The 54506-nt window shown below is 63.3% G+C and carries 59 protein-coding genes and 1 tRNA gene (2 of these 60 only partly in view); 34 read left to right on the top strand and 26 right to left on the bottom strand.

Annotated elements, in window-relative coordinates; translation table 11 throughout:
- The 3 genes from WFR25_RS18235 to WFR25_RS18245 form a co-directional block, all read right to left on the bottom strand.
- On the bottom strand, positions 1–39 hold the start of the coding sequence (locus WFR25_RS18235; protein ID WP_336972835.1) for a DNA-packaging protein. Its footprint begins 1293 nt before the window's first position; only the first 39 of its 1332 coding nucleotides appear in the window; its start codon is at positions 37–39; its stop codon lies off the left edge, out of view.
- Positions 36–563 (bottom strand): hypothetical protein, encoded by a 528-nt coding sequence (locus tag WFR25_RS18240; protein WP_336972838.1) that lies wholly within the window; start codon positions 561–563, stop codon positions 36–38. Before WFR25_RS18240 ends, WFR25_RS18235 begins: the two co-directional genes overlap by 4 nt.
- 163 nt (positions 564–726) lie before the next feature.
- A complete protein-coding gene (locus WFR25_RS18245; RefSeq protein WP_336972839.1) occupies positions 727–1374 on the bottom strand; it encodes a glutathione S-transferase family protein in 648 nt (215 codons plus the stop codon).
- 113 nt (positions 1375–1487) lie between these two features.
- Between WFR25_RS18245 and hrpB the strand changes: the two genes are divergently transcribed.
- Together hrpB and WFR25_RS18255 are read left to right on the top strand one after the other, a co-directional pair.
- Positions 1488–3944 (top strand): ATP-dependent helicase HrpB, encoded by a 2457-nt coding sequence (hrpB, locus tag WFR25_RS18250; RefSeq protein ID WP_336972840.1) that lies wholly within the window; start codon positions 1488–1490, stop codon positions 3942–3944.
- A 70-nt stretch (positions 3945–4014) separates the two neighbouring features.
- Positions 4015–4293, top strand: coding sequence for an ETC complex I subunit (locus WFR25_RS18255; RefSeq protein WP_336972841.1), 279 nt, complete (start codon positions 4015–4017; stop codon positions 4291–4293).
- Positions 4294–4949: 656 nt separating this feature from the next.
- Here the strand turns inward: WFR25_RS18255 and WFR25_RS18260 are convergent.
- Together WFR25_RS18260 and WFR25_RS18265 are read right to left on the bottom strand one after the other, a co-directional pair.
- A complete protein-coding gene (locus WFR25_RS18260) occupies positions 4950–5111 on the bottom strand; it encodes a hypothetical protein (RefSeq protein WP_336972842.1) in 162 nt (53 codons plus the stop codon).
- Between the two features lie 21 nt (positions 5112–5132).
- Entirely contained in the window at positions 5133–5285 is a 153-nt protein-coding gene (locus tag WFR25_RS18265) for a hypothetical protein (protein WP_336972843.1), read from the bottom strand.
- Positions 5286–5408: 123 nt separating this feature from the next.
- Between WFR25_RS18265 and WFR25_RS18270 the strand changes: the two genes are divergently transcribed.
- On the top strand, positions 5409–5804 hold the full coding sequence (locus tag WFR25_RS18270; RefSeq protein ID WP_336972844.1) for an MAPEG family protein: 396 nt from the start codon (positions 5409–5411) through the stop codon (positions 5802–5804).
- A 3-nt stretch (positions 5805–5807) separates the two neighbouring features.
- On the opposite strand, the gene WFR25_RS18275 is transcribed toward WFR25_RS18270, so the two are convergent.
- Positions 5808–7829 (bottom strand): putative bifunctional diguanylate cyclase/phosphodiesterase, encoded by a 2022-nt coding sequence (locus WFR25_RS18275; protein ID WP_336972847.1) that lies wholly within the window; start codon positions 7827–7829, stop codon positions 5808–5810.
- Positions 7830–7955: 126 nt separating this feature from the next.
- Here WFR25_RS18275 and moaA point away from each other — a divergent pair, with 126 nt between their 5' ends.
- From moaA to WFR25_RS18290, 3 genes are all read left to right on the top strand, one after another.
- On the top strand, positions 7956–8972 hold the full coding sequence (gene moaA / locus WFR25_RS18280; RefSeq protein WP_336972848.1) for a GTP 3',8-cyclase MoaA: 1017 nt from the start codon (positions 7956–7958) through the stop codon (positions 8970–8972).
- A gap of 11 nt (positions 8973–8983) precedes the next feature.
- The gene (locus WFR25_RS18285; RefSeq protein WP_336974971.1) at positions 8984–9760 is read left to right on the top strand and encodes an NAD kinase; all 777 of its coding nucleotides are present in this window, start codon (positions 8984–8986) and stop codon (positions 9758–9760) included.
- Between the two features lie 79 nt (positions 9761–9839).
- Positions 9840–9914 (top strand) — tRNA-Asn (locus WFR25_RS18290).
- On the opposite strand, the gene WFR25_RS18295 is transcribed toward WFR25_RS18290, so the two are convergent.
- From WFR25_RS18295 to WFR25_RS18315, 5 genes are all read right to left on the bottom strand, one after another.
- Positions 9900–11468, bottom strand: a complete 1569-nt coding sequence (locus tag WFR25_RS18295; protein WP_082166248.1) for a recombinase family protein — start codon at positions 11466–11468, stop codon at positions 9900–9902. The two genes, WFR25_RS18290 and WFR25_RS18295, sit on opposite strands and share 15 nt — an antisense overlap.
- 462 nt (positions 11469–11930) lie before the next feature.
- A complete protein-coding gene (locus tag WFR25_RS18300) occupies positions 11931–12464 on the bottom strand; it encodes a lytic transglycosylase domain-containing protein (protein ID WP_048577633.1) in 534 nt (177 codons plus the stop codon).
- Positions 12454–15438: a MobF family relaxase gene (gene mobF, locus WFR25_RS18305; protein WP_336972849.1), complete on the bottom strand. Its 2985-nt coding sequence runs from the start codon at positions 15436–15438 to the stop codon at positions 12454–12456. The genes WFR25_RS18300 and mobF overlap by 11 nt, the downstream gene beginning before the upstream one ends.
- Positions 15435–17480, bottom strand: a complete 2046-nt coding sequence (locus WFR25_RS18310; RefSeq protein WP_272799421.1) for a type IV secretion system DNA-binding domain-containing protein — start codon at positions 17478–17480, stop codon at positions 15435–15437. The genes mobF and WFR25_RS18310 overlap by 4 nt, the downstream gene beginning before the upstream one ends.
- Positions 17477–17779 carry a hypothetical protein gene (locus tag WFR25_RS18315; protein ID WP_272799423.1) on the bottom strand — a complete coding sequence of 101 codons (303 nt, stop codon included), beginning with the start codon at positions 17777–17779 and terminating at the stop codon, positions 17477–17479. Before WFR25_RS18315 ends, WFR25_RS18310 begins: the two co-directional genes overlap by 4 nt.
- A gap of 466 nt (positions 17780–18245) precedes the next feature.
- Between WFR25_RS18315 and WFR25_RS18320 the strand changes: the two genes are divergently transcribed.
- The gene (locus tag WFR25_RS18320) at positions 18246–18602 is read left to right on the top strand and encodes a hypothetical protein (RefSeq protein WP_272799424.1); all 357 of its coding nucleotides are present in this window, start codon (positions 18246–18248) and stop codon (positions 18600–18602) included.
- Positions 18603–18753: 151 nt separating this feature from the next.
- On the opposite strand, the gene WFR25_RS18325 is transcribed toward WFR25_RS18320, so the two are convergent.
- Together WFR25_RS18325 and WFR25_RS18330 are read right to left on the bottom strand one after the other, a co-directional pair.
- On the bottom strand, positions 18754–19767 hold the full coding sequence (locus WFR25_RS18325) for a DUF2493 domain-containing protein (RefSeq protein ID WP_048577629.1): 1014 nt from the start codon (positions 19765–19767) through the stop codon (positions 18754–18756).
- An 80-nt stretch (positions 19768–19847) separates the two neighbouring features.
- A complete protein-coding gene (locus WFR25_RS18330) occupies positions 19848–20339 on the bottom strand; it encodes a DUF736 domain-containing protein (RefSeq protein ID WP_043149995.1) in 492 nt (163 codons plus the stop codon).
- A 506-nt stretch (positions 20340–20845) separates the two neighbouring features.
- Between WFR25_RS18330 and istA the strand changes: the two genes are divergently transcribed.
- Both istA and istB read left to right on the top strand, forming a co-directional pair.
- On the top strand, positions 20846–22369 hold the full coding sequence (istA, locus tag WFR25_RS18335) for an IS21 family transposase (protein WP_336968217.1): 1524 nt from the start codon (positions 20846–20848) through the stop codon (positions 22367–22369).
- Positions 22359–23141, top strand: a complete 783-nt coding sequence (istB, locus tag WFR25_RS18340; protein ID WP_336968219.1) for an IS21-like element helper ATPase IstB — start codon at positions 22359–22361, stop codon at positions 23139–23141. Before istA ends, istB begins: the two co-directional genes overlap by 11 nt.
- 141 nt (positions 23142–23282) lie before the next feature.
- Here istB and WFR25_RS26655 read toward each other — a convergent pair whose 3' ends face one another.
- The 5 genes from WFR25_RS26655 to WFR25_RS18360 all read right to left on the bottom strand — a co-directional run bounded on the left by WFR25_RS26655 (position 23283) and on the right by WFR25_RS18360 (position 25942).
- Entirely contained in the window at positions 23283–23957 is a 675-nt protein-coding gene (locus tag WFR25_RS26655) for a lasso peptide biosynthesis B2 protein (protein WP_082166282.1), read from the bottom strand.
- Between the two features lie 51 nt (positions 23958–24008).
- A complete protein-coding gene (locus tag WFR25_RS18345; protein ID WP_148564814.1) occupies positions 24009–24149 on the bottom strand; it encodes a benenodin family lasso peptide in 141 nt (46 codons plus the stop codon).
- Between the two features lie 179 nt (positions 24150–24328).
- A complete protein-coding gene (locus WFR25_RS18350; RefSeq protein WP_272799468.1) occupies positions 24329–24964 on the bottom strand; it encodes a GntR family transcriptional regulator in 636 nt (211 codons plus the stop codon).
- Positions 24961–25380 carry a helix-turn-helix domain-containing protein gene (locus WFR25_RS18355; protein WP_336972852.1) on the bottom strand — a complete coding sequence of 140 codons (420 nt, stop codon included), beginning with the start codon at positions 25378–25380 and terminating at the stop codon, positions 24961–24963. The genes WFR25_RS18350 and WFR25_RS18355 overlap by 4 nt, the downstream gene beginning before the upstream one ends.
- Positions 25381–25492: 112 nt before the next feature.
- Positions 25493–25942 carry a hypothetical protein gene (locus WFR25_RS18360; protein WP_222887020.1) on the bottom strand — a complete coding sequence of 150 codons (450 nt, stop codon included), beginning with the start codon at positions 25940–25942 and terminating at the stop codon, positions 25493–25495.
- Positions 25943–26285: 343 nt separating this feature from the next.
- Between WFR25_RS18360 and WFR25_RS18365 the strand changes: the two genes are divergently transcribed.
- The 17 genes from WFR25_RS18365 to WFR25_RS18445 all read left to right on the top strand — a co-directional run bounded on the left by WFR25_RS18365 (position 26286) and on the right by WFR25_RS18445 (position 41018).
- Positions 26286–26603, top strand: a complete 318-nt coding sequence (locus WFR25_RS18365) for a hypothetical protein (protein WP_148564816.1) — start codon at positions 26286–26288, stop codon at positions 26601–26603.
- Complete coding sequence (locus tag WFR25_RS18370) at positions 26587–27351, top strand: DsbC family protein (RefSeq protein WP_336972855.1); 765 nt, start codon at positions 26587–26589, stop codon at positions 27349–27351. Before WFR25_RS18365 ends, WFR25_RS18370 begins: the two co-directional genes overlap by 17 nt.
- Before the next feature lie 188 nt (positions 27352–27539).
- On the top strand, positions 27540–27857 hold the full coding sequence (locus WFR25_RS18375) for a hypothetical protein (protein ID WP_048577939.1): 318 nt from the start codon (positions 27540–27542) through the stop codon (positions 27855–27857).
- 107 nt (positions 27858–27964) lie between these two features.
- Positions 27965–28231: a type IV conjugative transfer system protein TraL gene (locus tag WFR25_RS18380; RefSeq protein ID WP_043152464.1), complete on the top strand. Its 267-nt coding sequence runs from the start codon at positions 27965–27967 to the stop codon at positions 28229–28231.
- A 41-nt stretch (positions 28232–28272) separates the two neighbouring features.
- Positions 28273–28872 carry a TraE/TraK family type IV conjugative transfer system protein gene (locus tag WFR25_RS18385; protein WP_204369905.1) on the top strand — a complete coding sequence of 200 codons (600 nt, stop codon included), beginning with the start codon at positions 28273–28275 and terminating at the stop codon, positions 28870–28872.
- Complete coding sequence (locus WFR25_RS18390) at positions 28862–29650, top strand: type-F conjugative transfer system secretin TraK (RefSeq protein ID WP_336972857.1); 789 nt, start codon at positions 28862–28864, stop codon at positions 29648–29650. Before WFR25_RS18385 ends, WFR25_RS18390 begins: the two co-directional genes overlap by 11 nt.
- Complete coding sequence (locus WFR25_RS18395; RefSeq protein WP_336960905.1) at positions 29647–30942, top strand: TraB/VirB10 family protein; 1296 nt, start codon at positions 29647–29649, stop codon at positions 30940–30942. The genes WFR25_RS18390 and WFR25_RS18395 overlap by 4 nt, the downstream gene beginning before the upstream one ends.
- Positions 30943–30977: 35 nt before the next feature.
- Entirely contained in the window at positions 30978–31610 is a 633-nt protein-coding gene (locus WFR25_RS18400) for a TraV family lipoprotein (protein ID WP_336972859.1), read from the top strand.
- Positions 31607–34105, top strand: coding sequence for a TraC family protein (locus WFR25_RS18405; protein ID WP_336972860.1), 2499 nt, complete (start codon positions 31607–31609; stop codon positions 34103–34105). Before WFR25_RS18400 ends, WFR25_RS18405 begins: the two co-directional genes overlap by 4 nt.
- Before the next feature lie 5 nt (positions 34106–34110).
- On the top strand, positions 34111–34437 hold the full coding sequence (locus WFR25_RS18410; protein WP_048577945.1) for a hypothetical protein: 327 nt from the start codon (positions 34111–34113) through the stop codon (positions 34435–34437).
- On the top strand, positions 34434–34667 hold the full coding sequence (locus WFR25_RS18415; protein ID WP_048577946.1) for a hypothetical protein: 234 nt from the start codon (positions 34434–34436) through the stop codon (positions 34665–34667). Before WFR25_RS18410 ends, WFR25_RS18415 begins: the two co-directional genes overlap by 4 nt.
- Positions 34657–35346: a conjugal transfer protein TraW gene (locus tag WFR25_RS18420; protein WP_336972862.1), complete on the top strand. Its 690-nt coding sequence runs from the start codon at positions 34657–34659 to the stop codon at positions 35344–35346. Before WFR25_RS18415 ends, WFR25_RS18420 begins: the two co-directional genes overlap by 11 nt.
- Positions 35343–36359, top strand: coding sequence for a TraU family protein (locus tag WFR25_RS18425; protein WP_272799475.1), 1017 nt, complete (start codon positions 35343–35345; stop codon positions 36357–36359). Before WFR25_RS18420 ends, WFR25_RS18425 begins: the two co-directional genes overlap by 4 nt.
- Positions 36360–36610: 251 nt before the next feature.
- Positions 36611–38467, top strand: coding sequence for a hypothetical protein (locus WFR25_RS18430; RefSeq protein WP_336972864.1), 1857 nt, complete (start codon positions 36611–36613; stop codon positions 38465–38467).
- A complete protein-coding gene (traN, locus tag WFR25_RS18435) occupies positions 38464–39588 on the top strand; it encodes a conjugal transfer protein TraN (RefSeq protein WP_048577501.1) in 1125 nt (374 codons plus the stop codon). Before WFR25_RS18430 ends, traN begins: the two co-directional genes overlap by 4 nt.
- A 115-nt stretch (positions 39589–39703) precedes the next feature.
- Entirely contained in the window at positions 39704–40441 is a 738-nt protein-coding gene (locus WFR25_RS18440) for a type-F conjugative transfer system pilin assembly protein TrbC (RefSeq protein WP_226870291.1), read from the top strand.
- Positions 40413–41018, top strand: coding sequence for a S26 family signal peptidase (locus WFR25_RS18445; RefSeq protein WP_043152270.1), 606 nt, complete (start codon positions 40413–40415; stop codon positions 41016–41018). Before WFR25_RS18440 ends, WFR25_RS18445 begins: the two co-directional genes overlap by 29 nt.
- A 101-nt stretch (positions 41019–41119) precedes the next feature.
- Here the strand turns inward: WFR25_RS18445 and WFR25_RS18450 are convergent, their stop codons facing one another.
- On the bottom strand, positions 41120–41635 hold the full coding sequence (locus WFR25_RS18450; RefSeq protein WP_048577503.1) for a GNAT family N-acetyltransferase: 516 nt from the start codon (positions 41633–41635) through the stop codon (positions 41120–41122).
- Positions 41636–41656: 21 nt separating this feature from the next.
- Positions 41657–41959: a type II toxin-antitoxin system TacA family antitoxin gene (locus tag WFR25_RS18455; RefSeq protein WP_048577504.1), complete on the bottom strand. Its 303-nt coding sequence runs from the start codon at positions 41957–41959 to the stop codon at positions 41657–41659.
- Between the two features lie 42 nt (positions 41960–42001).
- Between WFR25_RS18455 and WFR25_RS18460 the strand changes: the two genes are divergently transcribed.
- Genes WFR25_RS18460 through WFR25_RS18475 form a run of 4 tightly spaced genes read left to right on the top strand, consistent with a single transcriptional unit; the run spans position 42002 to position 48754 of the window.
- A complete protein-coding gene (locus WFR25_RS18460) occupies positions 42002–42922 on the top strand; it encodes a conjugal transfer protein TraF (protein WP_336972867.1) in 921 nt (306 codons plus the stop codon).
- Positions 42922–43497, top strand: a complete 576-nt coding sequence (locus tag WFR25_RS18465; RefSeq protein WP_336974972.1) for a hypothetical protein — start codon at positions 42922–42924, stop codon at positions 43495–43497. The genes WFR25_RS18460 and WFR25_RS18465 overlap by 1 nt, the downstream gene beginning before the upstream one ends.
- Positions 43498–43550: 53 nt before the next feature.
- Positions 43551–44975, top strand: a complete 1425-nt coding sequence (locus WFR25_RS18470; RefSeq protein WP_336972869.1) for a conjugal transfer protein TraH — start codon at positions 43551–43553, stop codon at positions 44973–44975.
- An 11-nt stretch (positions 44976–44986) separates the two neighbouring features.
- The gene (locus WFR25_RS18475; protein ID WP_336972870.1) at positions 44987–48754 is read left to right on the top strand and encodes a conjugal transfer protein TraG N-terminal domain-containing protein; all 3768 of its coding nucleotides are present in this window, start codon (positions 44987–44989) and stop codon (positions 48752–48754) included.
- Here the strand turns inward: WFR25_RS18475 and WFR25_RS18480 are convergent.
- The 3 genes from WFR25_RS18480 to WFR25_RS18490 all read right to left on the bottom strand — a co-directional run bounded on the left by WFR25_RS18480 (position 48751) and on the right by WFR25_RS18490 (position 49966).
- Complete coding sequence (locus WFR25_RS18480) at positions 48751–49224, bottom strand: hypothetical protein (protein WP_169575439.1); 474 nt, start codon at positions 49222–49224, stop codon at positions 48751–48753. The two genes, WFR25_RS18475 and WFR25_RS18480, sit on opposite strands and share 4 nt — an antisense overlap.
- Before the next feature lie 104 nt (positions 49225–49328).
- Positions 49329–49712 (bottom strand): type II toxin-antitoxin system VapC family toxin, encoded by a 384-nt coding sequence (locus tag WFR25_RS18485; RefSeq protein WP_169575440.1) that lies wholly within the window; start codon positions 49710–49712, stop codon positions 49329–49331.
- Positions 49709–49966, bottom strand: coding sequence for a type II toxin-antitoxin system Phd/YefM family antitoxin (locus WFR25_RS18490; protein ID WP_043152258.1), 258 nt, complete (start codon positions 49964–49966; stop codon positions 49709–49711). Before WFR25_RS18490 ends, WFR25_RS18485 begins: the two co-directional genes overlap by 4 nt.
- Before the next feature lie 548 nt (positions 49967–50514).
- Here WFR25_RS18490 and WFR25_RS18495 point away from each other — a divergent pair.
- The 4 genes from WFR25_RS18495 (at position 50515) to WFR25_RS18510 (ending at position 52651) form a co-directional block, all read left to right on the top strand.
- A complete protein-coding gene (locus WFR25_RS18495; RefSeq protein ID WP_169575441.1) occupies positions 50515–50811 on the top strand; it encodes a type II toxin-antitoxin system Phd/YefM family antitoxin in 297 nt (98 codons plus the stop codon).
- On the top strand, positions 50808–51260 hold the full coding sequence (locus WFR25_RS18500) for a type II toxin-antitoxin system VapC family toxin (RefSeq protein WP_043152255.1): 453 nt from the start codon (positions 50808–50810) through the stop codon (positions 51258–51260). Before WFR25_RS18495 ends, WFR25_RS18500 begins: the two co-directional genes overlap by 4 nt.
- A 19-nt stretch (positions 51261–51279) precedes the next feature.
- Complete coding sequence (locus WFR25_RS18505) at positions 51280–52194, top strand: HEPN domain-containing protein (RefSeq protein ID WP_169575442.1); 915 nt, start codon at positions 51280–51282, stop codon at positions 52192–52194.
- 73 nt (positions 52195–52267) lie between these two features.
- Positions 52268–52651 carry a hypothetical protein gene (locus WFR25_RS18510; protein ID WP_272799489.1) on the top strand — a complete coding sequence of 128 codons (384 nt, stop codon included), beginning with the start codon at positions 52268–52270 and terminating at the stop codon, positions 52649–52651.
- Between the two features lie 29 nt (positions 52652–52680).
- Here the strand turns inward: WFR25_RS18510 and WFR25_RS18515 are convergent, their stop codons facing one another.
- From WFR25_RS18515 to WFR25_RS18525, 3 genes are all read right to left on the bottom strand, one after another.
- Positions 52681–53013 (bottom strand): helix-turn-helix domain-containing protein, encoded by a 333-nt coding sequence (locus WFR25_RS18515; protein WP_169575444.1) that lies wholly within the window; start codon positions 53011–53013, stop codon positions 52681–52683.
- A 521-nt stretch (positions 53014–53534) separates the two neighbouring features.
- Positions 53535–53849: a GFA family protein gene (locus tag WFR25_RS18520; RefSeq protein WP_235955287.1), complete on the bottom strand. Its 315-nt coding sequence runs from the start codon at positions 53847–53849 to the stop codon at positions 53535–53537.
- Between the two features lie 173 nt (positions 53850–54022).
- Positions 54023–54506 carry the 3' portion of an RNA polymerase sigma factor gene (locus WFR25_RS18525; protein ID WP_169575445.1) on the bottom strand. Its footprint extends 98 nt past the window's final position, so the window shows 484 of its 582 coding nt (coding positions 99–582); its start codon lies beyond the right edge, outside the window; its stop codon occupies positions 54023–54025.

The following is a 54506-nucleotide window of genomic DNA, read 5'->3' on the forward strand; positions in this document are numbered from 1 at the left end:
CGGCAAATCGGCCAGCCGCTGCATCAAAGACGCGCTCATAGCGACTCTTCCTCCTCCGACCGCAACCGCGCCAGCACCTCCTCCAGTTGCGACCGTGCGCTGGACGTGTCCGGCCCATCCTCCGCGCGCAGGGCACGCACCTGCATCACCTCGGCGCGATGATCCTGCAACAGCCGGTGCGCCAGCATCAGCGGGATTTCCCGCTTCACCTTGCGTGCCTTGACCGCGCCCTTCTCATCCTCGGTAATCTCGACCTGCTCGGTCCCGAACAGCGCCTGCCGCAGCAACAGCGTGCCCAGTTCGTCAAAGGCGACGTCCAGCGCCTGCGCCCAGGCCCTGGCAAAGCCCGGATCGCGCTGCCGGTAATAATAGGCACAGGTTTTTCCCACACCCGCGACCCGCGCCGATTCCCGCACATTGGCCGTCTCCGCCAGCGTCTCCAGGAACAGCGCCCGGCGCTTGGCGGTCCAGCCATCCTTGCGCACCGCCCGCCTCTGCGGCCCGCGCCGCCCGTCCGACACCGGCAGCGCGCTCGACCCGCTTTTCTTGCCCCTGTTGTCCATGATCGCCCCCCTCCGTTCCCGCCAAACAGGAAAGGGGCCAGTCCGCTCCCGGACTAGCCCCTTCCTCTGTTGCCACCGCGTCGCGGCGACTCACATTTGCTCAGTGTTCACATCTCTGCCCGAACAGCGTGACGATGTCAAGAAAAATGTTCCAAATAGGTTATTATCGAACCTTGAAACGTGCTACGATTTTCGCCTCTTCAGCCTCCAGCCCAACAAAAGAGGGGCGTGCCCGGATCGCCGCGATATAAGCAACCATTCGCGGCCAGCGATCTGCTGTCAGCGCCTCGCTGCACCAGCCGACATTGACCATCGGGCTGACCACCGCAATATCCGCCAGCGTGAAGCGATCTTCGATCAGGAAGCCGCTATCCGGCAAGGCTTTTTCCAGATAGTCATAGAGGGGCGGCATCTTCTCCGCCTCCACCGCATCGGCTGCGGCCAGGTCCGGCTCCCGCCCCATTGCCGCCGCCAGCATCCGGTTGAAAAAGATCGTCGCGCCCGCCGGTTGCAGGATCGTGTCGGCAAATTCCTCATACCATATGGTCCGCGCCCGCGCCTTCGCCTCGGTCGGGATCAGGTTCGGATCGGGGTGCAGGCTATCCAGATAGGTTATGATTGCTGTACTATCACAGATACTGAAATCCCCGTCGACAAAGGCGGGCATCTTGCCAAAGGGCGATGCCGCCCGAAACGCTTCGTCACCGCTGCCCATGCCCGCAGGCACTACCTCCAGCGCGATCCCCTTTTCCGCCGCAAAGGCCAGAACCTTGCGAACGAACGGCGAAGGCCGCATCCCGAACAACTGCATGAACATCCTTTCGTTAAGGGTAGCTCATGCAAATTGATCCACCCCGTTGCATAATGCAATGAATTATCCAGCCCATTGCGGCCCGCCCCAAATAAGGCGAGAGGGGACAGGCCATGCCCGCCCCAACGCTTCCGATCCACGCAGTCCTCCCCGACCTGCTCGCCGCGCTGCGGAGCACGAGCAACGCCGTGCTGGTCGCCCCTCCCGGCGCGGGCAAGACCACCGCCGTCGCCCCCGCCTTGCTGGATCAGCCATGGTGTACGGGGCAAGTTCTCCTGCTCTCCCCCCGCCGCCTCGCCGCCCGCGCCGCCGCCGAACGCATAGCCGAGCAGTTGGGCGAACAGCCGGGCGGCACCGTCGGCTACGCCACCCGCATGGACAGCAAACAGTCCGCCCGCACCCGCCTGCTGGTGCTGACCGAAGGGATTTTCCGTAACCGCATTCAGGACGATCCCGAACTCAGCGGCATATCCGCCGTGCTGTTCGACGAAGTCCATGAACGCAGCCTCGACAGCGATTTCGGCCTCGCCCTCGCCCTCGACGCGCAGGAAGCGCTACGCCCGGACCTGCGCCTCCTCGCCATGTCCGCCACGCTGGACGGCGCGCGCTTTTCCGCCCTGATGGGCAACGCCCCGGTGATCGAGAGCGAAGGCCGCATCCAGCCGCTGGAGCTACGCCACATCGGCCGCGCCACCGAAAAGCGCATCGAAGACGAAATGGCCGCCGCCATTCGCCGCGCTCTCAGCGAAGAACCGACCGGCGACCTCCTGGCCTTCCTCCCCGGCGTCGCGGAAATCGAACGCACCGCAGAACGCCTCGCGGGGGTGGCCGCGGACATCCACAAACTCCACGGCTCCCTCGATCCAACAGCCCAACGCGCCGCCCTGCGCCCCGCCCCTGCTGGAAACCGCAAGGTCATCCTCGCCACCTCCATAGCCGAAACCAGCCTAACCATCGACGGCGTCCGAATCGTAGTGGATTCGGGCCTCGCCCGCCGCCCCCGCTACGACCGCGCCGCCGGCGTCACCCGCCTCGTCACCGAACGCGCCAGCCAAGCTTCCGCCACCCAACGCGCAGGCCGCGCCGCCCGCCAGGTCGCAGGCGTCGCCTATCGCCTCTGGGAAGCCGCCGCCAACGCCGGGATGCCACCCTACGACCCACCCCAAATCCTTGAGAGCGACCTCTCCTCCCTACTCCTCGACTGCGCGCTCTGGGGCGTATCCGATCCCGCAGCCCTGCGCTGGCTCGACCCGCCCCCCGCCGCCGCCCTGACCGAAGCCCGCAAACGCCTCACCACCCTGGAAGCGCTGGACGCCGACGCCCGCATCACTCCCCATGGCCGCGCCCTCGCAAAGCTCCCCCTCGAACCCCGCATCGCCCATATGCTCATCCGTGCGGGCGAGATGGGCCTCGCCCGCACGGCCGCCGAGATCGCGGTCTTGCTGGGAGAACGCGGCCTGGGCGGCCCCGACGCCGATCTCACCTTGCGCCTCCAGCGCTGGCGCCACGAGCCCGGCAAACGCGCCGAAGCAGGCCGCACGCTGGCCAAACGCTGGACACAACTGACCCCACGCCCGCCAATAACGGCAACAGAGGCCGACCACGCCCCCGGCCTCTGCCTCGCCCTCGCCTTTCCTGACCGCCTCTCAAAACGCCGCTCCGCCGACGGCGCGGACTGGGCCAGCGTCGGTGGCCGCGGCTTCCGCCTCGACCCCGCCGATCCGCTCGCCCGCGAACCCTGGCTCGCGGTCGGTGAGGTTCAGGGCAGCGCGGCGGGCGCCCGCATCCTCTCCGCCGCCCCGATCAGCGAAGCCGACGTCCTCACGCTCTTCGCGGACCGCATCGCCGAGTACCGCACCGTCCGCTTCCGCCCGGAAAACGGCGGCATCGAAGCACTGCGTGAACGCCGCCTCGGCTCCGTCCGCCTCTCGTCAGGCTCAGACGACCGCCCCGACCCGGACGCCGTGGCTGCGGCCCTCCTCAGCGGTGTCCGACAGGGCGGCCTCCCCCTCCTCCCTTGGTCGGACGCCGCCCAGTCGCTCCGCATCCGAGCTGCCTTCGCCGGAATCGAAGCACTATCCGACACCACCCTTCTCGCGACACTCGACGACTGGCTCCCGACTCTCCTCACAGGCAAGCGCCGCCTCTCCGACATCGACCGCTCCGCCTTGTCCAATATGCTGGAAAACCGCATTGGCTGGGACGGAAAGCAACAGCTCGACCGCCTCGCACCACCCGATTTCCGCTCACCCGCAGGCAGCATCCATGAAATCGACTATGCAGCCGAAGGCGGCCCCCGCGTACAATTGCGGGTTCAGGCGCTCTACGGCCTCGCCGAGCATCCCACCGTCGGCACCCAGCGCATTCCACTTGTCCTCAGCCTCACCAACCCCGCAGGCCGCCCGATCCAGACCACCCGCGACCTCCCCGGCTTCTGGGCGGGCAACTGGCGTGACGTGGCAAAGGAAATGCGCGGCCGTTACCCCCGCCACCCATGGCCCGACGATCCGACTGCCGCCGCCGCCACCCTTCGCACCAAAAGAGCCGACGCCGCCCGAGGCCGATCCTGACCACTGGGCCTTGACGCACCCGCCCCCTCTGGTGCAACGCAGCATCAGCAATCCGCAGGAGTTTCCGGCCATGGCCGCACGCATTTACCAGATCCAGAAAAACGCCATGCAGTCCGGCAAGGCGCTGAACCACCTCTGGGTGCTGGAATATGTGCCCGCCGAAGCCAAACAGGCCGACCCTCTGACCGGCTGGGCCGGGTCCGGCGATACGCAGCAGCAGCTCAAACTCACCTTCCCCGACGAAGCCGCCGCCCGCGCCTATGCGGACCGCAACGGCATCCCTGCGACTGTCATCGCCACCCCGCCCAAGACGCTCAAGCTCCAGGCCTACGCCGACAACTTCCGCTAAATCGGCACAGCGCCCTTACGCATAGCCGTCATCCCGGATCGGATCCGGTATTCAGGAGCCTTCAACCTGACGCTCAACCGTCGAGCCAATGACCCCCACCTTTGCGGGAATGGCGATAACGGGTGGATTGGAGACGGTCTGCTATGATTTCAGATGAAGTCCATAGCTGCCTGTTGCGAAGGGTTTGGTGATGGGACATATCTGCCTTCGCTAAAAGTGGATGTGGCAGATGTTCAGCTTCTTCAACAAGGTCACGTTCGATAAGAGAAGTGGACGGCCCGAAGCTCCAATCTTTTGGAGACTGACCACGTTTTTCCTCATTTGCGCTTGGCTCATGGCTTTTCTCTTGTCGTTCTGCGCATGGTTGGCAGTGAGGGACGATGACCCCGGTGTCGTCTTTTCGTGTGGTATGGCAGCCGTATTCATTCTTGTGGTCGCACATTTGCGCAAAAGGCAGATACGGAAAGCCGAAGCTGAATTTCAGCGGATGGTGGTCGAGTATGAGCGGGCAGTCTCGACACCCTCTTGGTAACTCTATGGCAGGTGCCGGGTATACCGATTTTGCGATTCAATGTCCGCAAATGGTCGCAATTAGCCCCCTTCATGCCAACCTAAACGCCCGCAACCAACGCCTGATACTCACCGATTAGTTCCTCTTACGCCTCCATCTGCGAGAACCGCGCGAAACTGTGGCGTGCGGGCATATGCACCCAGTCCAGCCTCTCGCTGACATAGGTTTCGATGAACGGTTTGGTCCATGCCTGGTCGCCTGCCCCTTGCTCATCCATCATCGTCGGACGGATATTGACAAAGGGCATCCCCTCGAAGCGGGTGAACAGTCAGCTTTTGCAATGCGGGCAGAAATGATGACGAATCTCACCATGTAACCCGCCGATCACCGGCTCGTCCTGCGTCACCGCAAAGCCGTCCACCGGGCCATGGTCAGCAGCGGTGCCAGGCTGATGGTGAAGCGCACCTGTCCGCAGCGACACTGCCCGGTCTTTTCCTCAATGCTTTTCACCGCCATCGCTCCCGGCCCCGCCCCTCTTTCGCACTATCGCTACGGGCCGACATAGCCTAGCCTTGCTGCCGTCAACAGGGGGAAGGACGCGGACATGCCGGTCGAAATCATGATTCTCGCCTGGGGCGCGATATTGCTGCTGGTCCATATCTTCGCGGCCGCCCATGTGAAGACGAAGCAATATGGCACCAACTGGAACATGGGCGCGCGTGACGAAAATCTGCCGCCGATGAACCCGGTCGCCGGCCGCCTCTCCCGCGCGCAGGCCAATTTTCAGGAAACATTGCCCATCGCCATCGTCGCGCTGCTGGGCGTCGTGCTGGCGGGGCGGACCAGCGAATGGACGGCGATCGGCGGCTGGATCTGGCTTGGCGCCCGTATCGCCTATCTGCCCATCTATGGTCTGGGCATCCCCAAAATCCGTACCTTGTTCTTCCTTGTCAGCTTGATCGGCCTGGGGATGATCCTCTGGCCGCTGCTGACGGATTAAATCTTAGCGGCCCATAACCAGCGTCACCAATTCCTCAGACCCGATCCCCGCCGACCGCAGGAACCCCTGATAAAAATCGCACCCTTCGCGTGAGAGCAGGTCACGCTGCTGCTCTGTCTCCACTCCTTCGGCGATGACCTTCAGCCCCAGCGACTTGGCCATGTGAATAACTCCGCGCACGATGATCCTGTCCCGCGCTGATCCGGCAATATCCTGCGCCAGCCCGCTGTCGATCTTCAGATAATCGAGCGGCAGGCTTTTCAGATAGGCGAGGCTGGAATAGCCCGTCCCGAAATCGTCGATCGCCACTGCCAGCCCCGCGTCCCGCAGCGCCGTCAGCAGCGCGGCGGCGGCATCGACATCCTCGATCAGCCCGCTCTCGGTAATCTCCACCGTCAACCGCGCCCGCGGAAAGCCGCTGCGGTCCACCTGCGCCAACAGGTCCGGCATGAAGGCGGGCTGGGCGAGGTCAGCGGCAGTGACGTTGATCGACAGGCGCAGGTCCGACAGTGGCACGGGCCAGCCTGCCGCCTGCCGCAGTGCCTCTGCCTGGATATGGGCGGACAGCGGCAACATATAATCAGACCGCTCGGCCGTCGCGAACAATATGCCCGCGCCCAACGGACCGTAACGCGGATGGTTCCAGCGGGCGAGCGCCTCGACGCCGCTGATCCGCTCCTGATTCATCGGATATTGCGGCTGGAACACGATGCCGATCTCACCACGATCCAGCGCCAGCCGCAGATCGGTTTCCAACTGGTCGGCATCCACCTGCCGACTACGCTTGTCGGCGGACAGGATGCGAATCCCCTCGCCGCCTGCCTGCCGCGCGTCGGCCAGCGCCGTGCCCGCCCGGCGGATCAACTGGCTGGCGTCATCCTCCAGCCGTTTCTGGGCAATGCCACAGCGCGCCGTCAGCCGGATAAGATGATCGCCCGCGCTGAACGGCCGCCCGATCGCTCCGATCAAGCGCCGCGCCAGAAAGATCGCTCGCTCGCTCGAAGCCGCCTCCCCGGTCAGGCCGATCAGGAACTCCGTGCCCGCGACCCGAGCCACCAGCGTGCCTGGTCCAGCGACTTCCTCCGCCATTCGCTCGATCCGCCGCGCGATGCGGCCCAGCAGGGCATCGCCCGCCATCTGGCCATAAGCAGCGTTCATCCGGTCGAACTGGCTGAGCGAAAGCAGGATCACGCTGACATCGCGTTCGCCCTGACGCTCGATCCAGCCAACTGCGCCCTGTCGCGTATAGAGGCCGGTCAGATAGTCACGCATTGTCGGGTCGCGATCCCGCCCTTGCGCCAATAATTCGACGTCCGCGATGATCGCGCCGACCCCCGCCCGCAGATGATGGACCAGACGATCGGCTCCGCGCCCCGGCACCGCATGTGCGAAAGTGCCCAGCCGCCCCGACTGCATCATCCCGCGCAAGGCGGTCAGTACCACGCGTCGTTCGCCTCGGTCCAGCCGCCGCAGCAACATTGCGGGGGTGACATCATCGCGATCCAGCTCCAGCGCCTGGCGCAATGTGTCGCTCAACTGCACCCGTCCGCGCGCCCGGTCCAATCGCCAAGTCAGCGCATCGGTCCGCAACATGCCCGTCGTCTGCCGCGCCTGCGCCGTGCCGCCACCCAACCGGTCGGCGAGCGTCCGGGCGGACATCAACGTCACCCGCAGCAGCTCTATCGATATGGGAGAGGCCAGGAAATGCGTCGCCCCCGCCGAAAGACATTCGGCCGCGCGCACCACATCCCCTGCCTCCAGCAGGGCGACAAGCGCGCCGCCGCTGGCTTCGATAGCTTGGGCGAGTGGTGCGATCAGGCGCTCCACATCCTGCTCACCCCGCAGATCGACCAGCGCGATCAGGGCGTCACTAGCCAAAAATCGTTGAACGGCTCCAGCGGGACGCCGCGCTGCAATGGCAGTCCAGCCCGCCTCTTGAGCGATCTGGGTCAGGCCGTCGCGGTCGCCAGGCGACAGGATGAACAGGCTGTTATGCCAATCCGTATGAACCGCGCCTGCTTCCACCTTGTATCGCCTCCCCCTGATCCCGTCGCGCCTCGCATGGCGTACCCACCTGCGAGCCCAACGGCAACCGTCAGACAGACGGCGGCGCGCCTTGCGTGGGGCACGGGCATAGCCTAACTATTGCGAATGGCCGTCACAGATCTCCAACGCGCACATCTGACCGACGGTTTTGGCCGCCGGATCGACTATCTGCGCATTTCCGTCACCGACCGTTGCGACCTGCGTTGCCGCTACTGCATGGCGGAGCGGATGACCTTTCTGCCTCGCAACGAAATTCTGACGCTGGAAGAAATCGGACTGATCGCCGACCGCTTCATTGCGCGCGGCGTCAGCAAAATCCGCCTGTCGGGCGGCGAACCGCTGGTGCGGCGCGACTTTACCGACCTTGCGCGGCGGATCGGGCGACATCTGGATGACGGGTCGCTCAAGGAACTGACGCTTACGACCAATGGCACGCACCTTGCCGCCCATGCGGAGAATCTGTTCGGCGCGGGTATCCGCCGGATCAATGTCAGCCTCGACACGCTCGATCCCGCTGTCTTTTCCCATATCACCCGCGGCGGGGACATCAGCCAGGTCATGACCGGGCTTGAAGCGGCGAAAGCGGCTGGTTTGACCGTCAAGATCAATATGGTTGCGCTCAAAGGGCTGAATCAGGACATAATTCTGCCGATGCTGCACTGGTGCGACGCGCAGGGACATGATCTGACGCTGATCGAAACCATGCCTCTGGGTGAAACCGGCGAGGATCGCACCGACCATTATCTGCCGATGGACGAGGCGTTGAAGCCTGTCCGCGCGCGCCATCTACTGACGCCAATGAGCGCACGAACCGGTGGCCCGGCACGCTATTTCGCGGTCGATGGCCTCAACGTGCGCCTGGGCACTATCACCCCGCTTACCCATAATTTTTGCGCCGATTGCAACCGGATGCGGATGACATGTGAAGGGCGCATCTTCATGTGCCTTGGACATGAAGATCATGTCGATCTGAAGACCGCCTTCCGCACGGGCGGCGCCGATGCGCTGGATCCGCTGATCGACCGGGCGCTCGGCGCAAAACCGCTGCGTCATGAATTTGCGATCGGCCCCGACGAACGGCCTGCCGCCACACACCGCCACATGAGCGTCACGGGTGGGTGAGTTATGACAGTATGAACATGGAAGTACGGCGCGCCCTTGTCGCGTCCCCCACCCAGGCTTCCAAGGCTGCGGAGGAGAGGCTGCGCGCCGCCTATGACTTCGTGCCGGTCGAACAGGCCGAGATGATCGTTGCATTGGGTGGCGACGGCTTCATGCTCCAGACCCTGCACGCCATGTTGGAAAGCCGCCGGATCGTGCCAATCTTTGGCATGAACCTGGGCACGGTCGGCTTTTTGATGAACGAATGGCGGCTGGAACGGCTGGAACAGCGTATGCAGGCGGCCAAGGCGTTCAAGGTCAATCCGCTAAGGATGACGGTGGACACGGTGGATGGAGAGCGCTTCTCTATCCCCGCCATCAATGAAGTGTCGCTGCTGCGCGAAACCCGCCAGACCGCCAAGCTGGAGGTCGCGGTCAACGATCGCATCGTCCTGCCGGAGTTGGTTTGCGATGGCGTGCTGGTCGCGACTCCTGCGGGGTCGACCGCCTATAATCTATCGGCCCATGGCCCCATCCTGCCGCTCGGCTCCGGCTTGGTCGCGTTGACGCCGATCAGCCCCTTTCGTCCGCGCCGCTGGCGCGGTGCCATCTTGCCCGAAAATACCGCGATTCGCTTTCGCATACTTGACCCGGTCAAGCGCCCGGTCAGTGCGGTCGCCGACCAGCGCGAAGTGCGCGACATCGCCAGCGTGGACGTAAAGATTGATCGCGCCACCCCGTTAACCTTGTTGTTTGACCCCGAACATACGCTGGACGACCGCATCGCCGCCGAGCAGTTCATCGCGTAAAAAACTTGTCTTTTTACCGCTTGCGCTTTGTCGAATCTCGCTGCTATAGGCGCGGCCTGCCCGGCGAAAGTCGGGCTGCTCCCCGATAGCTCAGCGGTAGAGCATTCGACTGTTAATCGAATGGCCGTAGGTTCGAATCCTACTCGGGGAGCCAACTTGAAACTCCAGAGCCACCCGACCCGGTCGGGGGCTCGGCGGGCGGGGCTCCAGACACAATTTTCTCAAGCATATCAAATGGTTCGCGGAAGGTGACCGTCAGCTGGCCGTTTGCCCACGTGCTGTTCAAAACCAACAGATTCAAAGCGATGTTTTTGCCGTTTTGTGACTGTAGGTTGAAGGTTGAGTGAGCCTTCCGAGCAAGATTCAGCAGCGCGATACCATCGTCGACGAAAGCGTCTTCCGCATTGTGGAGGGCATCTAGTCGCCGTAGACAGACCGCCCGCTCTTCGCGCCACGTCGCTGCCATTCGATCATGCATGTCGCTCGATATCCGACCGTCAAGATTATCGACATAAAGAGTGTCCAGGCGGTGCTGTAGCCGATCGGCGTCTGCCCGCAGTCGGGCAATCGCCTCAACCCGCTCCCGGCTCTTATCTGTATGAGATTCGCGAATAGCCCGCTCGATGAGCGAGAAGACCTCGTCATCCATGTGCAAACGGGCGAGTTGCTCCGAAAATGCCTTTGCTAAGGCTTCCTCTCGGACGTACTTCTCAGGGCATTTCTGCTTGAATCCGGAACAGTGGTAATAAATGTAGCGGCCACGCTGCATCTGAGCCACGACCGCACACCCACAGTGTCCGCACGTGATAAGGCCCGTGAACGCAAATCGTAATGGCTCGGCACGAACATTGCTCGCGCTGCGACCGTCCAGAACCTCCTGGACGTTCTCCCATGTCTCACGGGTTACGATCGGCTCATGGGTTCCCTGAAAAAGGCGTCCTGCCCACTCGAAAGCCCCTGCGTAGAGCCGGTTCCGAAGCATGTAGTGGATTGTGCTGATTCCAACCGGCCGTTGGCTGCGACGATAGCGGAGGCCGGCAGCTCTCGCTTTTTGTGTAACGTCCTTCAGAGCATAATCGCCAGTCTCGAACCATTCGAAGACGCGGGTTACGATGGGTGCGAGGTCGGGGTCAGGAACGATAATTTTCTTCCCAAGAGGCCCGACGACGTTGAGATACCCCAAAGGCGCCTGAGAGGGCCAGATGCCCTGCTTCGCCTTCTCCAGCATGCCCTTGCGGGCCTCTTCGGACAGATTGTCCACATAGTTCTTGGCCATGAGAACCTTGATCCCATGCATGAACTTTTCCGAAGAGCGCGAATCGCGAGAGAGGACCGTTCCTTCCTTGACCAGATGGAGCTCGATGTCGAACCCATCAAGCGTTACCCAGTCTTTGATGTTGCGATAGAGCCTGTCCGTCTTTTCCACCAGCAGATGTCGGACGCCTGGATGCCCGCGAAGATACTTGAGCATCGCCTCAAACTGAGTTCGACCCGTTTTTTTGGCGGTTTCAACGTCTACGTACTGCTCGACGATGAGGAGACCCATGCGCTCGGCGTATTCACGCACTAGAGCCACCTGGGCGTCGATCGAGAAGCCTTCCTTTTCCTGCTCAGCGGTAGATACGCGAGCATAGAGGACAGCCTTCTCGGTTCCGGCGGGGCGTCCCCGACCAGTTTGCTGCGCTTTGGGTTTACGTGGGCGTGCCATTTTCTCTGTCCTGAATCCTAACAAACGCCGTCCCATCCCCCCCCTTCCCTCCACTAAACGGCGAAGGACATAATTATGTGGGTGGCGATCGACGTGACTGTCTTCGCTTTTCATAATCGGATTTCCGAGACCGTCCACGGGGTTTGCCCCGAGGGTTCTTTTCCCGGATCGCTGCGGTCGGATCAACGGCGGACACCTCCCACTCGACGAGCATCCAGACATAATCGGCGAGATTGCCTAGCATGTTTCTGGCCCCGTTTTCGGAGACTTGCCGTTGCATTCTCTGCTCGAAGAGCGCCTGAGCATCGAGAACTAACTGCCGCGACAGCGCGCCTCTCCTGACCGTCCAACGGTCCTCTCTGCCGGACGGTTCATCCACGAAAGGCACGCGCGCCGTCTCGTCTACCTCATCGGAGACAGGTTTCGCCTCTCCATAGGTGGTGGAATCGAGCCTGGTCCGCCTCATTGCTTCACCGACGAGCGATCAGAGCCAAAGACGCGGCTACCGAAGCGATTCGCCAGATGGCGCGATACGGCGGCGGCATACCTTCGCTGTCGCCAAGCCGTTGGACTATGATAGACGCCGACCGCTTTCCAATAGTCGCGTGTTACGGACAGGCCTTTGAGGAATATCCATCTCGCCGCCTGCACGTTGAAGCATGGATCGCGAATCAGCCAAGCGCGCACGTCGGCGGGCGGGCGACCCACAGCATTAGCGAGCTTCGGCACCCAGAAGCTGTTGACCTGAAGTGGACCGAGGTCATGCGTGCCGTTGGTGTTGGCGATTTCGGCACCGATCCAGCCTGCCTCTTGGTCGCGCAGACCCCATAAGGTTTTTTCAAGCCAAGCACGGCCGCCTGATGCCTGCCGAATGCAGTCACCTATGCGAGCCTCGTGAATAGCCGCCGCCACAGGCCGCGCATTCGCGCCCGCTGGAGCAACAATCAGGATGAGCAGCGTCAGAAGCCGGCGGGTATGTCTGGCGTTAGCGATCATGGCCGGCGTCGTGATCCTGGGAGGGCGCGTGGGCAGATTCAGGAGCCGGTCGCGGCGCGGTCGTAGCGGACCGCCCGTCTTCGTGATCCTCTGCTTGGGCGGGACTTCGGTCGAGCAGCGAGACAATCCATCGATCCAGAATGGTCGCTGCGGACTGAGCACGGCTGGCGATGCGTTTGGCTATCCCCCTCGGACGAGAGATTTCCGAGGGTTCTCGTTGCGCCGCGGACCGATCCTCGCGGGCCTCGCGGGCCTCGCGATCGGTACGCTGCTCGGCTCGGAGCCGATCCCAGCGTTCCCCGTGGCGGGCCGTCCGGCCCCTGACGCTGTCCCGTTCGATCCGTCCCAGACCCTGGAGCGAAGAGGTCTTCTCGCCCGAGCGCTGTTTCAGCTTTTCGACCAGCCGCTTCCGGTCCTCTGTCCAAAGCTTCGCGCCGAACCTCGCGCGGGTGATGGCGGTGTAATAGTTCTGGCCAGTGACGAGCGGCGAATTCACCGGCGCAAGGACGTAGACCCGATCGTAGGTCTTGGACTGCGCGGAATAAACGGTTTCGCCGTAACCATGGTCCCAGTTCTTGTGCTGAGACAGATCGATCTCCTGGTTCCTGCCGTCTCGATCCCAGCGGATTGTCGCGAGGGTACCGTCGAGTCGCTCGACGGTGCCGCGCTCGGCATTTTTGAGATCCAGATCCTTGTTGACCAGACGCCACTGGATCCGATCGCCGGCGGCAAGAACGCGCGCTTCTTCCCTGAACACATTGATCTGGGAGGCCCGCCCTAGCCGGGGGTCCCAATGGATGCTTCGGCCATGCTCATCGACCAGATTGACTGTCTGGCGTCCGCGAGCATCCCGCCCGACCCCAATCACCTTGTATTCGGCATCCCGGGCGATCCCGAGCCCAACATTGTCGCGGGAGAACACCACGACCTGTCCTCGGGAATAGAAGCGCGCGAAATGCTTCTCCTGGTCGGACATGCCGGAGGGTGACAGGATTGAAAGCCGAGTCTCTTCGGCCGCGATGGCGTCCTCGGTTTTTAGAGCTTCGCGGACCTTGGTGTTGACGATCAGGCGGGTGGCATTCTCCAGCACCAGGATGTTGGTCTTCGCCCGTCCCTCGGGCGTCAGGCGCGTCCAATCAGCGACCAGAGACTCCGCAAGCTTCTCGCTGGTTTCGCCGCTAATGACCTTGTCCAGGGCCCCGATCGAACCGTCATAATTCTGGAGACGGGCCAGCCGGACGGCCTGCATGATCTTGTCGTCTTGCTGGCGGATTGGATCCTTCAGCTCCGCCCTGGGCATACCCAATCGCATCATCAGCCAGAAGGGTTTGCCCTGCTCGATTGCTCCTGTCTGACGGGTGTCACCGAGCAGGATGATACGCGCGCCGGTGGTCCGGCTGATCTCGAGTAGACGGATCGCCTGGCGGTTACCGAGCTGCCCGGCTTCGTCGATCAAGAGGACATGGCTGTCGTCGAGCCTCGCCCCGCCGGTGGCGAGCAGACTCGCCACCGTGCGCGATTCGATATTGGCTTTTTGACCCAATTCACCGGCAGCCGATGAGGTGGGAGCCAATGCTATCAGGGTGGCACTCTCCCCTACGGCTTCGCGTAATGCGCCGATGATGGTCGACTTTCCGGAGCCGGCCACACCGTGCACGGCAACAACCCGATGGTCGGTCGTGCCGATATGGAGAAGCGCCGTTCTCTGCTCTGACAAGAGATTGTGGGCAATCCCGGCGTCGCGGAGCGCCTCGACGGATGCGAGTGGCCGCGCGTCGTTTAGGGCGAGCGCCAGATGGTCCGACAATGCCATTTCCAGGCGGGCCGTCTTCCGTGTGGTTCGGCCGCGCGTGTGGATTTCGTCACCAGTGCGATGCCGGGTTTCCAGGAGCTTGGCCCGCGCCTGATGTTCCTCGACGACGGGTCGGATGTCCGAGAGGCGAACCTCCCCGACATGCGAGGCCAATGCGGTCTGCAACAGTCGCCCGAGATTGTTGACCGCTTCCTTGCCTTCAGACTGGCGAAGGCCGAAGAGCATTGCGCGTGCAGCGGTCGCGAGCTCGACTTCGATCTTCCGCTGGCCGGCTCGGTCGGCGCTCGCGCGAGTCTCATTCACCGCCTCGGCATGTTGGCCAAGTCGACCATCCCATCGCAGGTGCAGGTCTTCGAGCGACACCTTCTGCTTTGGACCGCGGGTAACGTAGAAGGCCTGCTGCCGCGCCGCCTGCCCGGTCAGACCATGTTCCTTCGCATGAGCTTCGATCTGCTCGGCGCGCTGGGACATCTCGGTGATCAGATCCCTGGGAACGCCCTTGATTTCGAAGAGGCCGCGCCGGGGATCGAACTCGACCTCATAACCAAGCTCCTTGAGAAGGTGCGCCAGTTCGTTCCGATAGACCTGTCCCGCTGCCATCTGCTCGGCGAACATGGCGCGCGTCTCGAGGCTGACCTTCTTTGCGCCATCACGTTCATCGGTGATGTTCATGACGACGACATGGGTGTGAAGATGAGGATCGAGCTCGCGCGACGCATGTTCCGTGAAACGAGCGTAGATCAGGCGCCCGGTCGTCTTCTCGACAACCTCTCTATCGACGCGATGCCGCATTGTGGCATGCTCTTCGAGGTAGGAGAGCGCGACCCCGACCGCCCGCTCATGCGCCTGTACGATACGATCATCGCCTGCCACGAGCGCCATGATCGAGACCGATTTCGGAGCGTTGACCGCGAAATCCCAGCCCGGATGATGCTGGATGTTGCCATCCTTGCGGCGACGGCCAAGCTGTTGATCACCAACCTTGCCGGCAAGAAGCTCCTTGAAAACGCCGGGATCGACCTTCCCTTCAAGGCCGAGTTCGGCGGCGATCTTGCCACCCCATTCGGAGTGCTCGTCGGCACCTTTGGTGTAATAGTCGCCGACGGTATAGTAGCGGGCGATGTTCGCGGGTTTCCCCTTCAGGCGGATGGGATTGATCATGCCGGCCTCGCTGTGTTGCGGGCGCCGTCATGGCGGCCGTGCTGGCTGAGGCGAAATCCCGCGGGCTTGCCGAACAGCTCAAGCGGGGGTGAAGTGGGTGCCGGTTCGTTGTCCCCGTTCGGATGGGACGGCGACATCGGACCAGCACTTGGGGCGCCATCCGATGTTCCTGTCTCTTCTGGTGGCGGAGGAAGTGGCAGCTCGGCCTCGTGCGCCTTTGGATCGGGCCGGCGTCGCTTCTGGGTGCCCGCCCTCGGCTTAGCCGGAGGCGGCGGCGTAACCGAAATAGGCGGCGCCGGTGGGACCGCGACCGCCAGCCGAATGGGCGGTGCTCCGCGCTCCTCGAACGCATCGGCGACAGAAGCGACCTTATGGTAGCTGTCCTCGAACCGGACCACCGGCAGGCTGCGTCCGAAGCGCAGATAGCCCACCAGATTGGGCAGGTTGGTGACCTCGGTGTGCATGACCAGGGGCCGCGTCACCTGCATGCGCGAGAGGTTCACACCGTCGCGCATGTCGTTCACGCCATAGGACATGCCTTCGTTTGCCTCGACCTGCTCGACCTGGCCGAGGTTCTCGCTGACATGCTTTGCGGTCGGGGTGTCGTTGGCTCTGAGCGCCACCCACGTCGAGCAGTAGCCGGTGATCGCTGCGGCGTCCTGGATGCCGTAAGTCGCCTCGAGCTGAGGGTAGCTCTGAAAACCGAGGATGCCGCAGCCGCCGTATTTCCGGGCGCGGGCAAGGAAGTCGCCGAGCGAGGGCAGACGCTGGAGCGTCGGCAACTCGTCGATGACGCAATAGAGGCGGCGGCTGCGATCGGCTGTCATACTCATGATCGCGCTGATCGCGATGTCGAGCCACACCGTGATCAGGGGGCGGAGCGAGGGAAGCTGGTCCGCCTTCACGGTGATGAAGAGCCAGCTGTCGTCCCTTTCGTTGGCAACCCAGTCGCGGATCGAGAAGCCGTCGGCGGTATCGTCGAGATAGGAGAAGCTGCGCATGACGGAGGCGAGCTCGGCCTGGATGCCGGCGCTGGTACGCTCGCCTTCGGTCGAGATGAACGCCGCCGCATCGGTGCCGGCGGCGAAAGCAGCGAGGTCCTTCAGCTTGGAGCGCAGCAGCGTGTCGAGCAGGATCGAGACGAGAGTCCGTTCCTGGCGCGCCAACTTCCGCAGGACGGCGACCAGAGTCCCGCGCGCGGCCTTTGCCCAGAAGGGATCGCCAGTCTTGTCCGGGATCGTGGACTCGGCGATCTGGTCGTAGTGATAGTCGCGAGGAACATCGACCCAGGGCGACCAGCAATCCGCCCGGGCGTCGAGCGGGTTCAACAGCACGTCGATACCGGGCCGGTAGAATTTCTCGACGAAGGTTCCGGCAGTGTCATAGACGATGGCGCGGCGCTTCCGCTTGCGGATGCCGTCGAGCATCTTGACGATGATGTTGGTCTTGCCGGTGCCCGGAGCGCCGCAGATGAGAATGTGCTCCGGTTCGAAGGCGTCGGGCACGTTGACGCCGCCGATTTCGAAGCTGCCCCTGGCGTAGCGCCAGAGCGCGCGGCGAACCTGCCGAACGGTTCCAAAGCGCGCGCCGCGCAGGAACTGGTTGGAGCCAAGCCCTCTCCCCGTTCGGGTGAAATAGAACCAGGCCCAGAAGAGCATGGCGAGGGCGAAAAGCCCGGAGAGCGCTGCACCGTGTAGCAGGTAGGTCTCGAAGGCAGCGAGCGTCTTGTGGGCAACACCGGAGTCGAGCAAGCCCTTCGGCGTCGTCCAATACTGCTTGCCCGCCGGAGTCTTGAAGAGGATCGGGGTCGCGTTGCCGGGAACAGTGTCCCCCATGAAGGCCGCCTGGCCGAGCTTCACCAGAACGAAGCGCTCATACTCTGAGGATTTCTCAAGCGCGTACCAGATGATCCCACCGATCCAGATGACCAGTCCTGCAAGGAAGGTCTGGTAGAAGACCTGGGTGGTCATCCGGACGTTGTGGACGATGGCTTGCCCGCCGCGGGTCCAGGAGCCCAGCGTGTCGTGGCGGAAGATGCTCATGGCCGGTCCTGCTCGGGATCGAGCAGCCCCCTTTCGCGGAGGAGCCGGCGCGCCTCGCCCAGTCCCTTCTGGAGGATGTCGGGCGACCGCTCGCCGACAGACGTGGCGAGGATGGCGAAGGCCTGGATGACCGTCGCATGGAGCTCATCGAAGCGGGCATGGTAGCCCGAAGGATCTGTGCCTTCGAAGCGTTCGAGGATGTCGCGACAATAGGTCGCGGCGCCGAGACCGGCATTGCGCGCCTGGATAGAAAGGCGCGCATAGAGGTCATCGTCGATGCGAATAGTGATGCGTGCCAAGCGGCGGACTCCTTGTCCGGCACGCCAGCAACGTGGTGAAGCGTCACCCTTATAGCCGATTTACGCCGTGATCTCAACAATTTATCGAAACTGCCGGTGGCAGCCAGTGAGTGCCAAGCGAGATCAATCGCTTAGGCCCGCATCATTCCGGGCCTGGCTGCCGGCGGCAGCCGATCAGTGCCCGATCGACAGCCGCTCTGTGCCCTCGGAAAATGGCGGAATTCCTGGCGATTCGCGCCCGCAGCACCCGTGCGTGGGGTGCATTACACCCGCCTCCGGCGTGCGTCCCTCGCCCGCAGCGCGCTTGCCCGCTGCGCCCGTCGATCCCGATCGGCGCGGGTCCTCCCGGCAGGGGAGCCGCGCTTGATCGACTGCGCTCTGTTGGCGGGAAGGCGTTGCAAGCGAAAGCTCCTTGATGAATAGTCGGGACTGGCGAGCAGACCTCCTTCCTAGAAGGAGTCCAAACATGCCCAAGATGACGGAACGGGAACGGCTCGCGAAGATCGAGGCCGACCAGCGCAACCTCGCGCAAGAAGCCGAGACGGTGCGGCGCGGATTGCGGGCGCATTATGGGAGGCTCGCGACCGAGCTTGCGGTTGAACGCTTGAGCGAGCGCGAGTTTCGCGATGTCCTCGGCCAAGCGATCAGGGTCGGCGGTGGTGCCGCGCTGGCAGCCTTGAAGGCGCTTCCCGCTGCGTCCGATGATCCGCCCGCACGGGGTTTGCCGGTCAAGACTGGTGCCGCCGCGCGGGGGAAGTCCGGCGCCACGCCGCCGCCCGGATCGGAGGCCGGAGGAGCGAGCCAGGCGACGGTGCAGCCTTAGCGGAAAGGGGAGCGACGTTGGCGGGCGGAACGCCCGGCAAAAGGAGCGACGCGGGGGAAACCGTTCGGGTTTCCCCCGCTCGTGCGACAAGCACGACAAGGGACCGGCTGCGGTGTGCCGCGCCGGTCCCTCTCGTTCGGTGTTCGTCCGATCAGGCCGCTATGACGCGGCGCTTGCGCTTGATCGGCACATCGGGTTCCTGATCGGTCCTCATGAAAACATGCGTGGGCACGCGGTGGCCCTTCTCCGGGTTGAGCAGGTCATAGAGGCTCGACTGGATGCCGGAACCTTCGCACAGCAGCGCCTCGACCGGCATAAGCTCGGCAATGTCGCGGTTGCGCTTGAAGCCCTTGCCCTTGCCGCGTCCATAGAGGCCGAACGCGATACAGACGGCACCGCGCTGCGCTGCCCATGCGGCGGCGGCGGCGTCCACACCGGCGCGCTGCCCGGTGGTGACAAGCACCATGTGCGGGATGCGCGCCCTGATCTGGTCGAGCCTGTTCCAGATGACGCGCCAGTCGTGCCAGTCCTGCGGGCCGGAAACGACGACGACGGGGCCTTGCGGGTCGTAGCGATCGCGCCGCCGCTCGGATCGTGCGCGCAGGAAGTCGAGCGCGGAAATCTGGCTGGCGGTGGTGACATGGGATGCGCGCGAGCCTTTGGCCGGAGACCAAGGGCGACCGGCATAGGCGCGAAACATGGCGGCGGCATAGTCGCGCATGGCTTCCATTGCCGCGCGCTGTTCGGCGACCGACTGGCATTCAAGCTGGGTGTCTTCCAATTCCTTGTTGAACACCTCGCCCGGTTCCAGACGGCGGGCCATGTCGCGGATCGTATCGGCCAGCCTGTCCTCCCGGCTTTCCAGCTTGTTCGCGACGAAGTGAAAGCTGTTGACGAAGCCCCATGCGAGTTCCGGCGCAAGCGGGTCCAATCGCGTATCGTCCAGCAGGTCGAAAATGGCGGCGATGATCCCGCCGCATTCCGCCTGCGCCGCGAGCGGGTTGGGCATGGTGTGTTCGGCGGGTTCCTCGCCCGCGTCGATAATGGTAAGAGGCAAGGGATCGCCGAACGACGCCACGAAATCGGGGGTTGCGGTGAGTTCGGCATAGAGTTCCGGCAGGTCGGCAAAGTTGCTAACGCTGCGCAAGGCCGTTGGCTTGCTCATGGGATGGACTCCTTTGGTCGGGTGACGGTTCAGGACCGGGGAAGCGTTCCAGCGCTCCCCCGGCCCGCCTTTAGTGCCGCTTAGAAGGGCACCTCATCGTCAAGGCCGCGTCCGCCTCCGGTATATTCGCCGCCTGCCCCTGCGGTGCTGCCGCCGGAGAAACCGCCACCTGACCGGCCTCCGAAACCGCCCTGTCGTTGTCCGCCATTGGAGCGCCCGCCGAAGCCGCCGCCCTGCGCCTCGCGCTCGCGTTCGCGCCGCCACTGGACATCGAAGCCGTTCGTTTCGTCCCCGAACAAGGCGATGGGGAGCGGCTCGCGGAAACTCGGATCGTCGACCATGCCGGACAGGAACACCTCGTCATTGGAGCGCATCTTGCGTTCCCAGACGACACCGATCTGGATTTCGTCGCCCGCGCGGTTCGTCTCGTAGATTTCATAGACGGGGGCGCTGTCGCTCTGTCGATCCTCGACACGGCGCATGATGAGGTAGGGAAAGCGCATCTCGCGAGTGGCGATCTTGCCGATAATGTCGCTGGCGCGCTCGTCGAATTTGAAGCTACCGATCTTCATGACTTCATCCTTTCTCTTGGGTGCGGTCCGTTTTTCTTTCCCGGCCGCATCCAAACCCTACTCCCTCCCCTCCATTACTTCCATGTTATTGATTTATTGACAGATTTTCATCGTGCCTGGTGAGCCCGAGCACAGACGGCCGCGTCAGCGGCCCACAAATGACGAAGACGCACCGGCCGCGCAGCAGTCGGTTCCGCTTGAATGGAAAGGGAGCGTGGGCCGGCTCGATCGTCATCGCACCCGGAGCCGCCCTCGCAGGTCCGAAGGCGCAGGGCGGGGCTCTTGTCCGCAAGAAGCACGGGAGGGGCTCTAGCGAAGCTTGGCGAAAAGGGGCCGGCGCTTCTGTTGAAAACAGACAAACATCGCCGGCCCCTTTTCGCCTAGCGTAGCTTTTGTTGATTGCCGTTGAGAAGTGACCCGGGGAAGCCAGTAATTTCCACTGAGAAGTGACCCATGTTTGAACACGTCCCTGGCTTTGACGAGCGGGGGACCATGGAGTGTTGGACATGGCATTATTGAGCGTTATCCGGCGGTGGCATTACCGCGATCATCTATCGATCCGGGAGATAGCCAGGCGCACCGGTCTTTCCCGCAACACCGTTCGTAAATATCTGCGGTCGGACACGATCGAGCCGCAGTTCAAGGTGCCGGAGCGACCGAGCAAGCTGGACCCGTTCGTCGAGCGGCTGACAGCCTGGCTGAGGCGGGAGATGGGCCGTCCGCGCAAGCAGAAGCGCACGGTCAAGCAGTTGTATGCCGATCTGGTGAGCCTCGGCTTTGACGGTTCCTATGGCCGTGTCGCGGCCTTTGCCCGGGACTGGCGTGATGATTATCGCCGCCAGCAGCAGATGAGCGGCAGAGGCACCTTCGTGCCGTTGTCCTTCGCACCGGGTGAGGCGTTCCAGTTCGACTGGAGCGAGGACTGGGCGATCATCGATGGCGTGCGCACCAAGCTGCAGGTCGCGCACTTCAAGCTCAGCTACAGTCGCGCCTTCTTTGTGCGGGCCTATCTACTGCAGACCCACGAGATGCTGTTCGACGCCCATAATCATGCGTTCCGCGTGCTGGGCGGCGTGCCGCGACGCGGCATCTACGACAACATGAGGACTGCCGTCGACAAGGTCGGGCGCGGCAAGAGCCGGACCGTCAACGCCCGCTTCCTGACGATGGTGAGCCATTATCTGTTCGAGGCCGAGTTCTGTAATCCGGCCGCTGGGTGGGAGAAGGGCCAGGTCGAGAAGAACGTGCAGGATGCACGGCATCGCCTGTGGCAGCCTGTCCCCCAGACTCAGAGCCTCGACGCTTTGAACATCTGGCTGGAGGAGCGCTGCAAGGCGCTATGGCAGGATATTCCGCACGGAATCGAGCCCGGGTCTGTCGCTGATGCCTGGGCGGATGAGGTGGCGAGCCTGATGCCGACAGGCAGGGCGTTCGATGGCTTTGTCGAGTATGGCAAGCGGGTCTCACCGACCTGCCTCGTCCATCTCGAGCGCAACCGCTACAGCGTGCCGGCGTCGTTCGCCAACCGCCCCGTCAGCCTGCGCGTCTATCCCGACCGCTTCCTGGTGGTCGCCGAGGGACAGTTGCTGTGCGAACACCAGCGTATCATCGAACGATCCCACGATGGGCCGGGGCGCACCGTCTATGACTGGCGCCATTATCTGGCGGTGGTGCAGCGCAAGCCAGGTGCCCTGCGCAATGGGGCGCCGTTCCTTGAACTGCCTGATCCCTTCCAGCGGCTGCAGCGGCATCTGTTGCGGTCTCCTGGCGGTGACAGGGAGATGGTCGAGATCCTGGCCCTGGTGCTGCATCATGACGAGCAGACCGTGCTGACGGCCGTCACGATGGCGTTGGAGGGGGGCGTTCCAACCAAGACCCATATCCTCAACCTCCTGCACCGTCTGCTCGACGGCAAGCCGCTGACAACGCCGCCGGTCACGGCGCCACAGGCGCTGAGACTGGTCAGCGAGCCGATGGCCAATGTCGAGCGCTATGACGCTCTGCGTCGGGAGAGCCGCCATGCGTCATGATCCCGCCAGCGGCGCTATTATCGTCATGCTGCGCAGCCTCAAGATGCACGGCATGGCGCAGGCCGTTACCGATCTCATGGAACAGGGTGCACCGGCGTTCGATGCCGCCATCCCGATCCTGTCCCAGCTCCTGAAGGCGGAGACTGCTGAACGAGAGGTGCGATCGGTATCCTATCAACTCAAGGCTGCGCGGTTCCCGGCCTATCGCGACCTGGCAGGCTTCGACTTCGCCAGCAGTGAGATCAACGAAGCGCTGGTGCGCCAGCTTCACCGCTGTGAGTTTATCGACGTTGCCGACAACATCGTGCTGGTCGGCGGCCCCGGCACCGGCAAGACCCACATCGCGACAGCGCTGGGCGTTCAGGCCATCGAGCATCATCGAAAACGGGTGCGGTTCTTCTCCACCGTCGAGTTGGTTAATGCGCTCGAACAGGAGAAGGCCCAGGGCAAGGCAGGCCAGGTCGCCGGAAGGCTCGCCCACGCCGATCTCGTGATCCTCGATGAGCTCGGCTATCTGCCGTTCAGCGCCTCAGGCGGTGCATTGCTGTTCCATCTGCTCAGCAAACTTTACGAGCGCACCAGCGTCATCATCACCACCAACCTCAGCTTCAGTGAATGGGCCACCGTGTTCGGTGATGCCAAGATGACCACAGCGCTGCTCGATCGGCTGACCCATCACTGCCACATCCTTGAAACCGGCAACGACAGCTTCCGGTTCAAAAACAGCTCTGCTCAGCAGCCCACAGCGCGAAAGGAGAAAACCTCATCTTGACCCAACGGTGACATCCGAAACATAATCGCAAGGTGGGTCACTTCTCGATGAAAACCCCGGGTCACTTCTCAACGGCAATCAACACCATCCCTTTGTCAAGAACTCCGGCTCGGGCAACCAATATGAGATACTGCAACGCCATCAGGCTGCAAATATCGGCGTGAAGCAGCGAACCCGTTCCAACGTATCGTTGAGAACGAGACCGCTGGATTGAACCCATGCGTGCGCCGAGAATGGATCCAGAGTCACCCCGATTACGAGGGTAGCCCTCACGCCACTTGCCTTACACATCCGCGTGAAAGCAATTGATCGAGGCAGACATTGGTCCCGCTGCCTAAATATCCCGGCGGTAGCCCGAAATGCCGTCGCGATGCGTGTCAACCGTGCATCGGCTGCCTCGCTCCTATCAGGAAGCTGAGAAGGTGTTGGTCCCAGAAGATCGGCAAGGACCTCTACCATAGGTCGCGTGCGAATCCCCAGCCAGGCCTTTAGCTGATAGACTGCAGCGCGAGCAGCATCGACCCGATGACGTCGCATTGGTTCGAGCGCGATGAGTTCAGAGCTAGCTGGTACAATCGTGGAGGGACGGCGACCGCCACGTGGTGCTGTGCAATCGGTCACCACGACACCCGTTGATCTCAGGCGCCCGAGGTCGAGTTGATCTCGTTCTTCTGCAGGCTCGCAATTCCACAGTCTGAGAAATGCCGAGCCAACTTCCTCGGGAAGCATGAAATACCTATCGGCCTGAGTATCCAAGAGAATAATGCGCCCCGTGCAACTGCAGCAATAGATGTTCTCTCGGATTGTGAAGTCCATGTGCCTTCTCCGGTAGCGGACGCACACTGTGGGGCGTGCGTCCGCATCGTTTCAGTCGTCGGCGATCCCGGGGCCGGTCAGATCCCGACCGTTCTGGTTATCGAAGATGACCGACTGGCCGCCCTTGGTGGCTTCGGTCGCGACGCCGAGATCGATCAGCGCATCGATGTTGTGATCGTCATTCCGTTCCATGACACACTCCTCATCAACTGCCGCGTGAATGGCGGCAATTTAGAGTAGTGCCATTCTGAACTCACGTGGTGCGAATATATCGCGACAGGTTGGCGCGATATTCTGCGGTAGACGGCGGAGAGGTCGTTCGCGACCAGCGGCCACTGGGACTCCTTTATTAAATGACTGAATTTATTTAGTTATTCTGATGCCTGCCCCATTTGGATAATATGCTGTTGACGGCATATTTTCCTCAAGTGGTAGGCTTCTATTCTCCTTCGCAAAGCTTTTTGAAAATCCGCGACTTGAGGGCGCGTGAGAGTCGAAAGTTCCCTTTCGGCAATCTTCGGTTCGACGGCATCTGCAATTCTCGCGTAGTGGAGTCGTTCGTTCAATCGACGGACATGGATTGATGCTTGGTTATTTCCTCCTGCATCAGCCAGTGATGTAAAGATTTCCATTGTTCGCGACGCGAAAGCCACCGCGGAGGAATCCTCGACCATGTTGGAATATTGCTGAAGGGCACGTCGCAGCGCAGGTTCTCTCAGACCCGAGATACACGCCATTATCAGCTGCATATGCCACTCGAGGAGCTCAATGAGCTCGGCTGGCTCGATGATCGGAACCAAGAATCCCCCATCTGCATGGTGCATGAAAATCCCCTCGCCGACGAGGATAAAGGCAGCCTCGCGAACGGGGGTCTTGCTTGAGTGATGCCGGTTGGCGAGGTCCTGGATGTCGATCCGTTTGCCCGGAACGAACTGACCGGCCAGGTAGTCGGCCTTCAGCCCAAGATATACACGCTCCTGCAATGGAGGGTCCATTGCCGACATCATAGTCCGGCTCCTGCCGGGACCGGAGGACTCGCCCACGCCGGGGTGAGAGCCTGGGTCAGGTGATCCAAATTTCGCTGCGCAATCATCTCGATGCACATGCGCTCAAGATCGCTGAGGTCTCCCATTGCCAACTGCCGTGGAAAGCACATCTTCTGCCCCGCGAAGAGCAGAGGAATGAGGATGTGGCCGGTCGAGAGCTCCAGTTTGTAGGCGCAGACAAGATGATCATCGAGCCGCGAACGGGGATTGCCGGCTTCGATTTCACGAAGCCAACGCACACCCATGCCGAGCTCGCGAGCCAGATCGCGCTGCGTCAGGCGCCGTTTCTTCCGTGCCTCTTCAATTTGCCGCCCCGATTGCACCTTCACATACAGGATCGGACTTTCAGCAACGGAAGTCGCTATCAAATGCGACATATCCGCGTCTCCTTACGGGAGATTCCGCCCGCCAAGGCATTTCCATAAGGTCGAACGCTAAGGTGTACTTACCACTAGTGTCAATATGGAACCTCGGCCAACTTGTCGGGATTTATCCAGCAAGATCATGGGTATCCCGGATAGCAGGCGTTCTGGCTCCCGATTGTAGAGCGCGATCAAACGCGCGCAACAGCGCCGACTGGTCGGCCGTGGTGATCTGCCGGAGCGCCAGGATGTAGATCATGCCGAGGGTCGGCGCCCGGCCTTCCGCCATGTGACCCTGGACGCGTTCGGTAATGCTTGTGGCGATATTCCAGAGTTGGTGCGACGCCCCGACATGATGCTCCTCACTTCCACCAAAGCCGGCGAGTTCCGGCTCCTTCAGTTGGTCGGCAATTATGCTGGGTGGTAGGGTATTCAGATGTTCGATCGCCACGTGAAGCGTGGTTCCCCAGGCGATCAGCGAGCGCGTAACGCGAATCAGATGGCAGTGGGAATCGATCAGGACGTCAAGGCCTGCGGATGAAAGCCGGAGTTTGAAGCTGCGTCGTGCTCGACCCATTGCCTGTCTCTCCTGCCTGACTAGTGCGCCGGCACCCGTTCGCGAACCCGAACAGGTGCTTTTGCAAGACGAACGGAGGCAAAAGCGGCATTATAGTGCCGCTTTACGCCAAATCTGATCGTCTCGACATTCCTCGACTTCATCGATCCGTTCTGCTCTATCTCTTCTTTGTTGCGCCGCTTCGGCACTTCAGTGCCCTGCCTATTGCGGCAGTCGTTCGAGACCGCCATTGCTGTGAACGCACCGGATTGGGGGAGGTCTAGAACCTAACTCCAGCTCCACCGTCCGGACCATCCAAACCCCAGACCCGAGCGCCTTGCGGCGCCATGAGGAGACGCGTGCCATGGACTTTCCATGCTCCCCGCCCATGCTTGCAGCAGTCCTTCTGCATGTCATCGGCGCCAATCCCGCCAGCGGCCAGAGCTATCGTCCCGACGCGGAAGCCTATCCTTGCGCCCGTACCGCCCAACTCGCGGTCGTCCAGGGCGAGACCGGCTTTTCGATCCGCGAAAAGGCCGACTCTGTCCCGCCTCCCCCTGCGGCGACACCGGCGCCTCTGTCGGCGGCGATCAAGCTCGGAAACTCGCTCACTCTCGACAGGCGAATTTTCGCGCGCACCTCCCTCGTTCGTCCGGAGTCCTCCGATGTCCCGCAGCGGTAAACTGATCCTGGCTGCGCTACTTTGCGCGTCGGCTCCCGCCTATGCGCAAGAGAACAGCGCCGAGCCGCTCACGGCGGCGGCCGCGGAGGCTCAGCGTCAATTGCGCCAGACCTTCACCAATCTGACCTTCGAGGACTTCGGTCCGGCGCCTGTCAGTGGTCCGATATATCAGGCTATTGCCGGTGGACGAGTCATCTATTTCGCGCCGGAGAGCCAGCATCTGCTCTTTGCGGCGATCTACGACAAGAACGGGGTCAACCTGACAGCGCTGGCGCAGGATGCGAGCGCCAGGAAGCGCCTCAGCGCGATCAATCCCGCAGAGGCCCTTGTGATAGGGCCTGCAGGCGCGCCCAAGGTCATAGAGTTCACCGATCCCGACTGTCCCTATTGCCAGGCGCTCGAACGCTTCTGGCTGGCCAAGGAAGCCGAGGGGAAACCAGTCCAGCGCCTCGTCTACTTCGTGAGCGGTATTCACCCGCAGGCGGCAGCGAAAGCCGAGCATATCCTCTGTTCCCCGGACAGCCAAGCGGCCTTCAAATCCGTCTACTCCGGTGCTCAGCCTGCCACGCTGCACAAATGCCGTCCCGGCGCCGAGAAGGTCGCCCGCGACGCCGAAACCGTCCGCAAGATGGGCGTCTCAGGCACGCCGACGCTCTTCGTCAACGGCAAACTCGTTTCGGGCTTCCAGCAGGCCGAACTCGAAGCGTTCCTCGAGACCGAAAGCCGGAGACCCAAGCCCAGTCCCTGAAGGGGCGGCCCCGACGACTTTGGCGGATCTCGCACGAGCGCGGCGAATGCAGTGCCGACGAGGGACCGGGATGCCGGCGGCAGCGCGCCTCCAAGGGCCGTCCAGCGAAGCCGCCGGCCGGACACGACCACCGATCGGTACCGGCAAGCATGATCTGGACGGCTCTGGTGACCACAAGGAGACTGAATATGTTGACTTTACTTCGGGGAAGGACGTTCCGCACGATCGACGCGGCCGTCCTTTTCCTTCTGGCCGCGATCGCCGGCACGAGCGTCGCCCACGCCTTCCAGGCGCCGGCCGCCGGCGACCTTGGTTACGATATTTACGACATCGTCGTGAACCAGGGCGTGAAGGGACCGCTCGGCTTCGTGGGTGGCGTTGCCGCCTTCCTGTTCGGCGTCTCGCGGCTCTTTTCGAACATCATGATCGGCATCCCGACGATCGTGGCGGCGGTCTGCCTCATCAAGGCGGATTCGATCCTCCAGACCTTCGGCATGCTGATCTGAAGACAGGTCGGGTGGCCGGTCCGCCGGCGCCCGTCCACCGGAACGGAAGGTGATGGTCGCCTTCCGAAGACCACGCTCAGCAGCGTGGTGAAGCAAGGGAGAAGGGCGTGGACGAACGACTTCCGCAGTTCCTGCACCGGCCGGTCCAGATCCTCTGGTTTGACAGTCAGGAGTTCATCGTCGTGATGAGCGTGATCTTCGTCGCGGTCATCGTCGGCGGAATCATCGGCTGGTCGCTCATCGGCGCTCTTCTCCTCTTCATTCCCTGGAAGCGGACCAAGCCGCGCGGCTTCATCCCGCACCTGGCCTGGCGATGGGGCCTTGCCCGCTTCCGCAACTATCCGGGTCCGACCCAGACCCGCTTCTTCGAGTAGGCGAGATGGCACATCCATTCCGACGCAAGGCAGCGGCCGACATGATCGGCGACACGCGCCCGAGCTGGCACCTGCATCGCTATCTGCAGGGATCGGCCAACCTGTTCGAGGAGAACCGGCTGCTCAAGGTGGCGATCGCCGGCTTGTTCGGCATCACCGCGGTGCTCGGCACGCTCATCTACACCTCGAATCAGAACACGCGCACCGTGATCGTGCCCTTCGGCGCAGACGGCGACCTCTATGTGACGGGGAACAAACCGTCGGAGAGCTATCTCCGCTCGATCACGTTCAACATCGTGGGCCTCGCCGGCACCTATTCCGCTTATTCGGCGGACCGGCAGTTCCAGGAACTGCTGCGGATCGCGCATCCCAGCGCGTATAATGGCCTGCGCGACAGTCTGAACCGGCTGCTCGATGAGCTTGGCAACAATCCGACGCTCTCGATCGCGACCTATATCCGCGGCGACCAGCCCGTCACATGGACGGGCAGCGAAATCCTCGTGCCCGTCGAAAAGGTCCGTGTGATCGGCGGCGTCATCCGCAAGTTCCGCGGCAATCTGCGCATTCGCTACGCGCTCGAGAACGGCCGCTTCTGGCTGACTGCCCTCCAGGAGGAGAATTTCAGTGCCGATGTCCGGTAACCGCGCGAGGCTCGCTTGCCTCGCGGGGGCGTTCGTCGCGTCCCTTCCCGCTTGCGTTCCCGCATTCGCCCAGTCGATCGCGGCACTGCCCGATCAGACGAGTCGCATCCGGCTCTCCAATCGCGACGTCAATCATGTCGTGTGCGTCGGCGGCGACATCGAGGACGTCAAATTCTCGGCCGAGAAGGGCCTCGCGGTCGAACGCGGTGGATCTGACGCATGGATCAAGTTCCTCGTCCTCGAAACCGAAGATCCGGGCGCGGCGCCAGGCGACATGAAGACGCGCACCTATGTGACGACACCGTCCGAATTCTTCGTCTCGTGCAACGGCGCAATCTATCCGCTCTACACCGAGCCCGCCGACATTCCGGCCCAGACCGTGACGCTGGTCCCCGGCGGGGCACAGCGCGCGCGCGCCAATGATGCGCTTCTGGGCCCGTTAGTGGAGGAAGAGCGGGCTGTCGGGATTGCGCTCGCGATCCTGCAGGACCGGGTGCCCGCGTCGTTCTCCGAGGTGGCACCGTCCCACGACAGGCTCACCCTTGCCGACCTTCCCACGGCGTCGCTCAGTGAACGGCGGCGTCTCGAAGTCGAGGGCGCCGGGCTTTCGGTCAGTGAATATCTGGTCCGCACCAGCGTCGCGATCACGCTTGATGAACGCGACTTCCTCGATACGGCGCTTGGGGCCGACATCTTTGCCATCACGATCGACCGACTGACGCTGGGTCCCAATGAGACGGCTCGGCTGATCGTCGTTCGCCGGAGTGTCCAGCCATGACAGCGCCCGAAGAGAAACCTCAGGGAGAGGCTGGCCCGTCGGCCCGTCAGGGTGGCGACGTCAACGAGACGGCGAATCTCCCGCGCCCGGCTCTGCTCGATCTGCCGGCGCAGTGGTCGAAGCTCAGTTCCAACCAGAAGTTACGCGCCAAGCAACTGGGTGTCGTATCGACGATCGCACTGCTTGGCCTCGGTCTCTACACGGCGAGCACCAGCGGCCAGAAGGAGGCGCCCAAGGCGCCCCAGGCTTCCAATCTCGACATGGGCGCGGGTCTTCGCGGCGACAGCCTCGAGGTGAAGCTGCGCGGCGATCTCCAGAAGATCCTCGACGGACAGACGCTGCTCGGAGACCGGGTGACTGCGATCGAGGAAGGCAAGGTGGTCCCGGGCGCCGCCGACACCGGCCACGCCCAAAGCGCGAGCGGCGACGGAGACCTTCCGCCTGCCCTACCCGGCGAGGCCCCCGCCTACCCGCCCGCTCCTCCCGACGCCAGGGGCGCAGCCGACGAAATCCCTGCGCCGCCTACTGCTCCGGCGGCACCACCCGCGCCGCCCACGGAACGGCAGGTTGGCGCGATCGGCGCGGCGACCGCCACGCAAGCGGCGGAGGGAGGCGCGGGCGGCGGGGCCGCGTCAAAAAAAGGGAAGCGGACGATCTATTTGCCACCTGGTTTCATGAAGGCGCGGCTGCTGACCGGTATCGACGCGCTGGCAAGCCGGGACGCGACCAGTAATCCCGAGCCGATCATCGCCCGGGTCCAGGCGCCCGCCGTGCTTCCGAATGAGGTGAAGGCCAATCTCGCCGGCTGCTTCGTCATCGGCAACGCGACCGGCAGCCTCGCCAAGGAGCGGGTCGAGATCCAGCTCGTCTCGATCTCGTGCGTCGATTTCGAGAGCCACGCGGTGGTCGACCAGGCGATCAAGGGCTTCTTCGTCGATGCCGATGGAAAGAAGGGGCTGTCCGGGAAGGTCGTGACCCGCGCCGGCGCGACGCTCGCGCGCTCGTTCATCGCCGGGACGATCGCCGGCATTTCGCAGTCGGTCGAAGGTACGTTCGGGAGCCTCTCGACCTCGGCGCTTGGCAGCGTGCGCAGTCTCGACGCGGGCGATGCCGTCAAGTCGGGCGTTGCCGGCGGGCTCTCCAAATCGTCGGACAAGCTCACCGATTTTTATCTCGATCTCGCCCGCCAGGCCGGCCCGGTGGTCGAAGTCGGCGCGGCCAAGGATGTCGTGGTCGTCATCCAGGAAGGCCTCGCCCTCGAGATCAAGCCGTCGGTCGGAGCCAAATTCTGATGCGACGCTCCCCCCATCTTACAGGAGGTTCCGCCATGCTCTCGCTGGCCCACCAGTCTCTCCATCGGTCTCTGCTCTCGCTCAGCCTGCTCGCGGGCTTGAGCGGATGCGCGACGGTCGGCTCGATGATGTCGCCCTATTCGGAGAAGTTCGACTGCAAGAACAGCGACCACGGCCAATGCATCCATCCCGATCGGGCCTATGCGGATGCGGTTGCCGGCGTCACCTCGAAGTCGGACCCCAAGGTTACCAATGACCGTGCCATGCTGCGCGGGCAGGACGCCGACCGAGCGGTTTCCCGATCGCGCGGAGGAAGCGCGGGCAACGCCTATGGCAGCTATCGCGACAGTGTTTATCGTGAGCTGAAAGGCCTGATCGAAGCGCCGGTCACGCCGATGCTCAAGCCCGCGCAGACCGTCCGGACGCTAATCCTTCCCTATGCCGATCGGCAGCGCCCGGATCGGCTCTACATGCCGCGCTATGTTTATTCGGTGGTCGACAAGCCGGTCTGGGTCGTGGGCGGCGCACTTGTCGCCGCACCGGATCGTGCGGCTCAGACACCGATCCTCGGCCAGGTGCGTGATATCGCCGCACCCGATGGCGAGCCCGCACCGGCAGGGACGACTCCACCCGCACCGGCCATCGTGCCGCCGGCGCCGCAGGCATGAGTGGCCTGACTTTTAGCCGGCTGCGCAATGCCGTGCGGCGCGACAGCTTCTCCGACTATCTGCCGCTTGTGGCCTGGGAGGAGGAAACCAACGCGTTTCTCTGTATCGACGACACTTGGGGCCATGCCTGGGAGCTGGTGCCCACCGCCTATATGTTCGCGCATGTCCAGAGTGCGCTGCAGGGGTTGCTCAATATCCACTTCCCCGACGGGACAGTCCTGCAGCTCCATACCTTCGCGGATCCGCTGATCGACGACGCCCTCGACGCGTTTCTCGATCTGAAGACCCGCGACGATCCGCTCATTCAGGCCTCCGCGCGTCACACCCACGCGTATCTCAGCGAAGGGCGTCATGGCCTGAAGGCCCTGCACGGCATCCCGGTCCGCAATTTCCGCACGCTGCTGTCGATCAAGACACGCCGGCCGCTGGGCGAGGATCTGCGTCGGCAGGTCGAGGAACAATTGTCAAAGCTCGGCATCCGCCGGCTCCCGCCAGAGGAGATGGTCGCCTTCTACCGGCGCGTCTTCAACGGCGTCGCGACGCAGGCCCCTGGCGTCTTCGCCGACGGCACTGCGACAGGCGCGCCGCCGATCGCCAAGCAGATCATCGATGCAGGCCCCGATCTCGTGTTCGAGGGCGCGGAGGTTTTCCTCGGCAACCAGGTTGCACGCTGCCTGACGCCCAAGGCGCCGGCCCGGCGCATCACCGCGGAGCGCGCCAACCGTCTGATGGGCGGGATGCGCGGCGCCTCGGAGGATAGCGACCAGATCGGCGGCCCCTTCCTCTATACGCTCAATATCCTGTTCGATCATTCCCAATTCGAGATCCACAAACGGGCGCAGATCCTCTCGGCGCAGAAGGCGGCGGGCAGTTTCGCCGTCGAGGTCGGCAAGCAGATCGAGGAGATCGGCTGGATCCTCGACGAGGCGGGGAACAGCAAGTTCGTCCGGGTCATTCCCACCATCTGGGTGTTCGGTCGCGACCGTGCCCATGCCCGCGATCTCGCCGCGCGCGCCAAGCGACTATGGGAGGGCGAACCCCTGCCCTTCTCGATGCAGGAGGAGAGCTATCTCAACCCGACCCTGCTGGTGATGAGCCTGCCGTTCGGGCTCTATCCCGACCGCGCGACGCTGCGCCTGCTCGAGCGCGACTTCCGCATGCCGGTCAAAGCGGCGGTAATGCTGGCGCCGATCCAGACCGACTTTCGCGGCGGCGGGCGTCCGGCGCTTCTCTACACGGGGCGCAAGGGCCAGCTTGTCACGCTCGATCTTTTCGACCCCAGGATCAATAACTACAATTTCATCGTCTCGGCGGAGAGCGGAGCGGGCAAGAGCTTCCTGCTCAACAATCTCTGCCAGCAATATTATGCCTGCGGCGCGCTCATCCGTATCATCGATATCGGCGGCAGCTACCGGAAACTCTGCACGCTCTGCTCGGGCCGCTATATCGACATCGGCGAAGAGCATCTGGTTCTCAACCCCTTCGACATGGGGCTGGCGCTCGACGGCGACGACAAGCAGTCGGCCATCACCATGGCGGTCGCCATCGTCGCCGAGATGGCCAACGCCTCGACGCGCAAGGGCGTCACCACCTCGGAATGGAACCTCCTCAAGTCCGCCGTTCAATGGACGATCGACACAGGGAGGGCCGATCATGGCATTGATGCCGTGCGCGAGTGGCTCGGCACCTATCCCTCACTCGTCGAGACCGATCTCGACCGCGTCGATCACCTCGTGCCGACGTCACGCGAGCTGGCTTTCAATCTGCGGGATTTCGGCTCGGGCGGCGCCTATGGCCATTATTTCAACGGGCCGTCGACCCTCGACATCCGCAATGACGAATTCGTGGTGCTCGAGCTCGAGCGCCTCAAAGCGATGCCCGACCTCTTCAACGTCATCGTCATGGTGGTGGTGAACGCGGTCACGCAGGAACTCTACCTGTCCGCGCGCGACCGTCCCCGCTTCGTGCTATGCGACGAAGCCGCGCAGTTCATGACCCGGACTGACGGGCAGGATCTCTCGCGCCTCGCCGAGGCATTCGGCCAGGGCTATCGGCGCGCGCGCAAATATCGCGGTTCGTTCGGCATCGTGCTGCAGTCGATGAACGACCTGACGCTGTTCGGCGGGACGGGTCAGGTCATCCTCGAAAATGCCGCGACGCGGTTCCTGCTTCAGGGCTCGACCTATGATCGGGCGGTTGACAACAAGATCCTCGACTATTCGGGGTTCGTCCTCGATCTCCTGAAGTCGGTCCGCAACTCGAAGCCCAACTACAGCGAGGTGTTCATCGACTCGCCCCTGGGTCTTGGCATCGCCCGGCTCGTGGTCGATCCCTTCTCCTACTGGATCAACACGTCCGCGCCCGACGAGGTGGCTGCGTTCGAGGCGCTGATGCGCCAGGGCCTCTCGCCGCTCGAAGCCGTGTGCCGCCTGGCCGGTGTCGACCCCTCGGAAATCCTGGGTACGCCGGCCGTGTCCGGCCTCGTGGGGGTATGAGGGTCATGGGACGCCATACTCCGCACCCCGATCAATTGCCGCTCAATTGGTCCGACAACGAAGCCATCGAGATAATTGTCGAGCAGCGCCTCGCCGAACGGTTCGAAGCGGAATCCTTCCAGTGGCGCTTCCGGCTCGTGATGATCGAGACGGCGATGATGGGTCTGCTGGTGCTCGTCGCCGGGCTGTTGCTCAAGCAGCCGACGATGATGGTGCTCCGCGCTTCGCTCATCATTGCCGCGTCGTGCCTGGCGACCGGTCTCCTTTTGCTCAGCCTGTCGGCGGGCACCGCGAGGGTCATGAGCCGCCTGCGCAGGAGAAGGGGCAAATGAACGGCCTTACCTCTTCCGCGCCATCACAATCGGCGATCCGGCTCACCGTCAGCGGCTTCCTGCTCTTGGCTGTCCAGAGCACGATGCTGCTCGTGTCGCCGTCGCTCGGCGGCGATGCCGGCACGCTGATCGGGATTCTGACGCCGCTCGCATTTTCCGCCTTCGTCGCGGCCCTCATCGGCATTCCCGAGCCTCCCGAGAGGCATTGGAGGCAGCGCCATGGCCGCTGATCCGCTCCGCCGTGTTCGTCGCGGTCCTCTTCTTGTGCTCGTCACGGGCAGCATGCTGGCCGTCGCGGCAACGCTGCCTGCGGCCGCGCCGATCGCGGGCAGCGCCCAATCGCGCAGCACGATCGGGCGAACCTGGCCGATCGCGGAGCCCGACGCGCTCGCCGAGATCGAGGCCAAGGTCGCGACTCTGCCCAGCGACATGAGCAAGGCGTTCGGCCCGCGCGACAAATGGAGCGCTCTGAAGGCGGCGCCGCTCGGCGTCGCCGGCGCCGATCGCGTGCGCAGCGTCGTCCCCTTCTACACGCTCGACTTCGACATCACGCTCCCGGGCGGCAAGACGCTCTACCCGAAGGGCTTCGCCTTCAACCCGCTGACCTATGTGAAGCTGCCGCAGCGCCTTGTCGTCGTGCATCGCCAAGACCTTGGCTGGGCGCTCCGTAGTGCCCGGGCGAGCGACTTCATCCTGCTCGCCGCGCTTGGGGCACAGAATGGCGACGCGATCGATCTGAGCGAAAAGACCGGCCGCCCGATCTACATTCTCGAGGAGCGGGTCAAGCAGCGTCTGGGACTCACCGTGGCTCCGGTCATCGTCGAGCAGTCCGGCACGCGCCTCGTCCTCACCGAATATGGGCCCAAGAGCCGGGCTGCCGCGACCGCGGCGAAAGGAGCGACGCGATGATCGGGCGTCTTCCCGTCTTCGTCGCGGGCCTCGTCATCGGGTTGCTGATGACGCTCGCCTGGCCGAGTCAGGCCCATGCCTCCAAATGCGAGGCCGGCACGGTCTTCAACCCCATCACCAAGGTGCGCTGGACCTGCATCTTTCCGATCACGGTCGGCGGCATCCGGGTGGGGAGTTTCGACAAGCTCGACAAGGCGCTTGACGCACAATCCTCGTCCAAGCCTCTGTGCGCCTGCCGCAAGGGTCTCCAGTTCTGGTTCGGTGTCAAGGTCTCCTATTGGTCGCCGAACCGGATGGTCGACATCGTGACCGAACCCGGCTGCATGATGGCGCTTGGCGCCGATCTCCTGCCGACCGGCGGCAAGCTGCAAGGCAGCCAGTCGTCGATTTCGGACGGGACAAACACCCGCAAGATGTTCGCGCAGATGCACTATTACATCTCGCCGGTCTGGGCGATGCTCGACATGTTCACCGACCTGCCGTGCCTCGAGAATGACGGCTTCGACGTCGCCATGATCACCGAGGTTCTGCCGACCTGGCAGTCGGGCACGCTCGGCGCGATCATCCAGCCCGAAGGCATTCTTTTCGGCAATCCCGCCGCCGGTCTCGCCTGCATGGGCGACAGCGCCGCGGCAGCGGCGGGCAAGGTGATCGACCCCTTGTTCTGGTGCATGGGCTCTTGGGGCGCGACCTATCCGATCGCCGGCGACATCCATTTCGACGACAGCGTCGAGGCCTGGGCGGGGCTCGCGGCGCGCGGGGTCTTCATGATGGGGCGGCTGGGCGCGCTCACCATCAGTTCGGCGGACGGCTGCTCCTTCATCCCCCAGCCCGTCTGGACCAAGTCCCGCTACAAGCTCCAGATCGTGGAGCCGGTGAAGGGCGGCAAGTGCGTCAATATCGGCAGGCCCGGCGCGCTCTGGTCTTCAGCCAAGCACGCGCCGGGCAAGGACAACGCCCAGTTCATGCTCTTCGAAAAGGTGATCTGCTGCGCCGGGATACCCGTGCCATGAACAGGTCGCTTCCGCCGTGTTCCGCGCGAGACAGCCGTCCATTCCGGAGGTCTGTTCGCCAAGGCCCCTACGGCCGATGGCTTCCGTGCGGAACCGGAGCGGCGTCGCCATGCCCCCCTGGCGGCGCCGCTCCACCCCCGGCCAGCGCGGCCGCAACGCTCCCCCGATGGGATCGGCGCTTCCTCTCCGCCTGTTCCGTCCTAGCGACCGCGCTGGCCATCCCGCTCACCGCGCCCGCGGCGGCGCAGACGATGGAAGAGCGCGCCCGGGCCGCAGCCGAAGCGTCGCGCGCAAAGAGCGGCGATAGCGACGCGCTTCAGCAAAATTATGTGACGCCGGGCCTGGCTGGGCAGCAGATTTCGACGGTCGACAACAGTCGCACGTTCGCGCCCAACATCGCCTGCCAGAAAACCGCGTCGATGCTGGAGGTGCTGGTGCAACCGGCAGGGACTGGCGATCTCGGCAAGGTCACGATCGCCCGCGATACCGATCTCGACGGAACGGTCGACAGCACGGCGAACCTTCCCGTCCCGGTATCGGGCATTTGCGCGAACGGGATCGTCTCCTGCCAGCCCGGCACCTGGAATGGGTGCAGCTTCTTCCGCTGGGATGTCGACGGGGGGCGAGCGCTCAAGCTGACCTCGGTCGACATGCCCAAGCTCGCCGGATGCTATTGCCTCAACAATAGCTGCGGCACCAACCTCGCCTGGGGCAATATGGCCTCGGTGCTGCGCGACCTTGGCGGCGGGATGATTGGCGCGCTCACCACCGCCGACCCGCGCTACGGCGTTGCCGAGGCTGTGATCGACGGCCCCTCCATCCGCTATGTGGGCGCCAGGTCGACCGCCTGCTCCGCCAATCCCGACCTTCCCCAGACCGCCTATCGCGCCAATCCCGCGACGATCGCGTCGGACGCCTATGCCGCGTCCACCGGCAATACCGTGTTCCAGGCGCTCAAGGGGTCGGCGATCGGCTCCGGCACGGCGCTTGCATTTAGCCATTGCTCGATCGAGCGGCGGGTGACCGTGTTGAAGCCCGGCGCGGAGGATATCATCAGCCGAACCTCGGGCGGCTATTCCACGATACAGAACGGCTCGTCCTTCGATTTCCTGATGGGCTCACCGGCGGATAACAGCCTCGCCGGCGGAAGCTGCACGCTCATCGACTTCCGCATGACGTTGCATGTGAACGACCCGGACCGCATCGTCGGCGCGCGGCTTGCTCAGTTCTTTGCCGACGATTGGGCGCAGGTGCGGATCGATGGGCAGTTCATCGGCTCGGGCCCCTCCGCTTGGACTAGCCTTGGCCTTCCTCCGGGCAAATGCGAACTCAAGAAAACCTTCTACGCCTATCCGAACCTCGATCTGCGGCCTTATCTTACCGCAGGCGATCATGAGATCTGGCTGCGCGTCGCGGTCGCGGAGGGCGGCGAAGGCTTCGCGCAGGTCCATGTCGACGTCGACAACAGCTGCAAGACGCTGGAGCAGGTCGTCGATGGTTGCGGCGCGATCGCTTCCGATCCGCAATGCAAACTCGACAGCGAGCTGGTCGATGGTGTCCAGACCTGGATCAACGGCGTCGTGACCGGGCTACGCCCCCTCCCCCAGACCCGTATATTGGGCGGGCCGAGCTGCCCGACACAACTCACGCGCGACTTCTTCCTGAAGGACCGCACCTATCGCTGCGCGGTCGATGACATCGCGAAGCCCGACACGAGCCGCGGCGCCTATATCATCGACCATTCGACCGCGACGATGCTGGCCGACCGGACGCGCCAGAGCGACGGAAGCTATGCGACATCGACGCGCGCCTTCAGCCTTCCCGACCGGGGCTCGGTCGCGGCCTGCGAGCCCGTGTGCAAGACCCGCGCGGCCAAGGCCAACAGCGAGGCGGCGCCCGATGGCGTCGTGGGTGCGAAACAGAATGTGCCGACCGGCTACGATACCTTCTTCCACGCCTGCACTGCGGACAATCAATGCCCGGCAGGCCCCGGTGAGGAGGTCGTCTCCGCCTGCGGTTGCCTCGACGATTTTCCCGAAGCGGTCGTGATGATGCAGACCGTGCGCCTCGCCGGCGCCGACATGGTCTGCACGGGGAGCGTGCAATGAACGGCCTCCCGACAACGAGATATTGGTATCTCGATCCGCGCGGCGCCGCGCTCGCGCTGGTGCTCGGCATTGGTTTCGTTCTCGTCTGCCCCAGTGCCGCCAGGGCGCAGCAGATCTGCGCGGCGGATCTCAACAATAACGGCGATGCGGCCGATGAAGGTGAGCAGGCGAGCTGCCGTTCCACCACCAGCGGCGCTTGGGCTTGCCCGATCCAGGAGGTCGCCTGCGTCGCGGATGCGATGGGCCAATATAGCTGCCCGGTCGGCCCGCAATATGCTTGCCTCGTAAAGACTGAGGGTGGCGCGCCGGCCTGCTCGCCCAATCAGTGTGCCGATCTCGCGACCAATCCCATCGTGGATGAGCCGCCGATGGACGATCCAGGCACCGCGCCGGACGGCGGCGTCGATGCCGACGGCAATTGCCTGGGAAAGATCGAGATATTCTCGGGACGCGGAGTGCGGTGCCGGCCCGCCGGGCTTTCGACCACCTTCGCGAACTGCTGCAAGGACAAGGGCAAGATCGTGAAGGACGGGATGGGTTCTTCCATCTCGTCGATCGGTACCAAGATCGCGGTCGCGAAGGGCGTGTTCACGGGCATGAAGGCTGCCTATGTCGCCTTCAAGGCCGGTGCGACCGCGAGCCAGGCCGCGAGTGCCGGCGCCAATGCGTTGATCGTGGGTCTCGACCCCACCTCGATCGCCGTCAGCCTGGCGATCAACTTCATGATGGAGTTCCTGTTTTCCGGCTGCGACCAGCAGGACATGGAGACGGCGATGCTGCGCTCGTCAGGCATGTGCCACGAGATCGGCAGCTACTGCACCTCGAGCTTCCTTGGCGTCTGCCTGCAGAAGGCCCGTGGCCATTGCTGCTTCAACACCAAGCTCGGCCGAATCATCCAGGAACAGGGCCGTCCCCAGCTCAAGGCCTTCAACGGCAACCTGTGGGGCACGGCCAAGAAGCCGATGTGCCGCGGGTTCACGCCGGAGGAGTTCCAGGCGCTCGATTTCAGCAAGATGGATCTCTCCGAATATTATGCGGACATCGAAGCCCGCGCCCAATCCGAAATCCAAATCGACATGGGGGAGCGCATCGATGCGTATCTCAAAGCGGTCAATCCATAGCGCCTGCATGGGCCTGCTGTTGGGCGTGGCGACGGCCGCGCTCGCGCAGAGCGTCGCGAGTGACGCCCCTCGCGGCGCTGCGAGGCAGTCCGCCGCGGACCAAGGCCAAGCGAGCATGAACCGGCTGGAGCGCGCGGTCTCCCGCGGCAAGAACGATGCGGCGCAACTTCCCGATCCCAGGCTTCCGCGGACCGACGATCCCGCCGACCGAAGGCGCGCGTTCGACGGCCTGCACAAGCGACTTGCCGAGCCGGACATGGAAGCACGCGCTCGCGCAGCGCAGGCGCGCGGCGAGGCAAGTCTCGCGGCCGAGCGTGAGCGGCAGGCCAAGGCGCTGCGTCGGGCGCTCGGGCTAGAGCCGGCGGAAGAGCTGGCGCTCGCCAAAGCTGCGCCGCCGGTGGCCGCAGCGGGATGGGTGCCGGTCCTGTTTGTGTCCTCGTCCATGCCGATTTCGACACTGCGCAATTATGCCGTCCAGCTCGAAAAGGTTCGAGGCGTCATGGCATTCCGCGGGGTGCCCGGCGGTCTCAGGAAGATGGGCCCGATGGCGAAGCTGACGGCGCAAATCCTTAGGCTTGACCCGGGTTGCGAGGGCCCGAACTGCGTGATGCGCGACGTGCAGATCATCATCGATCCGATCGTGTTTCGCCAACATGGGATCGCCCAGGTTCCGGCGCTCGCGATGATTCCGGGCGATCCGACCCAGGCCTATTGCGAGCGCGACGAGGAAAGCCCCCGCGCGACCCATGTCGTCTTCGGCGACAGCGCGCTTTCGGGAATGTTCGAAGAATATGCCCGTCTCGGGGGGAAGGAGGAGGTGAGCCATGCTCAGGCTCTTGCTCGCGCTCGCTAGGGCGATCGCCGGCCTGTGGCCGCGTCTGCGCCGATTGCCGCGCAAAGCGGCGGTGGCGCTGGGCGCACCCGGCCCTGACGCACCGGCGCGACCCGAACGCCTGTGGCTGGCAATGCTGGTCGTCCTGCCCCCTGCGCTGTTCGCGGCGCTCGTCGTCCCGCAGGTCACTCTGGTCATGTCGCCGTCGATCGAGGCTTTCGCGGTGCACAAGAGCCCGGGGCCGATTGCACGCGGCGACTATGTCATGTTCACGCTTCATCACCCGATCGCCGGGCCAAAGCCGGTGTCCGTCACCAAGCATGCACTCTGCATGGCCGGCGACCGGCTGACGATGTTCGAGACCCCCTCGCCCCTCATCCCTCGTAGCAGAGACGGTCATTATTATTGCAACGGCGTGCTCCTCGGCGTGAGCCTTCCGCAAGCCCATAACGGGATGAAGCTCGAGCATATGAGCTGGAGCGGAATCATTCCGCCCGGCATGGTCTATGTGGGTTCGACGCATCCGCGCGGATTCGACAGCCGTTATTTCGGACTCCTCCCGATCGCGCGTCTCACCCGCATGGAGCGCATCCTGTGACCGCGCGCGATCAACGGACGCTCGCCGAGCACATCCCGCAGCGGAGTGACTCTGGCGATCTTCAGGAGGCTGTGATCGCCCCTGCGCAATGCGGGGTGTCGTCAGTCTTGCAAGGCCCGGACGGCCTCGATGGGCATCAGGAGAACGCGCTCTCCCAACGGCGAGGCGATGAAACCATGCCGTTCGTAAAAGCCCACGGCATCGTCGTCGATCGCGTGTACGATGACGGCGCGAACGCCGGCGATCTCCGAGGCGGCCGCGCAGCGGCGGAGCGCGTCGGCGAGCAGATCGGGACCCAAGCCAAGCCCCTGGAAGGCGGAATCGACGGCCAGCCTTGCGATGAGAAGGAGAGGCACCTTGTCCGGCATGCCCTTTCGCAGCTTTGCCGTGGGCAGCGCCGCACGCTCCTCCATCGCGGTCGTGATCGTATAATAGCCCACAACTTGACTGGGCCGGTCAGCACCGCACACTACGTAGGTGCGGGCCGAAGCGCCTTCACTGGCGAGTGCGCGCTCGTTGAGCCAAAGATCGAGCGAGGCGTGCCGTCCATTGCGGAACGCATCGACATCATGGTCGAAGTTCAATCGCTCAGGCGGCGTAACACGGCGCGTGGACATGGAAATGAGCGACGCGTCCGATCATCGATTCCAGAGCGGTTCGCGCTTCATCAGCTTTTCAAGGCTAGGCGACGGCACGGCCGGCGCATCGAGAAGGCTAAGAAACTGCTCATGCTGCTCGGCATCCAGAAAGAAGGTTCGCTGATCGAGGATGGCGGCCTCGGCTTCCCGCCGCGCGCTCGCAAGCATGAACTCGGACAGTTTCTGGCCTCGCAGAGAAGCGGCGCGGCTGAGCATCGCCTTGAGCTCGGCTGCAGCCCTGATCTGGATGACATCGTCCTTACGCGCAGAGGCGCTTCGGTCGGAACGGGCGTGCTGTGCCATATCGCTAAACTCCTTGCCGACATTTGGCGATTTGCCACGACAATGTCAATACATTTGTACTTCCCTCGTCATCGGCTTGTCGTCGTGGGCTTGGCCGGGGCAGCCTTCTTCGCCGTTCCCCAATCAGTCAGTGCGCAAGGCGCGAGCCCGACTGCCGTGGCGTCCAAGCAGGGCTATTGGTGGTATCAGGCGCTGCCTGCGCCTCCCGAAAAGCCGGATGAAGCGGATGTGCTGGTGAAGCCGGTCATCCCGCCCATGGCGGAGCTGGCCACCTGGACGCCGCCGAAGATTCGCAAGCTCATCGAGCAGCAGCGGGACTATGCAGCAACGGTGCTGACGGTCGATGCCGTCGCGGATTTCTGGCGGCTTCAGGATTTTGCGCGGCGCAAGGCAAGAGCGTTCGCCGGCGTCACCCAGATCGCGATGCTGCAATATCCCGAACTCAACTCGAAGTCCGCAAATCCGATGGTGGGCGACGCGCGCTCCGAGCTGACCGCAGAGAAGGACGCCACTCGCCGGTCCTATCTGCGCGCCCATGCCGGCGAGTTCGCACTCGTCATGTTCTCACGTTCGACCTGCGGCTATTGCCGTGTCCAGTGGCCGATCATCCAGCGCTTCCAGGAAGAGATGGGCTGGCAGGTCACGCCCATGGATCTGGACAAGCGGCCCGACCTGAGGGAGCGGTTTGGAGTCGAGATCACACCGACGACGATGGTCATTCGCCGAGGAAGTCAGCAGCGCATGATCATCGCCTCGGGCGTCGAGGCTTATCCCAACCTCGCGCAGATGGCTTATCAAGCGGTCCGCCTGCTGCGTGGCGACATCCGGCCGGAACAGTTCATGACCGGTCCGGGGGAGGATGCGGGCTTCTTCGATGCGCTTGGCAACGGCCCGGTATCAGCGACCGATCCGCGAGCGCTCGGCGGCGATCTCGTGAAAACCTCCAGCGAGCCGAGGCCATGATGCGAGGTCTCATCCTCCTCGGCATCCCGGGCCTCGTCATCGGCATGGGCTCGGCATCCGCGCAGACCGTCAGCCGCGAGGACGCGATGCGAGCGGCGATCCACCCGGTCGGCGATGCGAAGACCCTGCAGGCTTGGCTCTCGCGCGTTCCTGTCACGCGTGACTTTCCAGATGACTTCACGACAACGCTACGCGGACATGGCGCCGCCTTCATCATCGAGATGACGACAAGCCCCGGCTGCATACCGTGCGGCGACCTTTGGACAAAGCTGGCCGCGCTGGGCGCGCGCTATGGTTGGCAGGTACGCACCATCGGCAGTCAGGAGGCGATGATCCGGTCGGGACGCCTCGGTTTGTCCTGGGTCGGGCATCCGGTCGCCTGGGTGCGGCCGATGGCGGACGATGCGCGTGTCGTGCCGGTGGCGATCGGCACCGACCATTCGCCCAATCTGGCTCGCAATCTCTATCTGGCCGCGAAGATGCTGACGGGGGTGAGGCCCGACGTCGGCGTCCGGGCCATGTCCAAGTTTACCGGCATCGTGGGGCTGTCGGCGAAGCGTGCAGGAAGGCGCTGAGCAATGGCGGCCTCGGTCCTTCCTTCGTCATCCCCAATCGTCCGGAGTCCGCCATGTTCGCTTGCCATCGCGCCATCGTCCGTTCGCTGATCGCCCTTGCCCTCGCGACAATCGTTGCCGCGGCTCCCGCTCACGCGCAGAGCTGGGCCGAGAGCTGGTTCGACAATGTGACCTATACGTCGCCGGGCAGCTTCCAGGACCAGACGCGGGGCTACATCACGGCCGGTGGCATGTCGGGCCGCGTCGATGTCCACAACGACTATCTCATGTCGGTCAGCCTGCCCAAGGTCCGCGCCGGCTGCGGCGGGATCGACATGTTCCTTGGCGGTATGTCGTTCCTCGATCCGGACTATCTCGTCCAGAAGCTCGAAAGCATTCTCCAGGCAGCTCCCGCGGTCGCGTTCCAGTATCTCCTCGAGACGCTCGACGAGAAGATGGGGAACATCATCTCGAAGATGGAAGCGGCGACCAATTTCCTGAACTCGATCCAGGTCAACGATTGCCGGCTCGCCAACCGCATGGTGCAGATTGCCAAGGGCGACGACAATATGTCTGGGATCATCGAGGAGATGACCGGCTATCGCTCGGTCAAGCAAGGGTTCGCCAAGAGCTACCAGCAGAGCCGCGAGAAGATCGAGGCCAACAACAACAATCCCACCGAGGATTTGAAGGACGCGCTCGCCAACTGCCCGGCAGAGGTGACGGACATTTTCCGCACCGGCTCGCTTCTCGCCCACGCAGCGCAGCGGGTCGGCGCCGGCGACTGGGCGAGCGTGATGCGTGCCCGGGTCGGCGACGTGTACATGCGCTGGGACGATGGCGACCGAGTGCCGCTCTTCACGGCCATCCCCCAATGCCCCGCGCAGGACACGGAAAGCGCGCAGGATTTCCTGACGGGGGGCGTCCAGCGCCGCACGCTCAATTTCCCGCCCACCGGCGCCGACTGCGCGCAGGACGGCAGCGGACGCGGTGCGCTCGTTCTGGCGCGCGAGCGCATGCAGTCGATCGCCACAAAGATCCGCACGCGTGCAGCGCTGTCGGCCGAGGAGCGGCAGTTCGTGGCCAATGTTCGCACGCTGCCGGTCTACCGCATGCTCGAATGGGGTGTGCGCCAGGGCGTCGTCGACTCGGTGATCGCCGACACGGACGAACTGGTCGCGCTCACCCTCGCCTACCAGATGCTCAACGATCTCACCCGCACCATCGACTTCACGGTGACCAATGCAGAGCGAGGAGCCACGGTGGCGGGGTCGGCCGACAGCAACAACGCCAATGTCTGCCAGACGCGGATATTGTCCAAGGGAATCGAGCAGCTACGGGATTTGAGAGACGAGGTGCTGCGCCAACGCGCGCAGATGCGCCAGAGCTATATGGCGGCCCTCAACCAGACCAACCTCTCCGCCAACTATGCCGGGCTCCTGCGCGAGCGCGATCGGGACGCCCGTGACGCCGCCGGCGCCGCGGCCCGCAACCAGTAGGATCGTCTGTCATGCGCCGGCTTCCAAGGCTTCTTGCCGCCCTTCCCGCCCTGTTCCTCGCTTCCCCCGCCCTGGCGGTCGACACGAGCTTCCACACCTATGACGGCTTTGCCGAGACGGTCGAGGCTTTCCGGCTGGTGTCGATGATCTTCGGCGATCCGCGTTACGAGACGCTGGTGATGATCGTCGCGACGGTCGGGATCGGCCTCGGCGCGATCATCGCCAGCGTGCGCGGGACTGGCATGGGGCTGGTCGCCTTCGGCTTCCAGATCCTCATCGGCGTCGGCCTGTTCGTCGGACTCGTCGCCACGACGGGAACGGTCCATGTCTACGACCGGGTGCGCAACGCCTATCAGCCGGTCGGCGGCGTTCCCAACCTGCTCGTGCTCGTCGCCGGCGCGACCAACATGATCGAGCGCGCGATGGTTGAGACGATAGACGACAACACGCTCGATCCCAATGCCAAGATCGAGTTCGGGGCCGGCGGGCACAGCTTCGACTTGTTCCTGAACGCCGTTTCGCCGCGCGGGCCAATGACCGACGTCTTCCTGGACGCGACAATCAAAGACTATGTCCGGCAATGCTATCCGGTGGCACGGGTTTCGGCTGCCTATGGCGTGGACGATGACCAACTCTTCCGGACTTCAACCGACTTGCCGGCTTCCTTCGCGGCGATGGCAGGCCCCGCTACCTTCTCAACGGTCTATACCGAAGCCGACAAGGGCGGCACGACGGTCAGTTGCAGCGATGCCTGGACGTATATTTCGGATCGCCTGTCCGACCCGGTCCTGTTCGACGGCTATACGAAGCAAATTTGCGCGCGAACCGGCTATGACACGGACAATGTCCAGCAGATGACACGATGCCGGCAACAGGTCGGAGAGATGGGCCAGATGATGCTCGGCCGGCCGCTGAGTGCGCAGGCCTTCCTGACGCACATTCTGCTCGGCAACACGGTGGGCGACGTGCTGTTCGAGGATTCACCGGCGAGTGCGGCGAGAGTCATGGCCAATCGGGCAGTCATCTCCAACGGCCTCGCGACCATGTCGGTGGCGAACGAATGGATGCCGACGATCCGCGCCACCGTGTTCGGCATCATGCTGTTCATGATCCCGATCGCGCTCCTGTTCATCCTGACGCCGATCAATCTGCGGGTCGCGAGCTTTGCGCTCGGCATGTTCGTCTTTGTGGCGCTCTGGGGCGTTATCGATGCGGGCATCTATCAGCTCACGCTCGGTCGCGCGACGGCGACGCTCGCGGAGTTGCGCTCGAACGCGCTTGCGGCCAACGCTTGGCTGCTCGCGCCTTCGGCGGCGATGAAGGCGCTGGCGATCTTCGGCAGCTTTCGCACGGCCGCGGCCGGCCTAGCCGGCGCGTTCGTCTTTACCGTGTTCCGCTTCAGCGGCAATGTGTTCACCTCCTTCACGTCGGGCTCCCTCGGCGTGGCGAGCCAAGGCACGGCCGCCGCCGCGCCCATGGGTACGGCCGAGGGACAAGCGTCTGCGCTGGAAGCGCAGGCCTCGGCATTGGGCACCCGCTCCCGCGCCGCTGCGTCATCGAGCTTCGGCGATTTCGGGGAACGATCGACCTTCGGCGCCAACCGCGTCTTCGGTGAGGCAGGTCATATCCTTGGCCAGCGACCCGGCACCCCGGGCGGGACGGCGATGGCGCTTGGCGGCATCGAGGGCTCTCGTCAGCTTGGCAGCCTTGCGCCGGCGTTGGCTGGCCGGGATCTCGCCGACCCGGCGGTTGCGCGCGCCGTTCAGGCCAATGCCGCGACCACTGCGATCCACCAATTTGCCGAGAAGGATGCGCTCAGGAGCCTCGGGACGGGCTATTTCGGCCAGGGTGAGGCCGGCGAGAGGACGTTCGCGGCCTTCAGCCAGAACCTGGTGCAATGGCGCGCGTTCGGCGACAGCCGAGCTTACGGCATGATGATGCAGGCGGCCACGCGCCATTTTGAGCGGGCCGGCTATTCGGCGAGCGATGCCGAGCTCAAAGCCTCGGGCGTGATCGGAGAGGCCCAGGCCGATCCGACTTTAGCCAAGCTGATCGCCAACACCTTCGACCAGGAGCAGATGCTGAGGAACGACCTCACGTCGGCGCAGATCCAGGTCGGTGCGATGGAAGGGCGCCGCGACTATGCCGGCGATAATGTCGCGGGCGTCGAGCGCACCAATGTCGCGACCGAGCAGGGCTGGCGCAGCGGCAGCAATCACGGCCAGCGAGAGGCGGCTTCGATGCTCGGTCTCTCCGTTGATGAGACGGCGCGCCGGGTCGGGTTCATCAATGCGCTGTCTGGCGAGGCGAGAAGCACCGCCGTTACGCAGCTCGGGCGCGCGACGGGAAGGAACGAGGCGCAGGTCATGGCGGCCCTTGAGCGCTACAATATGGCGGTGCAGGTCGGAACCGCTGATGGCGCCACTGCCGAAGCGGGCCGCGAGGGCACCAGTGTCTACGGACGGACGGTCGAGGCGGCTGGGTACGACTTTGCCGAGCGCTCCGGCAAGCTCGATGCGCAGCGGGAAGTCGGAACCGCAGGCACGCGCGGCGCGGCGCGGATCGGCGAGCAGCGGCGTCAGGCGGAAAATTTCGGCTTTGCCGAGGGCGCGGAGGCAGCCGGCGTATCGACGCGCGAGGCAGCGCGGCTCGACAGCTTCATCCAGGCATTGAGCCGCACCGCAGGCAACCAGATCGACATGGCCGAAGGTGGCGCTGGCGGTATCGCCGATCGCGCTCGGAACGAGCGCTTGACCTCGATCGTCGACCGGGAGCGGCTGACCCGGATGCAAGGCCTGCTCGCCGAAAACGGCATCAAGCTGTCGAAGCGGCAGATCGCGATGGACCAGAATGGCGATCTCAGCCTCAACCTTACTCCCGAGACGGCGGCTGCCATGTCGAAGGCTGGCCTCATCAACGAGAGCCAGCTCGGCGCGATCGCGAATGGCGGGCATGCCCGCTTCAGCTTCGCGCACAACGATCTCCTCGTCTCCAGCCGAACGGATTTCAGCCGGTCGGCGCGCAGCGACACCAGCACGCGGTTCGAAGCCGGCAAGCAAGCCGGACCGGATACGATCGAGCATTTCATGGGCGGCGGCGCCGAAGGCCAGGCCATGCTGTCCAACTGGCTGCGCGGCGGGTTCGAGATGGACCGCAAGGGCGAATGGCGGCTGAAGCCGCAGGTCGCCGACACGCTCCAGCGTGATGTGCAGGCGATCATGGCCCAGACTGGGTGGCAGAGAACGCTGTCACGTTCGGCCCAAGATCAGACGACGATGGGTACCAGTGTCAACGTGGAACTCGGCCGTTCAGTCGGCGTATCCGAAAACGAAGACATCGGTGAACGCGGGCAAGGGGCCGGAAGAAAAACACAAGGCCGGCGTGCTCAAGCCCCACAGAAGATGCAATCAACGTCGGGGCGCGTTGGCGCAGGCGTTGGGTTTAGCAGCAGAGACACAAGTTCCACGAGTGAGGCTGCGGGGTCAACGCTTGATATCGTCAACTATGACGTTCGCGAATCCATCGCCGCCGCAGAGCGCGCAGCAGCCCGTTCCAGCGACCCGGAAGCAGCATTCTCCCGCGAATTGTCAAACCGCGTCCTCGGTGACGAAGGCATACGCAATCGCTACCTCCAAGATGCAGATAGTGGGCGCGCTACCTTCGATATCACCGGGCCGCTGACGTCACTGGAACAGAACTCGGTTCTTGCGAAAGGGAGCTTCTCAACTGATATCGAAGGCAGTCCGGGTGACGGCGACAGCAGCTTCAAGAAGCGTTAAGAGTGCTTACCTGTGTGCGGATTAATATACCCCGCATTGAGGGGGTTCAACGGGTTGCCGATCCAGAGTACTCCCGACCGCGGGTCGAACATGTCAGTTGTGGCGGCCAGATCTTTCATCGCGCGATCATGCTCCGCCCAAATGCGTTTCGTCACAGTCGAAGGTTCCTCATCGGACAGCGGCGTTCCATCACCTTGCCCCACAAAGTGGCCCAGACGCTCTCGGACGTAGCCGACGCCCAGCACCATAAGCGCCGTCATCGGGAAGAATAGGACATTCAGATAGCCCGCGAGTGCCCCACGATAGAATGCCGCGAGAAAGTCAACGCGTGTCGCCGCTGCCATCCCGAGCCACCAGACAGGAATGGCGGACCACCAAAGCTTGGCATACCAAGGCCGCCAGAGCCACTTCGACAGCTTCGGCTGGTCAGCGGCGCTTTCCACCTGATGTTTGTCGATGGTAGTGCCCATCGGGAAACCCCTTCCACTGCCCCATATCACTGATCGGGCCAGATTTCCACGGTCTACATAGTCGTCTCAAGGCGAGATTCGGGCGGAGCGTGACCTTTCGCCGACTATATTGCGCTCTCAACATCGGTCTTGGTGAAGTCGTCCCCTACGAAGAGGAGAGGACATCCATGCTCCCTGGCGACTTCGTAGGCGAAGCAGTCGCCAAAGTTGAGGCCGGCTGCATGAACGCCCTTTCCCCACTTGGAATAGGCCGAGGCAACGCGGTGCGCAGCGGCTGGGGTCACACTCACGATCTCGAAGCCAAGCCCGTCGATTAGGCTCACCATTTCCTCAGCGACGTTCCGTCGGGCCGAGACGATCAGAGTTTCAGCCACGGTTCCGGCGGAGATGATCAATTCATCCGCAGCCTCGATCGCATCGCTACAGGTAGCCGCATGCGGTTCATCAAGGACAATCGCCATCAGTGCAGACGTATCGACCGCGATCACGCGGGCAAACCATCGTCGCCATAGAGGAAATCCTGGCTATGCGCAGCGTCAGGACCGGTGGTTGCCTTCGCTGCTCCAGCTATCCGAGCGGCGTCGAGGAGCTTGCGGCGCGCCGTTCCATCGCTCGCCGGACGGACGGGGACTAACCTCACTGCCGGTTGTCCATGTCGCGTCAGGACAATCTCGTCTCCCGCTTCGGCCCGCCGCACCAACTCGGTCAGCTGCGCCTTGGCGTCGCTCACAGAGACTCGCATGTTGAACTCCCACTGGCCGTCGGCTACATGAACTTTTTTGGACTATTGAATGGTCCATGTCAAGATATTTGCTCAATGCCGTGGCCACGTCAGGGCATAGCTCCCTAGTCAGCGGGTACCCTGCGACTATCTGGATCAAGGTTCGTCATGTGGGCGGCCGCGCAGCAGAATGCGCCATAATCGGGCAAGCGGATGACGTTCCGGTCCGCGACGGACCCGAATGTGAAAGCTGGCAGGTGGCGGGTCTGAAGACAAATCGCCTTGAGTATCGGATCGGGAGGCAAGGCTGTTGCGCCTGGGTGAGGGCAAATCGCCTTCGCGGAACAGCGAGCCTTGGTACGAATCGTTCTTCGTGGACATCGCCGGAGTATAGTGGACGGATGTGCCGATAGAACACCTCCGCAGACCGACGCTCCCTGGCTGACATGGGAGTTCCACGGCGGAGCCTTGCACTTAGTCATATCAGCCGTTTGCTCGCGAAGGGGCGATTGGTCTTGCGATAGCGGCTGGAGCAGTCTATATCTGACTAGCTAGTCAGGAGATAATCAATGGGCACGGCAGTTGGCAAGACGGAAGGTGAGAAATCCGGTCCCCGCAGTACGTGGAAACTCGAAGATGCCAAGGCCCGCTTCAGCGAAGTCGTCAGGCGTGCCCAGAGCGAGGGACCGCAGCGGGTCACGGTCCGCGGCCGGGAGGCCGTAGTGGTGATGAGCGTGGACGAACTCGACCGGCTTCTGCCCAGGGATGCGGGCAAGCCTGCGTTCGTTCCGTTCCTCGAGGGCCTCGGACTCGACGGCCTGAACCTTGAGCGCGAGATCGACCGCGGGCGGGACGTCGCCTTGTGAAAGGCTGGCTGCTGGACACGCATATCGTATCTGCGTTGGCCAGCCCGAACGGTGCGCCGAGCGTCAAGGCATGGGCGACAGCGCAACCCGAGCACCGGATGTTCCTGAGCGTCCTGGCGCTCGCGGAATTCGATAAAGGCATCCACAATCTCGAGCCGGAACATCCGGATCGTTCGCGCTATATAGCGGCCCGCGACGCCCTCGCTGAACGCTTCAGCGACCGGCTCCTCTCCGTTCACGACGCCATCGTCTATCGCTGGGGCGCAATTTCGGGTGAGGTGAAGCGGCGGACGGGGCAGTCCCCGCCGGTGATCGATACGCTGCTCGCGGCAACCGCGATCGAGCACGACCTCTTCCTCGTGACGCGAAACATCAAGGATACTCGCCACAGCGGCGCCGTGATCTTCAACCCGTGGGAAGACGAGCCTTCGCGCTTCCCTCTCACATGACCCGAATGACGATGAGACGATGAAAACCGAACTCGACCATCTTCCGGTAAACAAGCGGCGCGAACTCGATCGGGTCATCCGGATCCTCTTTGAGGAGTTCGAGGACGCGCTTGGCCAGCCGACTGGGCCGCGCAAGCTTGGCCGCATCCTCAAGATCATCCTCTACGGCTCCTATGCGACCGGACGGTGGGTGCATGAGCCGCATACCGAGAGGGGCTATCGATCGGATTTCGACCTGCTCATCATCGTCAACCAGAAGGAGCTGACGGACAGACCCGAATATTGGGAGAAAGCGGAAGAACGCCTCGACCGGGAAACCATGATCCTCAACCGCCTACGCACGCCGGTCAATTTCATCGTTCACACGCTGCAGGAAGTGAACGATGGGCTGGCTCATGGCCGCTATTTCTTTATGGACATCGCGCGCGATGGCATTGCGCTGTATCAAGTCGACAACAGCGAACTGCACGAGCCCAAGCCCAAGACCCCGCAGCAAGCCTATGACATGGCGAAGGGTTATTTCGACCAGTGGTTCGGCCTCGCTATATCGTCGCGGATGCTTTATCAGTTTGCCTACGACAACAAGCAATTTCCCGACGCAGCCTATAATCTTCAGCAGGCGTGCGAACGTCTCTATTACTGCGTTCTTCTCGTCTACACCTTCTACACCCCTTATAGCCACAATATCAAATTCCTTCGGACGCGCGCTGAAACGATTTCTGCGCGCCTCGTCGATGCTTGGCCAAGGGAGACCCGCAAGCAGGAAGCGTATTTCAACAAGCTCAAAGATGCCTATGTGAAGGCTAGGCATTCCGAGCATTTCAAGATGACGGAGGAGGAATTCGCATATCTCTCCGAGCGCGTCGAGGTGCTTGGCACGATCGTCAACGAACTTTGCCAAGAGAGGCTGTCAGAGCTGAGCGCGCAGCTTTAAAGCATCAAAAGCGCCTCCTCGACCCGAGGAGACCGATGCTTCCAACTTCCAACTCTGCGGGTGGGAGGACTTAATGCCCGAAGAGAAAGTGCCTGACGAAGCAATGCGCAGGGTCGCTTTGGCGCTCGTGGAGCATTGTGTCCGCAATACCCGGCTGGAAGAAATCCATGCCGGCACCGTGCCGGACAGTGTCATCGGTGACTATAGCGATGTGAAGGTGGTCACGCCCTATGGCGAGATCCCCTGGAGCCAAGCTTCTCGAATTTCCGATGCCGAGATGAAGGCATTGATGATCGACATCGTCAACAAGGTCTACACGTTCCTCACGCATCTTGAAGATGTGGTGGTTCTGCGGGATTCTGCGCGCTGGAATCGGCCTGAGCATGACCCTGCCCTGCTCGCCTTCGCCAATCGCCGTGCGGCTTCTCGAGGAGCGGAAGGCGAAAGGAAGGACTGAGAGATCAGCCTTGCGCCCGCCATGAAAGCTCAGCACGTGCAAATCTGACGGCGCCATTTTGCAGGCGTTATGCCGGATGCCTTGGCAAACGCTTTGGTGAAGTGGGCCTGGTCGGAGAATCCGCACTCGAGAGCGACTTGCACCAGGGGTAGCGCGGTATCGGCCAAGAGGCGTTTTGCGCGCACGATGCGCTGCTGAACGAACCAGGCATAGGGTGCGATTCCAACCGTGTTCGTGAAAGCTCGCACAAAATAGCAGAGCGACAATCGGCACAGAGACGCGATTTCGGAGATCGAGATTGCGTTGCTGAGATTACGCCGCATCGTGCGCATGGCCAGACTGACCTGCCAGGGGGCGAGCATCGGCCGACTGCTCGTCTCTCCTCTGGGCCCCCCGAAACCCTTTTGCCGTCCGATCGGCACAGATTGTGTTTTAGTCTGCGTCGACCGCGCGCACGGCTTCGCGCTCGCGCCCACACTTCCAAAAGCCGCCATGGCGACCCCCAACGGGTTGCGAGGCAGATTGCTTGCGCCGGGGAACCTCAGCGCCCTGCCTCATCGACCACCACCAGGAGACGCTAGGGCGCAAGCCGAGGCGCGTTCGAAGGAGGAAGCCCTACTATTCCCAATGAGGGGACACATTGGCGATCCAAAAGGCGCCCCACTTTTTTGTCCGAGTTCAGCGCCGGGCCTCCCGTAGCCATCCGGTGAAGACCGCAGGCCGCGACCAAGTGGCGGCTTCAACGGACGCCCAGAGGAGCAATGATGTCGTGGAGACCGGAAAATCTGCTTTCTGGCGCGGAAGGCAGGTTAACGGCCAGCGATCCGTCTTATGACGATATGGCCCAAATCATTACAATTGCGGCCTGGGGAGTCACCATCCCTCACCAACTCGCGCCGTCGATGAACCGGCGGGGCAGCCCATTCCACAACGCCGGGTCAAATAGATGCCCATCCGGTCGTACGTCGGATTGCGCGGGCTTCTGTGGGTGGTGACGCCGCACGTAGCGCAATGCCACAACGTCAGGGTGCATATAGCCCACGCCCATGCCCGTGACCATCACTTGGCTGGGTGTGCGGTACGTCCAAAGTGCTCCGGTTCGCCGGCAGATCGAGCAATTGCACTCACCGGCATCGACAGGATCATCCTCAATCGCAACGCGGATTGTCCCGCAGTGGCAGCTTCCCTCATGCTTCATGCCAGCATCTCCTGCACTCGACCGGACAAACCTTGGTTTGTTGGAGCTGTAGCAAATACGATGACAAGGATGCCCCACACCATGGTTAACCGGCACGGTAGTGTCGTCGCCGTGCAACCGTTCGGCGGCAAGGACGTGGCCTCGATCAACCGGTAGAGCGGCATCAGCGCCGGTCAGACCGGCCGCTTGCGACGACGTAAGACCTTCCTGAGATATATCTCCGCTCGAGTGAGCTCCTTTTGAACCGTGCGCTTGTGCAAGCCGAACTCGGCGGCAATCTCGCTTTGCGATTTCTCGTCGCGCCACTTGGCTAGGAATATTGCCTGCCGCCGAGGCGGGAGGGTATGAAGCGCCTGCAAAGCTCGCGTCATTTCGTCCGTGGCCAAGGTGGCGGCTTCCTGACTCGGCGCATTGTCCGGAATATCGAGAAGCCCAGCATCCTCCATGTTGATCGCGCGCCAGTCGCTCCGCCTCCTGTTCTTTGCGAGATTGATGGCCATCCGGTAGAGGTAGAAGCGTGGGTTATGGAGATCGCCGATAGACGGGTCCGCCCTCAGCTTGACATAGACGTCGTGGAGCGCCTCAGCTGCAGCCTCGGAGGAACGCAGATGCGTCGAGAGGCGCATCTGCAGCGCCCCATATTCAATCTCCAGAAGG

This window comes from Sphingobium aromaticiconvertens (assembly GCF_037154075.1).
Lineage (GTDB): Bacteria > Pseudomonadota > Alphaproteobacteria > Sphingomonadales > Sphingomonadaceae > Sphingobium > Sphingobium aromaticiconvertens.

What these genes read in the sequence shown, in the direction of transcription:
- hrpB (WP_336972840.1), top strand. Translation starts at nt 1,488, where the DNA reads ATGCCCGCCCCAACGCTTCCGATCCACGCAGTCCTCCCCGACCTGCTC.
- WFR25_RS18495 (WP_169575441.1), top strand. Translation starts at nt 50,515, where the DNA reads ATGGGCACGGCAGTTGGCAAGACGGAAGGTGAGAAATCCGGTCCCCGC.
- WFR25_RS18395 (WP_336960905.1), top strand. Translation starts at nt 29,647, where the DNA reads ATGACAGCGCCCGAAGAGAAACCTCAGGGAGAGGCTGGCCCGTCGGCC.
- WFR25_RS18480 (WP_169575439.1), bottom strand. Translation starts at nt 49,224, where the DNA reads ATGGGCACTACCATCGACAAACATCAGGTGGAAAGCGCCGCTGACCAG.
- traN (WP_048577501.1), top strand. Translation starts at nt 38,464, where the DNA reads ATGAACGGCCTCCCGACAACGAGATATTGGTATCTCGATCCGCGCGGC.
- WFR25_RS18425 (WP_272799475.1), top strand. Translation starts at nt 35,343, where the DNA reads ATGATCGGGCGTCTTCCCGTCTTCGTCGCGGGCCTCGTCATCGGGTTG.
- WFR25_RS18325 (WP_048577629.1), bottom strand. Translation starts at nt 19,767, where the DNA reads ATGAGCAAGCCAACGGCCTTGCGCAGCGTTAGCAACTTTGCCGACCTG.
- WFR25_RS18285 (WP_336974971.1), top strand. Translation starts at nt 8,984, where the DNA reads ATGAACATGGAAGTACGGCGCGCCCTTGTCGCGTCCCCCACCCAGGCT.
- WFR25_RS18260 (WP_336972842.1), bottom strand. Translation starts at nt 5,111, where the DNA reads ATGCCCTTTGTCAATATCCGTCCGACGATGATGGATGAGCAAGGGGCA.
- moaA (WP_336972848.1), top strand. Translation starts at nt 7,956, where the DNA reads ATGGCCGTCACAGATCTCCAACGCGCACATCTGACCGACGGTTTTGGC.
- WFR25_RS18510 (WP_272799489.1), top strand. Translation starts at nt 52,268, where the DNA reads ATGCCCGAAGAGAAAGTGCCTGACGAAGCAATGCGCAGGGTCGCTTTG.
- WFR25_RS18240 (WP_336972838.1), bottom strand. Translation starts at nt 563, where the DNA reads ATGGACAACAGGGGCAAGAAAAGCGGGTCGAGCGCGCTGCCGGTGTCG.
- WFR25_RS18375 (WP_048577939.1), top strand. Translation starts at nt 27,540, where the DNA reads ATGTTGACTTTACTTCGGGGAAGGACGTTCCGCACGATCGACGCGGCC.
- WFR25_RS18330 (WP_043149995.1), bottom strand. Translation starts at nt 20,339, where the DNA reads ATGAAGATCGGTAGCTTCAAATTCGACGAGCGCGCCAGCGACATTATC.
- WFR25_RS18320 (WP_272799424.1), top strand. Translation starts at nt 18,246, where the DNA reads ATGCCCAAGATGACGGAACGGGAACGGCTCGCGAAGATCGAGGCCGAC.
- WFR25_RS18300 (WP_048577633.1), bottom strand. Translation starts at nt 12,464, where the DNA reads ATGATCGCTAACGCCAGACATACCCGCCGGCTTCTGACGCTGCTCATC.
- WFR25_RS26655 (WP_082166282.1), bottom strand. Translation starts at nt 23,957, where the DNA reads ATGGACTTCACAATCCGAGAGAACATCTATTGCTGCAGTTGCACGGGG.
- WFR25_RS18515 (WP_169575444.1), bottom strand. Translation starts at nt 53,013, where the DNA reads ATGCTCGCCCCCTGGCAGGTCAGTCTGGCCATGCGCACGATGCGGCGT.
- WFR25_RS18245 (WP_336972839.1), bottom strand. Translation starts at nt 1,374, where the DNA reads ATGCAGTTGTTCGGGATGCGGCCTTCGCCGTTCGTTCGCAAGGTTCTG.
- WFR25_RS18415 (WP_048577946.1), top strand. Translation starts at nt 34,434, where the DNA reads ATGAACGGCCTTACCTCTTCCGCGCCATCACAATCGGCGATCCGGCTC.
- WFR25_RS18310 (WP_272799421.1), bottom strand. Translation starts at nt 17,480, where the DNA reads ATGAGCATCTTCCGCCACGACACGCTGGGCTCCTGGACCCGCGGCGGG.
- WFR25_RS18505 (WP_169575442.1), top strand. Translation starts at nt 51,280, where the DNA reads ATGAAAACCGAACTCGACCATCTTCCGGTAAACAAGCGGCGCGAACTC.
- WFR25_RS18460 (WP_336972867.1), top strand. Translation starts at nt 42,002, where the DNA reads ATGTCAATACATTTGTACTTCCCTCGTCATCGGCTTGTCGTCGTGGGC.
- WFR25_RS18255 (WP_336972841.1), top strand. Translation starts at nt 4,015, where the DNA reads ATGGCCGCACGCATTTACCAGATCCAGAAAAACGCCATGCAGTCCGGC.
- WFR25_RS18430 (WP_336972864.1), top strand. Translation starts at nt 36,611, where the DNA reads ATGGAAGAGCGCGCCCGGGCCGCAGCCGAAGCGTCGCGCGCAAAGAGC.
- WFR25_RS18440 (WP_226870291.1), top strand. Translation starts at nt 39,704, where the DNA reads ATGAACCGGCTGGAGCGCGCGGTCTCCCGCGGCAAGAACGATGCGGCG.
- WFR25_RS18405 (WP_336972860.1), top strand. Translation starts at nt 31,607, where the DNA reads ATGAGTGGCCTGACTTTTAGCCGGCTGCGCAATGCCGTGCGGCGCGAC.
- WFR25_RS18295 (WP_082166248.1), bottom strand. Translation starts at nt 11,468, where the DNA reads ATGGCACGCCCACGTAAACCCAAAGCGCAGCAAACTGGTCGGGGACGC.
- WFR25_RS18410 (WP_048577945.1), top strand. Translation starts at nt 34,111, where the DNA reads ATGGGACGCCATACTCCGCACCCCGATCAATTGCCGCTCAATTGGTCC.
- WFR25_RS18365 (WP_148564816.1), top strand. Translation starts at nt 26,286, where the DNA reads ATGGACTTTCCATGCTCCCCGCCCATGCTTGCAGCAGTCCTTCTGCAT.
- WFR25_RS18465 (WP_336974972.1), top strand. Translation starts at nt 42,922, where the DNA reads ATGCGAGGTCTCATCCTCCTCGGCATCCCGGGCCTCGTCATCGGCATG.
- WFR25_RS18520 (WP_235955287.1), bottom strand. Translation starts at nt 53,849, where the DNA reads ATGAAGCATGAGGGAAGCTGCCACTGCGGGACAATCCGCGTTGCGATT.
- mobF (WP_336972849.1), bottom strand. Translation starts at nt 15,438, where the DNA reads ATGATCAATCCCATCCGCCTGAAGGGGAAACCCGCGAACATCGCCCGC.
- WFR25_RS18420 (WP_336972862.1), top strand. Translation starts at nt 34,657, where the DNA reads ATGGCCGCTGATCCGCTCCGCCGTGTTCGTCGCGGTCCTCTTCTTGTG.
- WFR25_RS18345 (WP_148564814.1), bottom strand. Translation starts at nt 24,149, where the DNA reads ATGGAACGGAATGACGATCACAACATCGATGCGCTGATCGATCTCGGC.
- WFR25_RS18390 (WP_336972857.1), top strand. Translation starts at nt 28,862, where the DNA reads ATGTCCGGTAACCGCGCGAGGCTCGCTTGCCTCGCGGGGGCGTTCGTC.
- WFR25_RS18445 (WP_043152270.1), top strand. Translation starts at nt 40,413, where the DNA reads ATGCTCAGGCTCTTGCTCGCGCTCGCTAGGGCGATCGCCGGCCTGTGG.
- WFR25_RS18400 (WP_336972859.1), top strand. Translation starts at nt 30,978, where the DNA reads ATGCTCTCGCTGGCCCACCAGTCTCTCCATCGGTCTCTGCTCTCGCTC.
- istA (WP_336968217.1), top strand. Translation starts at nt 20,846, where the DNA reads ATGGCATTATTGAGCGTTATCCGGCGGTGGCATTACCGCGATCATCTA.
- WFR25_RS18385 (WP_204369905.1), top strand. Translation starts at nt 28,273, where the DNA reads ATGATCGGCGACACGCGCCCGAGCTGGCACCTGCATCGCTATCTGCAG.
- WFR25_RS18270 (WP_336972844.1), top strand. Translation starts at nt 5,409, where the DNA reads ATGCCGGTCGAAATCATGATTCTCGCCTGGGGCGCGATATTGCTGCTG.
- WFR25_RS18355 (WP_336972852.1), bottom strand. Translation starts at nt 25,380, where the DNA reads ATGTCGCATTTGATAGCGACTTCCGTTGCTGAAAGTCCGATCCTGTAT.
- WFR25_RS18490 (WP_043152258.1), bottom strand. Translation starts at nt 49,966, where the DNA reads ATGCGAGTCTCTGTGAGCGACGCCAAGGCGCAGCTGACCGAGTTGGTG.
- istB (WP_336968219.1), top strand. Translation starts at nt 22,359, where the DNA reads ATGCGTCATGATCCCGCCAGCGGCGCTATTATCGTCATGCTGCGCAGC.
- WFR25_RS18350 (WP_272799468.1), bottom strand. Translation starts at nt 24,964, where the DNA reads ATGATGTCGGCAATGGACCCTCCATTGCAGGAGCGTGTATATCTTGGG.
- WFR25_RS18475 (WP_336972870.1), top strand. Translation starts at nt 44,987, where the DNA reads ATGCGCCGGCTTCCAAGGCTTCTTGCCGCCCTTCCCGCCCTGTTCCTC.
- WFR25_RS18450 (WP_048577503.1), bottom strand. Translation starts at nt 41,635, where the DNA reads ATGTCCACGCGCCGTGTTACGCCGCCTGAGCGATTGAACTTCGACCAT.
- WFR25_RS18370 (WP_336972855.1), top strand. Translation starts at nt 26,587, where the DNA reads ATGTCCCGCAGCGGTAAACTGATCCTGGCTGCGCTACTTTGCGCGTCG.
- WFR25_RS18455 (WP_048577504.1), bottom strand. Translation starts at nt 41,959, where the DNA reads ATGGCACAGCACGCCCGTTCCGACCGAAGCGCCTCTGCGCGTAAGGAC.
- WFR25_RS18360 (WP_222887020.1), bottom strand. Translation starts at nt 25,942, where the DNA reads ATGGGTCGAGCACGACGCAGCTTCAAACTCCGGCTTTCATCCGCAGGC.
- WFR25_RS18470 (WP_336972869.1), top strand. Translation starts at nt 43,551, where the DNA reads ATGTTCGCTTGCCATCGCGCCATCGTCCGTTCGCTGATCGCCCTTGCC.